This is a genomic window from Desemzia sp. FAM 23990, assembly GCF_045528485.1.
Taxonomy (GTDB): Bacteria; Bacillota; Bacilli; order Lactobacillales; family Carnobacteriaceae; genus Desemzia.
On record NZ_JBGQQW010000001.1, the window covers coordinates 1 to 57671 of the forward strand.

General features: G+C 38.3%; 48 protein-coding genes (1 of these 48 running past the window's edge). 6 read left to right on the forward strand and 42 right to left on the reverse strand.

Annotated elements, in window-relative coordinates:
• Positions 1 to 589 (reverse strand): UPF0236 family transposase-like protein (locus tag ACEN4I_RS00005; RefSeq protein ID WP_407102739.1); only part of this gene is annotated, 589 nt, incomplete at its 3' end.
• 906 nt (positions 590 to 1495) lie between these two features.
• Between ACEN4I_RS00005 and ACEN4I_RS00010 the strand changes: the two genes are divergently transcribed.
• Positions 1496 to 2818: an N-acetylmuramoyl-L-alanine amidase gene (locus tag ACEN4I_RS00010; protein ID WP_407127481.1), complete on the forward strand. Its 1323-nt coding sequence runs from the start codon at positions 1496 to 1498 to the stop codon at positions 2816 to 2818.
• A 176-nt stretch (positions 2819 to 2994) separates the two neighbouring features.
• Here ACEN4I_RS00010 and dtd read toward each other — a convergent pair whose 3' ends face one another.
• The 10 genes from dtd to ACEN4I_RS00060 form a co-directional block, all read right to left on the reverse strand.
• Positions 2995 to 3441, reverse strand: coding sequence for a D-aminoacyl-tRNA deacylase (gene dtd, locus ACEN4I_RS00015; protein WP_407101922.1), 447 nt, complete (start codon positions 3439 to 3441; stop codon positions 2995 to 2997).
• A 122-nt stretch (positions 3442 to 3563) separates the two neighbouring features.
• Positions 3564 to 5777: a RelA/SpoT family protein gene (locus ACEN4I_RS00020; RefSeq protein WP_407101920.1), complete on the reverse strand. Its 2214-nt coding sequence runs from the start codon at positions 5775 to 5777 to the stop codon at positions 3564 to 3566.
• Positions 5778 to 5888: 111 nt separating this feature from the next.
• Positions 5889 to 6572: a deoxyribose-phosphate aldolase gene (deoC, locus tag ACEN4I_RS00025; protein ID WP_407096761.1), complete on the reverse strand. Its 684-nt coding sequence runs from the start codon at positions 6570 to 6572 to the stop codon at positions 5889 to 5891.
• A gap of 67 nt (positions 6573 to 6639) precedes the next feature.
• Positions 6640 to 7401, reverse strand: coding sequence for a 16S rRNA (uracil(1498)-N(3))-methyltransferase (locus ACEN4I_RS00030; RefSeq protein WP_407096760.1), 762 nt, complete (start codon positions 7399 to 7401; stop codon positions 6640 to 6642).
• 3 nt (positions 7402 to 7404) lie between these two features.
• A complete protein-coding gene (gene prmA, locus ACEN4I_RS00035) occupies positions 7405 to 8352 on the reverse strand; it encodes a 50S ribosomal protein L11 methyltransferase (RefSeq protein ID WP_407096759.1) in 948 nt (315 codons plus the stop codon).
• Positions 8353 to 8382: 30 nt separating this feature from the next.
• Entirely contained in the window at positions 8383 to 8871 is a 489-nt protein-coding gene (locus tag ACEN4I_RS00040; RefSeq protein ID WP_407101918.1) for a DUF3013 family protein, read from the reverse strand.
• 25 nt (positions 8872 to 8896) lie between these two features.
• Complete coding sequence (locus ACEN4I_RS00045) at positions 8897 to 9508, reverse strand: DNA-3-methyladenine glycosylase (RefSeq protein WP_407101916.1); 612 nt, start codon at positions 9506 to 9508, stop codon at positions 8897 to 8899.
• 174 nt (positions 9509 to 9682) lie between these two features.
• Complete coding sequence (locus ACEN4I_RS00050) at positions 9683 to 11569, reverse strand: ABC transporter ATP-binding protein (RefSeq protein ID WP_407101914.1); 1887 nt, start codon at positions 11567 to 11569, stop codon at positions 9683 to 9685.
• Positions 11559 to 13295 (reverse strand): ABC transporter ATP-binding protein, encoded by a 1737-nt coding sequence (locus ACEN4I_RS00055; RefSeq protein ID WP_407101912.1) that lies wholly within the window; start codon positions 13293 to 13295, stop codon positions 11559 to 11561. Before ACEN4I_RS00055 ends, ACEN4I_RS00050 begins: the two co-directional genes overlap by 11 nt.
• A gap of 22 nt (positions 13296 to 13317) precedes the next feature.
• Positions 13318 to 13764, reverse strand: a complete 447-nt coding sequence (locus ACEN4I_RS00060) for a MarR family winged helix-turn-helix transcriptional regulator (protein ID WP_407096756.1) — start codon at positions 13762 to 13764, stop codon at positions 13318 to 13320.
• A 409-nt stretch (positions 13765 to 14173) separates the two neighbouring features.
• On the opposite strand from ACEN4I_RS00060, the gene ACEN4I_RS00065 reads away from it, so the two are divergent.
• Positions 14174 to 14734: a DUF5067 domain-containing protein gene (locus ACEN4I_RS00065; protein WP_407101910.1), complete on the forward strand. Its 561-nt coding sequence runs from the start codon at positions 14174 to 14176 to the stop codon at positions 14732 to 14734.
• Positions 14735 to 14888: 154 nt separating this feature from the next.
• Here the strand turns inward: ACEN4I_RS00065 and lepA are convergent, their stop codons facing one another.
• The 7 genes from lepA to truB form a co-directional block, all read right to left on the reverse strand.
• Complete coding sequence (lepA, locus tag ACEN4I_RS00070; RefSeq protein ID WP_407101908.1) at positions 14889 to 16712, reverse strand: translation elongation factor 4; 1824 nt, start codon at positions 16710 to 16712, stop codon at positions 14889 to 14891.
• 185 nt (positions 16713 to 16897) lie between these two features.
• Entirely contained in the window at positions 16898 to 18043 is a 1146-nt protein-coding gene (gene dnaJ / locus ACEN4I_RS00075) for a molecular chaperone DnaJ (RefSeq protein WP_407101906.1), read from the reverse strand.
• A gap of 172 nt (positions 18044 to 18215) precedes the next feature.
• Positions 18216 to 20048, reverse strand: coding sequence for a molecular chaperone DnaK (gene dnaK, locus ACEN4I_RS00080; RefSeq protein ID WP_407101903.1), 1833 nt, complete (start codon positions 20046 to 20048; stop codon positions 18216 to 18218).
• Positions 20049 to 20121: 73 nt separating this feature from the next.
• The gene (grpE, locus tag ACEN4I_RS00085; protein WP_407096751.1) at positions 20122 to 20691 is read right to left on the reverse strand and encodes a nucleotide exchange factor GrpE; all 570 of its coding nucleotides are present in this window, start codon (positions 20689 to 20691) and stop codon (positions 20122 to 20124) included.
• A gap of 17 nt (positions 20692 to 20708) precedes the next feature.
• Complete coding sequence (gene hrcA / locus ACEN4I_RS00090) at positions 20709 to 21749, reverse strand: heat-inducible transcriptional repressor HrcA (RefSeq protein ID WP_407096750.1); 1041 nt, start codon at positions 21747 to 21749, stop codon at positions 20709 to 20711.
• A gap of 249 nt (positions 21750 to 21998) precedes the next feature.
• Positions 21999 to 22955: a riboflavin biosynthesis protein RibF gene (gene ribF / locus ACEN4I_RS00095; protein WP_407096749.1), complete on the reverse strand. Its 957-nt coding sequence runs from the start codon at positions 22953 to 22955 to the stop codon at positions 21999 to 22001.
• A gap of 17 nt (positions 22956 to 22972) precedes the next feature.
• Positions 22973 to 23890 (reverse strand): tRNA pseudouridine(55) synthase TruB, encoded by a 918-nt coding sequence (gene truB / locus ACEN4I_RS00100; RefSeq protein WP_407101901.1) that lies wholly within the window; start codon positions 23888 to 23890, stop codon positions 22973 to 22975.
• A 196-nt stretch (positions 23891 to 24086) separates the two neighbouring features.
• Between truB and ACEN4I_RS00105 the strand changes: the two genes are divergently transcribed.
• Positions 24087 to 24923 carry a DegV family protein gene (locus ACEN4I_RS00105; RefSeq protein WP_407101899.1) on the forward strand — a complete coding sequence of 279 codons (837 nt, stop codon included), beginning with the start codon at positions 24087 to 24089 and terminating at the stop codon, positions 24921 to 24923.
• Between the two features lie 126 nt (positions 24924 to 25049).
• Here ACEN4I_RS00105 and ACEN4I_RS00110 read toward each other — a convergent pair whose 3' ends face one another.
• The 11 genes from ACEN4I_RS00110 to ACEN4I_RS00160 all read right to left on the reverse strand — a co-directional run bounded on the left by ACEN4I_RS00110 (position 25050) and on the right by ACEN4I_RS00160 (position 38923).
• Positions 25050 to 25613, reverse strand: coding sequence for a DUF421 domain-containing protein (locus ACEN4I_RS00110; RefSeq protein WP_407101897.1), 564 nt, complete (start codon positions 25611 to 25613; stop codon positions 25050 to 25052).
• 478 nt (positions 25614 to 26091) lie between these two features.
• Positions 26092 to 26439 carry a 30S ribosome-binding factor RbfA gene (rbfA, locus tag ACEN4I_RS00115; RefSeq protein ID WP_407097587.1) on the reverse strand — a complete coding sequence of 116 codons (348 nt, stop codon included), beginning with the start codon at positions 26437 to 26439 and terminating at the stop codon, positions 26092 to 26094.
• Positions 26440 to 26587: 148 nt separating this feature from the next.
• Positions 26588 to 28978 (reverse strand): translation initiation factor IF-2, encoded by a 2391-nt coding sequence (gene infB, locus ACEN4I_RS00120; protein WP_407101895.1) that lies wholly within the window; start codon positions 28976 to 28978, stop codon positions 26588 to 26590.
• A 14-nt stretch (positions 28979 to 28992) separates the two neighbouring features.
• Entirely contained in the window at positions 28993 to 29298 is a 306-nt protein-coding gene (locus ACEN4I_RS00125; RefSeq protein ID WP_407097585.1) for a YlxQ-related RNA-binding protein, read from the reverse strand.
• Entirely contained in the window at positions 29295 to 29579 is a 285-nt protein-coding gene (gene rnpM, locus ACEN4I_RS00130; protein WP_204210962.1) for an RNase P modulator RnpM, read from the reverse strand. Before rnpM ends, ACEN4I_RS00125 begins: the two co-directional genes overlap by 4 nt.
• Positions 29580 to 29592: 13 nt before the next feature.
• Positions 29593 to 30855 (reverse strand): transcription termination factor NusA, encoded by a 1263-nt coding sequence (nusA, locus tag ACEN4I_RS00135; protein ID WP_407101893.1) that lies wholly within the window; start codon positions 30853 to 30855, stop codon positions 29593 to 29595.
• Between the two features lie 30 nt (positions 30856 to 30885).
• Entirely contained in the window at positions 30886 to 31359 is a 474-nt protein-coding gene (rimP, locus tag ACEN4I_RS00140; RefSeq protein WP_407097583.1) for a ribosome maturation factor RimP, read from the reverse strand.
• A 167-nt stretch (positions 31360 to 31526) separates the two neighbouring features.
• The gene (locus tag ACEN4I_RS00145; RefSeq protein ID WP_407101891.1) at positions 31527 to 35864 is read right to left on the reverse strand and encodes a PolC-type DNA polymerase III; all 4338 of its coding nucleotides are present in this window, start codon (positions 35862 to 35864) and stop codon (positions 31527 to 31529) included.
• A 160-nt stretch (positions 35865 to 36024) separates the two neighbouring features.
• A complete protein-coding gene (gene rseP / locus ACEN4I_RS00150) occupies positions 36025 to 37296 on the reverse strand; it encodes an RIP metalloprotease RseP (RefSeq protein ID WP_407101889.1) in 1272 nt (423 codons plus the stop codon).
• Between the two features lie 47 nt (positions 37297 to 37343).
• Entirely contained in the window at positions 37344 to 38129 is a 786-nt protein-coding gene (locus ACEN4I_RS00155) for a phosphatidate cytidylyltransferase (protein WP_407097580.1), read from the reverse strand.
• Positions 38130 to 38161: 32 nt separating this feature from the next.
• Entirely contained in the window at positions 38162 to 38923 is a 762-nt protein-coding gene (locus tag ACEN4I_RS00160; RefSeq protein ID WP_407097588.1) for an isoprenyl transferase, read from the reverse strand.
• Positions 38924 to 39296: 373 nt separating this feature from the next.
• Here ACEN4I_RS00160 and ACEN4I_RS00165 point away from each other — a divergent pair, with 373 nt between their 5' ends.
• Positions 39297 to 39428, forward strand: coding sequence for a hypothetical protein (locus ACEN4I_RS00165; RefSeq protein ID WP_407097579.1), 132 nt, complete (start codon positions 39297 to 39299; stop codon positions 39426 to 39428).
• A gap of 74 nt (positions 39429 to 39502) precedes the next feature.
• Here the strand turns inward: ACEN4I_RS00165 and frr are convergent, their stop codons facing one another.
• The 7 genes from frr to ACEN4I_RS00200 form a co-directional block, all read right to left on the reverse strand.
• Positions 39503 to 40060, reverse strand: coding sequence for a ribosome recycling factor (gene frr / locus ACEN4I_RS00170; protein ID WP_407097578.1), 558 nt, complete (start codon positions 40058 to 40060; stop codon positions 39503 to 39505).
• Positions 40057 to 40788 carry a UMP kinase gene (gene pyrH, locus ACEN4I_RS00175; RefSeq protein WP_407097577.1) on the reverse strand — a complete coding sequence of 244 codons (732 nt, stop codon included), beginning with the start codon at positions 40786 to 40788 and terminating at the stop codon, positions 40057 to 40059. The genes frr and pyrH overlap by 4 nt, the downstream gene beginning before the upstream one ends.
• 188 nt (positions 40789 to 40976) lie before the next feature.
• A complete protein-coding gene (gene tsf / locus ACEN4I_RS00180) occupies positions 40977 to 41858 on the reverse strand; it encodes a translation elongation factor Ts (RefSeq protein WP_407101887.1) in 882 nt (293 codons plus the stop codon).
• A gap of 156 nt (positions 41859 to 42014) precedes the next feature.
• Positions 42015 to 42803 carry a 30S ribosomal protein S2 gene (gene rpsB, locus ACEN4I_RS00185; RefSeq protein ID WP_407097575.1) on the reverse strand — a complete coding sequence of 263 codons (789 nt, stop codon included), beginning with the start codon at positions 42801 to 42803 and terminating at the stop codon, positions 42015 to 42017.
• Positions 42804 to 43016: 213 nt separating this feature from the next.
• Positions 43017 to 46253 carry an SNF2 helicase associated domain-containing protein gene (locus ACEN4I_RS00190; protein WP_407101885.1) on the reverse strand — a complete coding sequence of 1079 codons (3237 nt, stop codon included), beginning with the start codon at positions 46251 to 46253 and terminating at the stop codon, positions 43017 to 43019.
• 144 nt (positions 46254 to 46397) lie between these two features.
• The gene (locus ACEN4I_RS00195) at positions 46398 to 49547 is read right to left on the reverse strand and encodes an AAA family ATPase (RefSeq protein ID WP_407101883.1); all 3150 of its coding nucleotides are present in this window, start codon (positions 49545 to 49547) and stop codon (positions 46398 to 46400) included.
• On the reverse strand, positions 49548 to 50690 hold the full coding sequence (locus ACEN4I_RS00200; RefSeq protein WP_407101881.1) for an exonuclease SbcCD subunit D: 1143 nt from the start codon (positions 50688 to 50690) through the stop codon (positions 49548 to 49550).
• A 208-nt stretch (positions 50691 to 50898) separates the two neighbouring features.
• On the opposite strand from ACEN4I_RS00200, the gene ACEN4I_RS00205 reads away from it, so the two are divergent.
• Positions 50899 to 51516, forward strand: a complete 618-nt coding sequence (locus ACEN4I_RS00205) for a lysophospholipid acyltransferase family protein (RefSeq protein ID WP_407101879.1) — start codon at positions 50899 to 50901, stop codon at positions 51514 to 51516.
• 227 nt (positions 51517 to 51743) lie between these two features.
• Here the strand turns inward: ACEN4I_RS00205 and ACEN4I_RS00210 are convergent, their stop codons facing one another.
• From ACEN4I_RS00210 to ACEN4I_RS00220, 3 genes are all read right to left on the reverse strand, one after another.
• On the reverse strand, positions 51744 to 51980 hold the full coding sequence (locus ACEN4I_RS00210; RefSeq protein WP_407097225.1) for a YneF family protein: 237 nt from the start codon (positions 51978 to 51980) through the stop codon (positions 51744 to 51746).
• A gap of 180 nt (positions 51981 to 52160) precedes the next feature.
• The gene (gene tkt, locus ACEN4I_RS00215) at positions 52161 to 54155 is read right to left on the reverse strand and encodes a transketolase (protein ID WP_407097224.1); all 1995 of its coding nucleotides are present in this window, start codon (positions 54153 to 54155) and stop codon (positions 52161 to 52163) included.
• 102 nt (positions 54156 to 54257) lie between these two features.
• The gene (locus tag ACEN4I_RS00220; protein WP_407097228.1) at positions 54258 to 54500 is read right to left on the reverse strand and encodes a DUF896 family protein; all 243 of its coding nucleotides are present in this window, start codon (positions 54498 to 54500) and stop codon (positions 54258 to 54260) included.
• A 229-nt stretch (positions 54501 to 54729) separates the two neighbouring features.
• Here ACEN4I_RS00220 and lexA point away from each other — a divergent pair, with 229 nt between their 5' ends.
• Complete coding sequence (gene lexA / locus ACEN4I_RS00225) at positions 54730 to 55353, forward strand: transcriptional repressor LexA (protein WP_407097223.1); 624 nt, start codon at positions 54730 to 54732, stop codon at positions 55351 to 55353.
• Between the two features lie 57 nt (positions 55354 to 55410).
• Here the strand turns inward: lexA and ACEN4I_RS00230 are convergent, their stop codons facing one another.
• The 3 genes from ACEN4I_RS00230 to recJ all read right to left on the reverse strand — a co-directional run.
• Complete coding sequence (locus ACEN4I_RS00230) at positions 55411 to 56049, reverse strand: DUF3885 domain-containing protein (RefSeq protein ID WP_407097222.1); 639 nt, start codon at positions 56047 to 56049, stop codon at positions 55411 to 55413.
• Between the two features lie 129 nt (positions 56050 to 56178).
• Positions 56179 to 56691: an adenine phosphoribosyltransferase gene (locus tag ACEN4I_RS00235; RefSeq protein WP_407097221.1), complete on the reverse strand. Its 513-nt coding sequence runs from the start codon at positions 56689 to 56691 to the stop codon at positions 56179 to 56181.
• A gap of 35 nt (positions 56692 to 56726) precedes the next feature.
• Positions 56727 to 57671, reverse strand: partial view of a single-stranded-DNA-specific exonuclease RecJ gene (gene recJ, locus ACEN4I_RS00240; protein ID WP_407127483.1) — the 3' end only. Its footprint extends 1389 nt past the window's final position; the window shows 945 of its 2334 coding nt (coding positions 1390–2334); the start codon falls outside the window, past its right edge; its stop codon occupies positions 56727 to 56729.

The following is a 57671-nucleotide window of genomic DNA, read 5'->3' on the forward strand; positions in this document are numbered from 1 at the left end:
CTAAGCTTTTTTTCTTTTCTGTCCCACGTACAAAAACCCCATCCGCTTCGGCGTAAAAATAGTCCACCTTTTTTCCTTCGGGCAACTCCGTGGCTTCTTCTAGTTCCAATACATTTTCTTCATCCTCGCGTGATTGTGCTGCTCCAACGCGTTTAAGAAGGCTGCCGACTGTTTGATGATTCAGCGTAACGGCCGTCCATTCGTTTAGAATAGCTGCGGTATCTCGATAAGTAGCTTTACTTGCTAACTCTGCCACTTTTACTTCTACTAGTGGGCTATGGCGTTGATATTTTCGAATGCCAAACCATTCATCTAGTGGATAATGGTTCTGATCATTAGTGTCTACCATTAGGGTACGACGGTACCGAACGGGACCGAAAATAAATTGAACCGTTTTCCAATCTGCTCGTTTTACTTTCCAACCTTCACGTTGTTTTTCCTCTTTGATCACTTCGTTGAAGTTCGACAAAATCTGACCCATTAACTGAGCGAACACATCATACATATAGCCTTGAATCGCTTCTTCTGTTTCTATTAAGTTGCTTGAATCCTTTATTATTTGATAAACCTTTGATATAATCTTATCCATAAGAAGGCCTCTTTCATTTATGTATTTGCCCTGCAAAGCATACATTTATGATAAAGTGCCTTCTTTCTTTTTTCCAGTAAAATTATTGGCTCTCGAGAACTATTTTACACATACTCTTATTTCGTCACGTCATGCGCATGAAAAGTACTTTCTCCCAAAAATTAAGGTCTTCTTTTTAAAACACTCTCTTAATAAGTAGGGGCGGCTCTATGGGGTGAAGTTTCCTCCGGAATAGACGGGTTTGCTTGTGGAAAGCCATGGGACCGTCTGGAGCCTGTAGTCTTTCAAGCTTCAAACGGAATCGTAAGCGCTGAAGTGCCAACGCTCCGTAATTCACATTTCATTTTTTACATGGCTACAAGCAACCCCTATTCCTCCAGAAATATCACGGGTCTCAAACGAGTCACAGCTTAAAAAAGCGTGTCTAAGTATTTCGGGAAGTTCAAAGAAAGCGGGTCTTTTTCATAATGAAGACCGAAGTCTTCCACTTCACTCAACAGATGGAAAATCTCGTTCATGCCGCCCGCCTCCGCATTTTTCTTTTAGCAGACCAGAGACGAGAGGATTCGTAATCTTATTTTTTTATTTAAATTTTTTCATACGTATGACATGTTATTTCGTGGTTCTCTAAAGATGATTTCTAAATTTTCCAGTTCACCGTTAACCAGACCATTTCTTCAGCGATTCTTTAATGGCAGATCACTTTATCTTTGGTATAGAATAGATTTACGCAGCCCTTACCTTAATTGATTCTTCGCTCTTGAACAAACGTCTAACTCAATAAAGAAGTAATAAATTAATCCCCTTTATATTTTAATTGCTTAATCAAGTAAACAATTGTTATAATTAAATACAACAGATTGTTCTTTTCTACATAAGTATGTAAAGAAAGTAGTGATACCTTTTATGCAAGACTCACCTATAGTACATAGACCTAAAAAAACAACTTTACTCATTATGATTGGTCTTTTTTTACTGTTGACCGCCTATGCAACAGTTGCGATGGCTCAAACCAGTACAGTAGTCATCAACGCTAGTGTAGTCAATGTGAGAACGGGACCTGGTTTATCTTATGATGTCATGTCTCAAGTTGTGGAAGATGAAAAAGTTCAAGTTATTACTGAACAAAATGAATGGTACAAAGTGCGCATCAGCAACGATCAAGTAGGATGGATCGCAAGTTGGTTAGTAGACAATATTGAAATTAGTGCTGCTACAAACTTGGTAGGGACCATCACCCATCCTGAAGTAAATGTCCGAGCAGAGAGCAACACTGACAGTGACATCTTGGGCACTGTTACAGAAGGCACACAACTGACAGTCTTGTTTCAACAAGAAGGCTGGACTCAAGTACAGTACTACAATCAAGTAGCTTGGATCAGTTCATCTTTAATTGATGTGAAAGTGACTCCTAAGCAAGAAGCTACTTCTACTGTAGCTACAGAAAACGATGCGGCCGCTCCTATCCAACAAGTAACTGTTCGAACAGACGGCACGAATATTCGCAGCGGTCCTTCAATTGAAGACTCCGTTGTAGAAACAGCTTTTAAAGGCGATTCATTTGCTTTTGTCGAAGCAGTAGATGATTGGTACTTGATTGAATTGGCAGATGGAACACAGGGATATGTAGCCAACTGGGTAGTAGATTTGTCGGCGAACAATGAAGCAGCCCCTACTGCTAACATCACCAATATATCGGAAGCGACTATCGTGATTGACGCCGGACATGGCGGACACGACTCAGGTGCCTTGGCACAGAATTTCTATGAGAAAAAGGTCACGTTGAAAACAGCTAAACTGCTGGCAGCCCGCTTAAGAAGCGCTGGAGCAAATGTGATCATGACTCGTGACAGTGATGAGTTTATCGAATTACAAGATCGAGCTTATATCAGCAACAATAATCATGCAGATGCCTTTATCAGTTTACATTATGATTCTACTGAAACCAGAAATGAAATCAGCGGAACTACGACATATTATTATCATGAAGAAGAAAAAGCTTTAGCTGATTTGATCAACCAAAACTTAAGTCAGTATGGTCCGTTGCCAAACAATGGCGTTCGGTACGGAAACTACTTCGTGTTAAGAGAAAATTATCAACCTGCAGTTTTGTTGGAATTAGGGTATTTAAATAATGATACCGACCAGCAAGTCGTAAATACAGACAATTACCGTTCTCAAATCGTTGAAGGCATCTATCAAGCCTTGAATCAATACTTTACACCTTAAAAAAACAAAAACGGACATCCACTTCTTGAATTGGTGGATGTCTGTTTTTTTATCACAAAAGTAATCATTACAAGAAATCACAAGACGTATTTTTAGTTATCTTAACTGCGAAACCTTTTGTTCAAACAATCCGCAAAACGATCACAAGGTTTTATTGATTTCTTCTGTAATGTGCGTTATTTCTGTTTGCTGTCGATCAAGATCGTTACCGGACCATCATTGACTAGTGCCACTTGCATATCAGCCCCAAATTGGCCTGTTGCTACAGTAAACCCTGCATTTTTCAATTCCTGATTGAACGTTTCGTAGATTGGTATGGCTTTATCAGGTCTGGCAGCATCAATAAAGCTAGGACGATTTCCTTTTTTAGTATTGGCATGTAAGGTAAATTGAGAAATGGATAAGATCTCCCCTTGAACATCCGCTAACGACAAGTTCATCTTTCCTTCTTCATCTTCAAAGATTCTCAATTTACTGATTTTACGTACTAAATAGTCTACATCTTCTTTGGTATCTGCCTCTTCGATACCGATTAAAAGTACAAAACCTTTATTGATTTCCCCTACTATTTTATCATCTATAGAAACTGAGGCTTTTTTTGATCGTTGAATAACTACTCTCACTGTTCAATCTCCTTTTCTCATCTTATCATACAAAAAGCGCATTCTAAGTCCGCAAATTAAGGACACTTTAATATCCTCCTTTGCTGGTCTTAAAATGCGCTTCGGTATCCTGTTGCTTGAATTTACGAAGTAATTCTTCGAACTGTGTAAACATCAGGGATATTTTTAATTTTATCGACGATTTTTTCTAATTGATTTAAGTTGACGATCCCGATCGTCATCGTAACAGTAGCCATCTTGTTGTTGTCTATGCGGCCATTTACATTGCTGAGATTTTTTGTCTGTGTATTGACAACTTGTAAAATCTCATTCAATAGACCAGAACGATTGTATCCTTCAACTTGTAATTCAGCATTGTATTCTTTTCCAGCATTTGAAGTATCTTCCCACTCTACTTCGATCAATCGGTCTTCGACTTCTGGTGAAGCATGTACGTTCGGACAGTCTTTACGATGGATTGAAATACCGCGGCCTTTGGTAATGTAACCAACGATTTCATCCCCTGGGACAGGACTGCAGCAGCGGCTCAAACGAGTTAAGAGATTGTTTACTCCTTGAATGACCACCCCGCCATCATGTCGGATCTTCATTTTTTCTGGTTCAGCTTTTTTGGGTTTTAATTCGATCGTTTCAAGTTCCATGAATTTTTCATCATTTTTTCGATCGCGTCTTTCTTTTTCCGTCAAACGATTGGCTACTACCAAAGCAGTCAGTTCGCCGTAACCGATTGCCGCAAGCAAATCATCTTCGGTCGTGAAATTAAATCTTTCCAAAAGTTTTTTCATATTACTTTTATTCACGAATTCTTTTGGTTGGAAACCCATTTCTAACAACTGCTTCTCCACCAAATCGCGACCTTTGGTGATATTTTGTTCACGGTCTTGTAATTTGAAAAAGCGTTTGATTTTATTTCTTGCTTTAGAAGTAGAAACAAAGTTGAGCCAGTCACGACTAGGTCCATAAGAATTGGTAGACGTTAAAATTTCTACAATATCCCCGGTCTTCAGCTTGTAGTTCAATGGAACTATTTTCCCATTGATTTTAGCTCCTACTGCTTTATTTCCGATTTCAGTATGCACACTGTAAGCAAAGTCTAACGGTCCTGAACCAGATGGCAGTTCCGTAACATCCCCTTTTGGTGTAAAAACATAGACTTTATCTTTAAAAATGTCCTCTTTGACACTTTGCATAAATTCATTGGCATCTATCGATTCATCTTGCAATTCAATGATATCACTAAACCAAGACAGTTTATTACTGACTTGTTCGTCATCTATTTTCTTCGTGATACCTTCTTTATAAGCCCAATGCGCCGCAACCCCGTACTCAGCAATGTGGTGCATCTCTGCAGTACGAATCTGTACTTCTACTGGATTGCCGCCAGGACCAATAACAGTGGTATGCAAAGACTGGTACATGTTTGCTTTAGGCATCGCGATGTAATCTTTGAATCTGCCAGGCATTGGTTTCCAACGCGTATGGATCGCTCCTAAAACCGCATAACAGTCTTTGATCGAACCCACGATTGCACGTATCGCCAGCAAGTCGTAAATTTCATTAAATTGTTTCTTCTGATCTCTCATCTTACGGTAAATAGAATAGATGTGTTTTGGCCGTCCAGTGATTTCCGCTTCCACATTTAAATCATCCACAGATTCTTGTATTTCAGCAATAGCATTCGCAATGTAACGTTCCCGTTCTTCTCGTTTTGAGCTCATTAAATGCACGATACGGTAATATTGTTGTGGATTCAAATAACGCAGCGAAGTATCTTCTAATTCCCACTTGATACGGTTGATCCCTAATCGATCTGCTAAGGGCGCATAGACTTCCAGCGTTTCGTTAGCAATGCGGCGCTGTTTTTCTGGCCGGTGATATTTCAAGGTCCTCAAGTTGTGCAAACGGTCTGCCAACTTGACCATGATCACTCTCATGTCATTTGCCATAGCTAACAACATTTTACGATGATTAGCCGCTTGTTGCTGCTCATGAGATTGAAATTGGATTTTTCCTAGTTTGGTTACACCATCGACCAGTTCAGCAACTTCTTGTGAAAATTCATTAGCAATGTCTTCAAAAGTATAATCTGTGTCTTCTACTACATCATGCAAGAATCCAGTAGCTACTGTGACGGGGTCCATCTTTAATTCAGCTAATATTCCCGCTACCTGGATAGGGTGAGTAATATAAGGTTCGCCCGATTTACGAAACTGCCCTTCATGAGCCTTTCCAGCAAAATCGCTTGCCTTTTTGACAAAAGCCACGTGGTTACTATTCATATAAGTTAAGGTTAGAGCAATAACCTCTTTGGCTGTATATTCTTTATTTTTAGGCATTTTGTCACCTTCTCTTTAATTTACTAATTCGGTATATAAAAATAGCACTCGAATCGAGTGCTATCCAACTGTTTAATCTCACATGTATTATACGCTGAATGGTTGTTTATTTCAATAGCTGCTTGAAGCATCTGATCCGGAAGCTTCGTTGTTCAGCAAAGCGATTCCGTTTGATGAACCTAAACGAGTAGCACCAGCTTCAATAAAGTCTGCAGCATCTTGAGCAGTACGAACTCCGCCGCTGGCTTTAACGCCTAAATCTGGTCCAACAGCACTACGCATCAATTTGATGTCTGTTACTGTAGCTCCCCCGGTTGAAAAACCAGTAGAGGTTTTAACAAAGTCTGCTCCAGCTTTTTTCGCGATTTCGCAAGCTCGAATTTTTTCTTCATCTGACAATAAGCTTGTTTCAATGATGACTTTTGTTAAAGCTTTTCCTTCAGCAGCTTTTACTACGCCTTCAATATCTCGTTCTACAGCAGCATCGTCTTTATCTTTCAACGCTCCGATATTGATGACCATGTCTACTTCAGTGGCGCCGTTTTGGATCGCATTTTTCGCTTCGAAAGCTTTCACTTCAGAAGTAGTTGCTCCTAAAGGAAAACCGATCACTGTACAAACTTCAACGTCTGAATCGTTTAAGTATGCTGCAGCTTTTTTGACCCAAGTAGGATTGACACAAACTGACATAAAATGATGTGCAGCAGCTTCTTCACACAACACTTTGATTTGTTCTTCCGTTGCGTCAGCCTTTAACAATGTATGATCGATATATTTGTTTAACTTTTTTACCACGATACATCCCTCTTTTCTGAATTCTCATTCTTAGTATACCTTACTTTTGTTTTACTGAACAAGACTTTTACAGCCCTTTTAACTCCATTGCAAAAGAAATAGCCGCTAAAGCATACAAAGGAGCTGTCTCTGTTCGTAAAATACGCGGTCCCAGTGAACAAACTGTAAAATTTCGTTCTTCCAATTGACTGATCTCGTTTGGAGACAACCCGCCTTCTGGACCAAACACGATCAAGACCGTATCATCGGGATTCAATTGGCTCAAAGTAGAACGAAAATTTTGCATCTCTCCATTTTTAGCATTTTCTTCGTAAGCTACTAAGCAAAAATCATATTCAGCGCTTTGCTGCAACAGCTCCGTAAACGTAGCTACCGCTTTTACTTCTGGTACTTTCGTCCGGTGAGCTTGTTCAGCAGCTTCTTGAGCGATTTTGCTCAATCGTTCTTGTTTTTTAGCCGCTTTTTTCTGATCCCATTTGACAATAGCGTACTCTGATTTGAACGGCAGGAAAGCATTTGCCCCAAGTTCCGTCCCTTTTTGAACGATCCATTCCAACTTGTCCCCTTTAGGCAATCCGCTGGCGATGGTGATTCGTGCAGGCAATTCTTTGGATTGCGTTTCATCCGCTACCCATTTCAAATGAACTTCATCTTCCAGCACTTGAGCGATCTCAGCTTTAAAGGCCTTGTGATCTGGCAGTACTAGAATAACTTGTTCTTTTTCTTTCATCCGCATGACACGAATCATGTGGTGGTACTGTTCGTCTTGAACGATGATTTCAGCCGTTTGGTAGTCAGACGGCTGTTCTGTTAAGAAATAACGCTGCACCGCTTAATCCTCCTCCACTTTTTGAGCAACAATCGCAAACCAGTCTTTCATTTGCAAAACTTGCAAAATAGTGAAGCCTTGTTTTGCCAATTCTTTTAAAATCAACTCTTTTTTTGATTCTATGATGCCTGAAGTGATAAAGAAGCCGTTTGGTTTCAATACACGCCAAGCATCTGGAATCAACGGCACGATGATTTCAGCTAAAATATTGGCTACAACAATCTCCGCTTCCCTGTCGATACCCTTCAATAAATCATTCGCTGACACATGAATGTTTGTTGCAAAGGTATTTAAGGCTACATTATCCTTAGCCGATCGCACAGCCACTTCATCCAAATCAAACGCATGCACTTCAGCAGCTCCCATAGCCACGCTGGCGATACTTAAAACTCCAGAACCTGTCCCAACATCTAAAATCGTTTCTCCGCCTCTAATATACGTTTCCAACGCTTGTAAGGATAAGCGTGTCGTTGCATGAGTTCCCGTTCCAAATGCCAGACCTGGATCTAATTTGATCACGATTTCTCCATCCATTGCAGGCTGATAATCTTCCCATTGAGGAGCAACCGTTAAATAACGCGTAATTTGTTGCGGATGATAATGTTTCTTCCATGCTGACGCCCAATTTTCTTCCTTAACATCGTTTACTTCTATCACATTCGGTTCGATAGACAAGCCAAAAGATTTCAATAGTTCTATGCGTTGCTTGATTTCAGGCAATAACTCTAACAAGTTTGTGGTTTCAGGAAAATAAGCTTTCACTAAGGAACCTTCTGCTACATATTGCTGATTTTCTAAAATCCGTATTTCACCAAATCCATCATCTGGAGTGGATAAAAAATCTTGTACATTCTCAATAGCTACTCCGCCCGAACCTGCTTCAATAAAAATATTGGATACAGCTTCGATGGCCTCATTTGAGGTATGCACACTTACTTCATTCCATTTCATACTGCTGTTAACTCCTCTCGTTTTAGGCCGTTAAAATTTTGGATAAGGGACTAATTTAGTTTCGTAACGATCGGTAGCTTTTAATGTCTCAATCGTTTGGTGGAAATTTTCTTCTTGCCAGTTCATCTCAAATGTTTCAATATCGGGATTTTGCGCAAATTCCATTAAATTGGTTTGTCCCTCACTAACCACTAAGCGCAATACCTTGATGACAGCATCCAAAAATCCTTGTTCGATACCCTTTTTAACGGAAAACGGGAAAGCTTGTAAGTAGTCATCCAACAAAATTTTCGATTTTTCTGGATCGTAAAAACAGATTACGTCTTCAAATTGAATGCCTTCTTCTTCATTTACGGTTCCTTCTATATCTTGGATTACCATATCCGGATTAGTTTCAGCGTAAATAGTCACAAACAACTCGATCACATGTTGTCTTTTATTCCAATTTACTTCCCAGCCAAATGACGCTTCATTTTCTTCCAAGATTGCTACTAAATAATCGATCATGTCTTTGTTCATCTGAGTACCTTCTCTCTTATATTTTTTACTGCCATCCAAAATCCAAGTCAACAGGTCCCTTTTTTCTCGATACATACGGGTTACCAGCTACTATAAAACGAAGCGGTGCATCTGTCCATTTCCCTTTATTCGGGATACCGATCCTTGATGTAGCAATAATTTCTTTAGGTATACGTCTTTGCTGTGTTGAAAGATACAATGGCGCTTCCCCAATCGATGTTCCGTAATCCTCTTTTGTAATTCCCATGGCTTTCGTTAATTTACCTGGTCCATTAGTCACATTAATCCCAGACATTTTTCTTCTTTCTTCCATCAACTCCACACCGCTGAACGGCTCAATGGCTCGAAACAATATTCCTTGGGGATTTCCAGCTTCTTTGGCAATAATGTTCAACATCGTATGGGTATGCATGTGATAAATATAGATTGTTCCTGCAGGTTGGTACATAGCTTTCAGGCGAGGCGTTTTCCTCAATCCAAAACTATGCGCAGCTTCATCAAATTCTCCAACGTAAGCTTCAGTTTCCACGATCCAACCTGATGTTATCCCTTCGTCTGTTTCTTTGATCAGCAGGCATCCTAATAACTCTTGAGCGATCCCTTCTGTTGCTTTTGTCTGATCTGTCCAAAAATTCATTTAAATCCTCTTTCTATGCTTAACCATTCTATATTATTACGTTCCTTATACAGTATACAATAAATTGCCACACAGGTGAAAAGAAACTCATCTTTGTTTGTCGATAGATACCCGTTATCTTCAACTAAAAAAGAACTCTCCATGATAGTGGAAAGCTCTTTTCAAATTTATTCATCAGTTCATTTCAAACGCACCTGTATAAAGTTGGTAATATTCTCCTTTTTGAGAAATCAACTCATCATGATTTCCACGTTCAATAATTCTACCTTGCTCCATAACCATGATCGCATCCGAATTTCGAACGGTTGAAAGTCGATGAGCAATAACAAAAACAGTCCGGCCTTTCATCAAAGCATCCATTCCACTTTGCACAACGAATTCTGTACGTGTATCAATACTTGAAGTTGCTTCATCCAAAATCAATACCGGTGGATTCGCTACGGCTGCTCTGGCAATTGCAAGCAACTGTCTTTGTCCTTGAGAAAGTGAACCGCCATCACCCGTTAATTCTGTATCATACCCATTTGGCAATTGTCGGATAAAGAAATCCGCATTTACTAATCGAGCAGCAGCTTCAATCTCTTCATCTGTCGTATCTAATCGCCCATAACGGATATTGTCTTTGATCGTTCCTGAGAACAAATGCGTATCTTGCAGTACGATCCCTAAAGATCTTCTAAGATCATCTTTTTTGATTTTTTTGACATCAATACCATCATAAGTGATCGTCCCTTCTTGAATATCGTAGAAGCGATTGATCAAGTTGGTAATCGTTGTCTTTCCTGCTCCAGTTGCACCTACAAAAGCTATTTTTTGCCCTGGTTTTGCAAATAAATTAATTTTGTGAAGAATCGTTTTGTTGGAATTGTATCCAAAAGTCACATCTTTAAAACGGACATCACCTGTTAATTCTTTATAAACCGGTTCATTAGCAATAGTGCTTTGTTTCCAAGCCCAATTGCCTGTACGGTGATCTGCTTCTTCGATGGCCCCGTCAGCTTGTTTAACGATATTGACTAACTCGATCGTTCCAGTATCCTCTTCTGGTTTTTCATCTAACAAATTAAAAATACGCTCCGCACCTGCTAAGGACAAAATAATCGCATTAAATTGTTGTGAAATCTGTGCTACAGGCATAGTGATACTTTTTGTGAATTGAACAAAAGAAGCAATACTTCCTACAGTTAAAGCAGTCAAACCTGTAATCGAAAGAACCGCACCCATAACTGCTGTCAACAAATACATAAAGTTTCCGATGTTTCCCATGATCGGCATTAAAATATTGGCGTAAGTGTTGGCTTTTGTGGCATTTTCTCTAAGGTCTTCATTCAATTTGCTAAAATCAGCAATAGCTTCGTCTTCATGGTTAAAGACTTTAACGACTTTTTGTCCTTCGATCATCTCTTCTACATAACCATTTAACGTACCTAATGCGGCTTGTTGGATAGAGAAGAATCGACCGCTTTTGCTGCCTATCGTTCGGATAACAGCTACCATGATTCCAACCATACATAAAACGAATAGTGTCATTGGAACATTAATAATGAACATCGCAATAATGATCGATAAAATCATGATCAGCGAAGAAAAAATCTGTGGAATCGATTGACTGATCATTTGTCTCAGAGTATCTGTATCGTTGGTGTAATGACTCATAATATCTCCGGTAGCAGTGCTGTCAAAATAACGAATGGGCAGAGATTCCATATGTGTAAACATTTCATCTCGAATATCTTTCAAGATTCCTTGGGATACCGTAACCATCGTTCGGTTAAAGATATAGGTAAATACTGCTCCAGTTAGGTACAGTAACGCCATTAAACCAATGATACGCGCTAAATTAGAGTAATCGGGAGTTTGTTGAGACAGAAGCGGCGCGATGTAGTCATCGATCAATGTCTTTGTAAAACTGATCCCGATCGCATTGGTTGCTGCACTGATAATAATACTGACGATAACAATGATGATCCGCAGTTTGTATTGCTTAGTGGCATACGAAAGGATTCGTTTAAATATTTTTAATGGGCTAACAGTTGGTTTAGACATCGGTTTATTCTTCAACTATCGTCCCTCCTTTTACTTGAGAATCATGAACTTCTTTATAGATTTTATTCGTTTGCAAGAGTTCTTCGTGGGTCCCGATTCCGTTGATTTTGCCTTCATCTAATACGATGATGCGGTCAGAATCTTGAATGGAAGAAATACGTTGTGCCACAATAATTTTAGTGGTATTTGGGATCTCTTCTATAAAGGCTCTTCGGATATACGCATCTGTTTTGGTATCCACCGCACTGGTTGAATCATCTAAAATCAAGATTTTAGGTTGTTTCAACAATGCTCGTGCAATCGTCAATCGTTGTTTTTGACCACCAGATACATTGGATCCGCCTTGATCTAAGACTGTTTCATAAGTATCCGGAAAACCTTGAACAAAATCATCTGCTTGAGCTAATTTGGCCACACGTTGAACTTCTTCTTTGGAAGCTTGTTTATCTCCCCATTTTAAATTTTCCATAATCGTTCCAGAAAACAAGGTGTTTTTTTGCAGCACCATAGCAATCTGATCACGCAAGGTCACTAGATCATATTCTTTTACATTGTGTCCAGAAACATAGACTTCCCCTTCAGACACATCATACAATCGAGGGATCAACTGAATGAGGGAACTTTTTCCGCTACCAGTTCCACCAATGATACCGATCGTTTCACCAGACTTGATCGTAAAATTGATCTGACTTAAATCCGCTTCTTCAGATTCTTCGTTGTATTTGAATTGAACATTTCTAAATTCAATCTCCCCATTTTCAATCGTCTTACGAGGATTTTCGGGATTTGTCAATGTAGCTTTTTCTTTTAACACTTCGGCAACCCGTTCTACCGAAGCTTCAGAAATAACGATCATGACAAAAATCATTGAAATCATCATGATACTGCTTAGAATTTGCATCATGTAAGTAATAAAACTGGTCAGCTCTCCTGTACTCATAGTTCCGCCAACCACATATTTTGCTCCAAACCAATAAACAAGAAGCAAACAAGAATAAATAGCGATTTGCATCACTGGAGCATTAAGAGCAGTGATTTTTTCAGCTTTGGTAAATAAATCTTTGATATCTGTTGAAGCAATCTTAAACTTTTCAATTTCTTTTTCTTCTCGTACAAAGGATTTTACAACACGTACTCCATTGATATCCTCTTGCACCGTTTGATTTAAACGATCGTATTTTTTGAACACTTCAATAAAATAAGGATGCACACGATAAATTAGTCCGATTAAAATAAATGCTACAATAGGAACAATAATTAAAATCGTTAATGATAATCTCAAATTCGTATACGCAGCCATTGCAAAAGCAAAGGCAATCATAAAAGGAGCTCGAATAATAGTCTTTAGTACCATTTGAAAAGCCATTTGAATATTTGTGATATCGGTCGTCAGTCTGGTAATCAGACTAGAAGAAGAATATTTGTCAATATTATCAAATGCAAAGGTTTGGATATTCTCGTAGATGTCTTGACGGAGATTGGCAGAAAAACCTACCGCGGCATCAGAAGAAAATTTTCCGCCTAATACTCCAAACAACATAGATAAGCAGGCCATTAAAAACATCACCAAACCTATCTTTAAAACATACCCCAAGTCGCCTTCAATCAATCCTTGGTCAATGATTTTTGCCATCAAAAAAGGAATAAAAATTTCTACTGCAACTTCTAATGCCATAAATAGCATGGTCAAATAAGAGGGTTTCTTATATTGGCGTAATGATTTTACTAACGTTTTATACATTTCTTTCCTTCTTTCCCTTTAACTAACTGAGCAAATTCGATTGCTCCATTAAATTGTATATTCGGTAAATCGTTTTTATCGTTAGACGAATGTCCTCTTCAGGGATATCTTTTAAAATCTCACTATTTTTTTCGTGAAAATCACTAACGACTTTTTGATGTAAAGCTAACCCTTTCTCGGTTAAATAAATATTTACGACTCGTTTATCTTCTTGATTGGTTTCTTTTTTGATATAGCCCAGATCCTCTAGTGTCGCGATATTTTTAGTAATACTTGGTAAAGTTACACCGATCGTTTCAGCAATGTCGCTGATTCGGACCTCCCTCAACTCTTTTGATAAGTTGTATAAGGTTTTAATAATATAAACGTGTCTTTTCTGCACTTCAGGAGGAGGTTCAGGCAAAAAACGCATCGTGTGTTTTGCACTAAAACAAGCGTCAATGTATTCTTCCGATAGTTGTCTATCCATTTCTTTTTTGCTCCTTTCTCTTTAAGTTACCTAATATAATTACTACAAGTAACTATATTACCAAAAAAATGGACAAATAGGTAGAAAAACTGAATAAAAATCTTCTGTCAACAAACCTTATATTTCCATATAGCATTCTTCTTCCCCTATTTTATGTACAGCTTAAATCTTGGACACATACTGCTTTTATGCAAAACCTTTCTTACTTAATTTGTTCTATTTCTGTATAAATAATATCTTGTAGGCAGCTTATATGATAATATAAGTTTCATGGAACCGATAAACTGGCAGTTTTTCTGCTTTTTAATTTCCATCCAATACATGCATCATTACAGGAGCTATTTGGAAATCCTTTAATATAGCAAGGTGGTTCATTTATAAGAAAAAGAGTTTTTAGAAGGAGTTACGCATGAATAAACTGAAATTAGTCTCATTATTAGGGCTTTGTGGTTTGGTGCTTGCAGCTTGTGGAGAGAAACAAACTGCTGAAAAATTTGCTGCTGATACTGAAAATACAGCTGAAGCAGAATCAAACGAAAAAAGTTCTGAACAAGTATTAGAAGTTAACACAACTCTTTATGAAGGCATGAATGGAACTTATGAAATTCTTGAAATTGAGCAATTACAAAGTGCTCTGTTCCCTGACAAACAAATCATGGCACTTACCATTAATTACACTAATACGACTGAAGATACACAAAGTCCGTGGTTGGCTTGGGCTTTCGATATAGCCGCTAGTCAAGAAACTGAAGTGACAGTCGAAACTTTGGATGGAGCGAATGGACAATTTCCTGAGGGTTATAAAACAGAAGCGGTCAAATTGGGAGAAGCTGAAATTAAACCAGGAGCTACAGTAGAAGTTGTCATCGGTCACGAAATTCTCTACCCTGGCCAACCTGTGTTCTTGAAAGATTTGAGTTTATTGGAAGACAACGGAGAAAAATTTTCCAGAGAAATTACCACTGAATAAAAAAGAGGCTTCGGCCTTTTTTTTTCGTTAAAAAATGCTCCCTTTCAAAATCTATTGGATAGATTTTGAAAGGGAGCATGACAGAAAGATTCATTTTTCGAGCTGTTATTTAGTGAGTTAACTCTTGCTAAATAGATAGAGATGAAGCAATCTATTATTCTTCGTCGATATTCAATACAGACATGAAGGCCTCTTGAGGAATCTCCACAGAACCGACTTGTTTCATCCGTTTTTTTCCTTTTTTCTGTTTGTTCAATAATTTTTGGCGTCTCGTTGGGTCCCCACCATATAGTTTAGCAGTAACGTCTTTACGAAACGCTTTGATTGTTGAACGAGCTACGATTTTTTGTCCAATAGCTGCTTGAACAGGGATTTCAAACATTTGACGAGGAATGGTTTTCTTCAATTGCTCTACAATGGCTTTCCCGCGATCATAAGCAAAATCTTTGTGGACAATAAAACTTAACGCATCCACTTGTTCACTATTTAATAAAATATCCATTTTCGATAAATTGCTTTGTTTGTAACCGATAATTTCATAGTCCAAAGAAGCATAGCCTTTAGTACTTGATTTTAGACGGTCAAAGAAGTCATAAACGATTTCAGACAATGGCAATTCATAAACGACATTTACTCGAATATCATCCAAGTAATCCATCGTCATAAAATTCCCCCGTTTGCGTTGGCAAATTTCCATTACCGCACCTACGTACTCATTCGGTACCATGATGTTGGCTTTAACGTAAGGTTCTTCTACAGATGCGATTTTAACCGGTTCTGGCATTTCTGAAGGATTCGATACGACCAGTTCTTCTCCGTTCGTCAAATTCACATGATAGATTACAGATGGTGCTGTAGTAATCAAGTCTAAGTTGAATTCGCGTTCCAAACGTTCTTGAACGACATCCATATGCAACATTCCTAAGAACCCGCAACGGAACCCAAATCCAAGAGCTTGAGAAGTTTCAGTTTCAAATTGCAAAGCAGCATCATTCAATTCCAATCTTTCTAATGCTTCACGCAAATCTCCAAATCGAGATGAATCAGTTGGATACATTCCACAAAATACCATCGGTGTTAATCTGCGGTAACCTTCTAAGGGTTCTTCTGCTGGATTATCCGCTAATGTAATCGTATCTCCAACTCGTGTGTCTTGAACTGTTTTGATATTGGCGGTAACATATCCTACATCTCCAACCATCAAGTAATCACGTTTGATCGGTTTAGGAGAAAAGACACCCACTTCTGAAACTTCGAACGTTTTTCCATTACTCATCAGTTTCATAGTATCTCCAGGCTTGATCATACCTTCCGTCACACGGATATTCAACACCACTCCACGATAAGCATCGTAAGCAGAGTCAAAAATCAAGGCTTTCAACGGATTGTCCACGTCTCCTGAAGGAGCTGGCACTTTTTTTACGATTTCTTCTAGTATCTCTTCAATTCCGATGCCAGATTTGGCACTAGCCAATACAGCTTCACTCGCATCAATTCCGATCACATCTTCGATTTCTATTCTGACTTTTTCCGGATCCGCTGCCGGCAAATCGATTTTATTGATAACGGGCAAAACTTCCAAATCATTGTCCAATGCTAAATATACGTTGGCCATTGTTTGAGCTTCGATACCTTGAGCCGCATCTACGACTAAAATAGCCCCTTCACAGGCCGCTAAACTACGAGATACTTCGTACGTAAAGTCGACGTGTCCTGGAGTGTCGATTAAATGAAATGTATACGTTTCTCCATCTTTAGCTGTATAGTTCAGTTCAACAGCATTCAGCTTGATAGTGATACCACGTTCTCTTTCTAAATCCATCGAGTCCAGCAACTGTTCATGCATTTCTCTGTCTGCAACAGTATGCGTCATTTGTAAAATACGATCCGCTAACGTCGATTTCCCGTGATCAATATGAGCAATGATCGAGAAATTCCGGATGCGTTTCTGACGTTCCAAATAATCATTTTTATTCATTGGTTATTTCCTGCTTTCATTCAATTATTCCTAAAGTATTCTAGTGAATTATAACAGTCTAAAGGCTAAAATACAATGTTTCGCCTATTCCCCCATTACAAACCCTTCTTAAATGACACTTTAGTTTGACTATTTTCCGCATTATGCAAAAAGGAACCTGATTGAGAACAGGTTCCTTTTATTGGTTAGTCTTTTTTGAAGACGTCTTTCATTTTGTTGAAGAAAGAGCCATCTGCTTGTTCATTGATTGAAACATCGCTCACTTTAGCGAATTCTCTCAATAAATCAGCTTGTTTGTCATTTAAACTCTTCGGTGTGACTACATTGACTCTCACGTGTTGATCACCTTGTCCGGTACCTCTTAATCTAGGGGCCCCTTTGCCTTTGATTCGGAAAGTTGTTCCCGTTTGAGTTCCAGCCGGAATTTTCAGTTTCACTTTGCCATGAACAGTAGGAACTTCTATCTCATCCCCTAAAGCTGCTTGGACGAAGTGAATCGGTGTTTCAAAGTAAATTTCAGATCCTCGACGTTGAAATTGTTTGCTTGGTTTCACACGGAAAATCACATACAGATCTCCGTAAGGTCCACCGTTTTTACCAGCTTCACCTTGACCATTTAAGCGCATTTGATCGCCATCTTCTACACCAGCAGGTACTGTTACTTTCACTTTATGAACATCTTTTACATGTCCTGCTCCGCCACAGGTAGGACATTTTTCTTTGATTTCTTGTCCAGTTCCCCCACAAACGTCACAGACAGTACGAGTTTGCATTCTGCCAAGTGGCGTATTTCGTTCCACATTGATCGAACCTGTTCCCGAACATTTTGAACAAGTAACAGGAGAGGTTCCCGGTTTAGCGCCATCCCCATGACAAGTATGACATTCTTGGCTGCGATTGTATTTAATGGTAGTTTGCTTACCAAATACAGCTTCTTCAAACTCTAAGTTAAGAGAGTATTGTAAGTCCTCTCCTTGACGAGGAGCATTTGGGTTGTATCTGCTGCGCCCACCGCCGCCACCGAAGAAAGAATCAAAGATATCTTCAAAACCACCGAATCCAGCACCGCCGCCGAATCCCCCATATCCACCACCAGCTCCAAAGTTCGGGTCTGTACTAGCGTGTCCGTATTGGTCATAAGCAGCCCGTTTATTGGCATCACTTAATACCTCATAAGCTTCTGCTATCTCTTTAAACTTTTCATCTGCATCCGCTTCTTTATTGATATCTGGATGGTATTTTTTTGATAGTTTTCGATATGCCTTTTTTATTTCATCATCAGATGCACTTTTAGAAACACCTAAAACTTCATAATAATCTCTTTTTGCCATATTTTCCCTCCGTTAGTACATACAATAACCAACCGTGCTGCTCTATTTGTTCCGCATCACAGGTCATTATTGTTGGGGTTAGTGATAAACCTGCTTTAAGAGCATATCATGATTGAAGAGAAAAAGCCAAAAGCAGTTTGCCCTGGCTTCTTCTCCATTTCAATCAAGGTGCTTATTTGTCGTCATCTACTTCTTCAAAATCTGCATCTACAACATTGTCATCATTTGATGCTTCAGTTGCTTCGCCTTCTGGGTTGGCAGCTTGTTGAGCAGCAGCAGCTTGTTCGTATAATTTAACGGTTAAAGCCTGAACGATTTCATTCAAAGCATCACGTTTCGTTTTCATCTCTTCAAGATTGTCAGCTTCAACAGCAGCTTTCAACTCGTCACGAGCATCTTCAGCTTTTTTCACTTCATCTGCATCAACTTTTCCTTCAAGATCACCTAATGTTTTGTCAACTTGGAACAATAATTGATCGATTTCGTTGCGCAATTCTACTTCTTCTTTACGAGTTTTATCTGCTTCAGCATTTGCTTCAGCGTCTTTTACCATACGTTCGATTTCTTCGTCTGTTAAACCTGAAGAAGATTTGATTGTAATGGTTTGTTCTTTGTTTGTACCTAAGTCTTTAGCACTTACGTTAACAATACCGTTTTTGTCGATATCAAATTTAACTTCGATTTGAGGAACACCACGTGGTGCAGCTGGAATATCAGTTAATTGGAAACGGCCTAAAGTTTTGTTGTCTGCAGCCATTGGACGTTCACCTTGCAATACATGTACATCAACAGCTGGTTGGTTGTCAGCAGCAGTTGAGAATACTTGCGCTTTGCTTGTTGGGATCGTTGTATTGCGATCGATCAATTTAGTGAACACGCCGCCCATTGTTTCGATACCTAATGATAATGGCGTAACATCTAATAATACGATGTCTTTAACATCACCAGAGATAACTCCACCTTGGATAGCAGCACCCATTGCTACTACTTCATCCGGGTTAACAGACTTGTTTGGTTCTTTACCAGATTCAGCACGTACAGCTTCGACAACAGCTGGGATACGAGTAGATCCACCAACTAAGATGACTTCATCGATATCTGATTTGCTTAATCCAGCATCTTTAAGAGCTTGTTGTACAGGTTTTTTAGTACGTTCTACAAGGTCATAAGTCAATTCGTCGAATTTAGCACGAGTCAAGTTCATTTCTAAGTGCAATGGACCAGCTTCTCCAGCAGTGATAAATGGCAAGCTGATTTGAGTTGAAGTAACACCTGATAAATCTTTTTTAGCTTTTTCAGCAGCATCTTTCAAACGTTGTACAGCCATTTTGTCTTTTGATAAGTCAATGCCGTTTTCTTTTTTAAATTCAGCTACTAAGTGAGCAATGATTTTATCATCAAAATCATCTCCACCTAATTCATTATCTCCAGAAGTAGACAATACATCGAAGACACCGTCACCTAATTCAAGGATAGATACGTCAAATGTACCACCACCAAGGTCAAATACTAATACTTTTTCTTCTTTGTCTGTTTTATCCAAACCGTAAGCTAATGCAGCTGCAGTTGGTTCGTTAACGATACGTTCTACTTCTAAACCAGCGATTTTACCAGCATCTTTAGTAGCTTGACGTTGTGCATCGTTAAAGTAAGCTGGTACAGTAACAACAGCTTTAGTAACTGCTTCGCCTAAATAAGATTCAGCGTATCCTTTGATGTATTGTAGAATATTTGCTGAGATTTCTTGAGGAGTGAATTTTTTACCATCTACTTCTACAGAGTAATCTTCACCCATGTGACGTTTGATAGATGCGATCGTATTTGGGTTGGTAATTGCTTGACGTTTAGCAACTTCCCCTACTTGGATTTCTCCATTTTTAAAGGCTACAACTGAAGGAGTCGTACGATTTCCTTCTGGGTTAGGAATGATTTTTGCTTCTCCACCTTCTAATACTGCTACAGCAGAGTTTGTTGTACCTAAATCAATACCGATAATTTTTGCCATCTGTAATCCCTCATTCTTTAATTTTTTTAGTTTTTTAATCTATCTTCAAAAGCTTCCATTAATTTTGCGGCTTTTATTGAGCCACTACAACCATTGCTGGACGTAAAACACGTTCGTGTAAAGTATACCCTTTTTGATGAACAGTCACAACAGTACCAGCTTCTTGCCCTTCTTCAACGGCAACTGTTTGAACAGCTTGGTGATAATTCGGATCAAAGGCTTCATTCAATGGATCAACTACTTGAACGCCTTCACTTTCGAGAGCCGTTTTGAAACTAGCGTAAACCATTTCGATCCCTTTTTTAAAAGTTTCGTTTTCTTCAGAAGTTTCAATCGACAATGCACGTTCAAGGTTGTCCAATACATTGATCAATTCTTTCGCTAAAGATTGAGAACGGTATTTAGCATCCGTTTCTTTTTCTTTGCGATTTCTCTTTTGGATATTAGCCAATTCAGCTTGTAAACGAAGATAAGCATCTTCTTTTTCTTGCAAGGCTGTTTTTAATTCCGCTAATTCGTCTGTTGTATCCTCTGTATTGACTTCTTCCATAGATTCCTCTGATGTTGTTTCAGCATCTAACTCTTCATTCATTGAAGGGTCTACTGATTCATTTTCTTCTAAATGCGAATCTTTATCTTCCACAATACATAACTCCTTTTTTAGTAGTCATCCATAGAATGGTAATGATCCACTATTTTTTTTGATAATTCATTTCTAAAAACATCCATGAGCCCAATCATTTTGGAATAGGGCATGTTAGTCGGGCCTAATATAGCAATTGTCCCGGTACCTAATTCTTCTACATCATACGTTGCAGAAATCAAACTGAAGTTTTCTAGGATATCAATATTCAACTCATTGCCTATGCGAACTTGAATCTCGTCATTTTGATGACCAAGCAATGATGTCAGGTCATGATTTCCATCCATAAACGAATAAAGAGATTTGAATTGATTGACATTCAGGTTTTCCGAATAATCGAGTATATTCATCCTTCCGCCAATGTGGATGCGTTCTCTTGCGGTTTTTATGAACAGTTCATTGATCAATTCCATCATACCTTCAGCAGTATGCATATATTTATGGATCAATAGCGGCACATCATCTTGCAGTTTTTTAAATACTTCTACTAGAGAACGGCCGACTAATTGGTCATTAAATAAAGAAACGATTTTTTCTAAATTATTCAAATCAAACCCCTTTGGCACTGTGAAAATTTGGTCTTCCACATGACCCTTGTCGGTGACCAGTATGGCCATCACTTTTCGTTCATTCAATGGAACTAAACGGAACCCTGTCAACTTGCTTTCTTTGATTTCAGGCCCTAAGGAGATAGCTGTGTAACTAGTCAAATTAGATAATACTTCAGCTGATTTAACCACAATCTCGTCTAACTGAAAGAATGGATTATCGAAAGCTCTCTGTATTGTTTCCACTTCATCATGATTTACTTTTGCTGGTCTCAATAAATAATCGACGTAAAAACGATACCCTTTTTTAGAAGGAACTCTTCCCGATGAAGAATGCGTTTTTTGAAGAAAACCCATTTCTTCTAAACGAACCATTTCATTACGGATCGTTGCGGAACTCGCTACGATGTCAGTTTCTTCAAGCAGCGTTTTAGACCCTATCGGATGACCGTACTGCGTAAATAAAATCACGATAGCTCTGAGGATTGAAATTTGTCTTTCCGTTAACATATGCCTCACCTCTTTTTTTAGCACTTCAATTAAATGAGTGCTAACACAATTAATAATTTATCAAATAATAGCACTCTTGTCAATGGTTGCACCTAAAATTTCTGACTATTTTTGACTTTCTTATTGGTAAATCACCGAAAAAGAACCAGCCCTATGGGAATATTTTTTCAACTCTCAGTAAAACAAACTCAACTCCCAATATCCAGAACATGCGCTGCTGGTCATCGAGAGTTGATCTTAGTGACTTTTTTAATTTTTCGTTGTGTCCAACTGTTTAAAATAGTTTCGTACATCTATTTCATCTTGTGCTAACTGAGCGATTAAGGCTTCAACAGATGGGAATTTTTTTTCTTCCCGAATGTATTCATGCCATTCAACAGAAACTTTTTCCCCGTAGATGGCACTATTGAAATCAAATATATTGACTTCTACAGACAATTGGCGATTGGCTTCAAAGGTAATGTTGTATCCAATAGAAGCCATCCCTTCATGCCACGTCTTGCCGATTTTGATTCGAACAGCATATACACCTACTTTAGGCAGCCCTATACCAGAATCAGTATCAATATTAGCTGTAGGATAACCTAGTAATCTGCCCCGAGCATCTCCATGGATAACGATACCAGGTGTTTGGTAAATATAGCCCAGCATGTCATTCGCTTCTGCTATATCTCCGTCTACCAACGCTTTCCGGATTCGGGTAGAACTGATTTTTTCTCCATCTCCTGTTACCTTGCCTACCTCAACGACATCGAATTTTCCCTTAGCGTATCCAGGCAAGTGCTCCATAGAAGCGATCTCCTTTTTCCCGTAAGTGTAATCAAATCCAGCCACTACAGTGACTGCATGTAAGCCGATAATGTATTGGTCTACAAAATCTTGAGGCGTTAGAGCAGCGAAAGAGGAGGTGAAATCGACTTCATATAAATAATCCACGCCCAGTTCAGCCATAAATTCTTCTTTTCTTTCTGTAGTAGATAAATACGTGATCGCTTCTGGATTTATTTTTTTAAATACAATAGAAGGGTGTTGATTAAACGTCATCAATGCTAATTCAACATTTTTTTCTTCGGCCATTTTCTTAGCTCTTGAAATAACGGTTCGATGTCCTTTATGGACACCATCAAAAAAACCAAGTGCGAGGACTACTGGTTTAGTTGGAATTGTTTCTTTTTGATAAGGATGGTGAATTTTAATAATCTCCATTTTTAGGACTCCTTCATTTAAGCTGATGTTCGCAATACTTTGATGGGTTTCAATAAATCCGGTTTCGTAGGGTGTTCACCGTAAATACTGCGGGCTCTTCCTTGATACATCAATACGACTGGAAAAGAAACTTCTTTTGAAAAAGTTTCAATAGGCAGTACAGCACCATTTTTTACTTTTTCCCACAATTCTTCTGTCATTTCTTTTGTATCCATATCGCCAAGGGCATACTCTAATGGATACAAACGATCTTCTATCATTTCTTCTTGCATCAATTCAGCCACTTGATCTAACGTTAAGCAGTCTTTGACTGAAAACGTACCACTTTTCACACGTGTCAAATCAGACATATGCGCCGGGTAGCCTAACTTTTCTCCTAAGTCTACCGCTAACGTACGCACATAAGTCCCTTTTCCGCAGTCCACTTCAAATGTCCAAGAAACGGTTTGTTGCTCATTGTTCATTACAGGTTCAGAAGTTCGAACAAATCGATGAATAGCGACTTCTCTTTTTGGGCGTTCTACTTCTTCACCAGCTCTAGCGTATTCATATAATTTACGCCCATTGACTTTAATCGCAGAATACATTGGAGGGATTTGAATAATATTCCCCGTCATGTCTTGCATCATTTGATCAATAGCGTCATTTGACGGCACTTCTGTTACCGGAAGTGAGTCGACTACCTCACCACTCTTATCTTCTGTCGTCGTGCTAAATCCAATGGTGATTTCTCCCACATAAGCTTTTCCGGTTTCCATCATATATTCTACTACTTTAGTTGCTCTGCCGATACAAATCGGCAAGACTCCATCAACATCTGGATCTAATGTGCCCGTATGTCCTATTTTTTTTGTTTTAAGTATTTTTCTTAATTTAAAAACGCAATCATGACTTGTCATGCCACGCTCTTTCCATAATGGCAAAATGCCTTCCATTATCAATCCCTACTTTCTCTATTAGCCTTTACTAGTATAACATAATTCTTTCCATGACTTAACTATTCCTAACAGCATTTTGATGGATTACATATGCTGATATTCGGTCTTTGCTCCTCTTTTGAGAAATCTTTTGATATAATCAATATAGTACTTGATAGTACTTGGATTAACGTTTTTACAGGAGGAGTTAGATATGACACAGATTAAAATCATGACGGATTCAACAGTCCAATTGTCTCAAGAAGAACAAGAAAAGTATGGGATCACGGTTATCCCCTTATCAGCGATGATTCAAAATACTCAGTATTATGACAACCAAACAATCAGTAAAGCTGAATTTTTACAAAAAATGACTGATAGTCCAACTTTGCCTAAGACTTCTCAACCAGCTGTCGGCCAATTCCTCGAGTTGTACAATCAGCTCGGTGCTGATGGAAGTGAAATACTATCGATCCATGTAGCGGATTATTTAAGTGGAACCTACTCAGCAGCAGTTCAAGCAAGCAGTATGACCAGATCAACTGTAACGGTAAGAAACAGCGGTTCTGTCGATCGAGCAATGGCTTATCAAGTATTGACAGCTGCAGAAATGGCGCAAAACAACGCCAGTATGGAAGAGATTTTGACAGCGTTGGATAAATTAAAAGAAACTATTGCTTTCTATGTAGGAATTGTAGATTTGGAAAACTTGATCAAAGGTGGACGTATAGGAAAAGTACTGGGTCATTTTTCAACTCTGCTGAATGTGAAATTGATGTTGGAAGTAACTGATGAAAGTTTAGTTCCTGTAACCAAAGGGCGAGGGTTAAAAGCTTTGAAGAAAAAATTCAACGAAATTGTCCAAACGATGAAAGACCGCGGCGATATACAACACATCGGAATCACGCACGTTGGACTAACTGACTTTACAGAAGAATTGATCTCGGAACTAAAAGCAGCATTTCCCAAGGCTGCCTATCATATCGCTTACGCCAGTCCTATTCTGATGACTCATGCCGGCAAAGACGCTTTTGCTATTTCCTATATGTAATGGGCTTAACCCCTAAAGCAGTGTGTACCATAACAAATAAAAAGCAGTTTTTGAAAGCTGGAATATACTCAAAAGACAAAAATAAAAGCTGAGAAAGAGAGTTCTTTCTCAGCTTTTTTGTACAGTCTATAAATACTTCGTGATCTCATCTTCAAATCCAGAAGTCACATTTTGAATAACGGATAGATTTCCATTTGCCTCTAATAAAACGGCATAGATTTGATCAGAAGTAGTTCCTGCTTCTCTTCGGATAGCAGATAAGATTTCTTCTTTATTAACACGCCCTTTTTGCATATTCTCTGTTATATATTCCCCTTTGAGAAAGACGATTTTCGGAACAGGATTGGTTTTTGGGTACAGTTTTTTCCATTTAACCAAGATTTTCGATAATCCATATTGCATAAAAAGCAAGACGATAATAGCCGAAACTCCGTTGATCAAATTGATTTCCTCTAAAAGCACTGTAGAAGAAATAATAGAACCAATCGTAAATGTGGCGATCATATCATATACACTAAAGCTGGATACACTTCTGCTGCCGAATAACTTTAACGAAATAACCAAAACAAAATAAATCATAACCGTCGTCAATATTATTCTGCCTGTTGCTCCCCATCCATTGAACAATAATTTCGGGAGATTTAAAAATTCCTCAATCTTTGTAAAAATATTCGATAACCATGTTAACATGCTTATCACTTCTCCTTTCTATTAACCCTTTTTAGTGTAACAAAAAAAGTTGAGCGACTGAAATGAGAATGGTTGGTTCTACAACATTTGACGTTACGAGGAAATTTCTTTACCAACATTAAAAGGTTCTACAATATTTAACGTTGGTAAGTAGAAAATACATTTCTTTTTAATGCTAAACCTTTTAGAAACGCATTTCTAGAAATTTCAGGAGGAGTATGGGGCTGCTTATAGCCATGAAAAAGGATGCAATGGGAATTACTAAGCGTTAGGCTTTAGCCGTTACGCTTAGTTTGACGCTTGTAAGCCTTGAGACATGGTTTTTGGCACCAAGGCGGTCCCATGGCTTTCCATAAGCAAACCCATAGGCCGGAGGAAATTTCTTTGCCAACGTTAGAAGTTGAAGAGCCAATTAAAAGATGAAGAAGAACTAAAAAAGCAGGAAAAGAGAACTTAGATTCTCTTTTCCTGCTTTCAGCTAGTCTTTATTTAAATCTCTTAATAATTCATCGATGCGGTTTCCATAAGCCACTGACTCATCTCTTTCAAACATCAATTCTGGTGTTTTGTAGATAGATAAGCGTTGGCCCAATTCTTTACGAATCAAACCAGTGGCTTTATCTAAACCAGCTTGAGCGTCTTGAACGTCTTTTTCTTTGTCAGATAAAGTACTGTAAAAAACAGTTGCTTGTTGTAAATCACCTGTTACGCGTACATCCGTAATGTTGATTCCTTGAACTCTGGGATCACGTATTCGTTTACGTATAATGTCGTTGACTTCTCTTTGAATTTCTTGAGCAACTCTTCCTACTCTATAGTTCGCCATTGTATCTCCCTACTTTCTACTTAAAAAGGTGGAGCAGACTAGACTCTTTGTAATGTCATTGAATCTTTTTGTTGGGAAAACCCTCCTGTGAAAAGAAACAAGTGAACTCTACAACTCTACGGAAGTCTATGCAGTCTGCATTACTCTCTTATTTAGGTTGAATTTGGACCATTTCATATGCTTCAACAATATCGTCAACTTTGATATCGTTGTAGTCTTTAATCATTAAACCACATTCGAAACCTTTTTTCACTTCTTTTGCATCATCCTTGAAGCGTTTCAAGCTGGTCAACTCGCCTTCGTAAATAACAATATTGTCACGAACCAAACGAACACCACTGTTGCGTGAAATGTGTCCATCAGTGACAAATGCTCCCGCAATGGTTCCAACTTTAGAAACAACAAACGTTTCTCGAATGACTGCTTGTCCTGTTACTTTTTCTTCGTATTCTGGATCTAGCAAACCTTTCATTGCAGTTTCAATTTCATCAATTGCGTTGTAGATAATACGGTGAAGACGAATATCCACTTTTTCTTGATCTGCTTGAACTTTTGCTTGCGGAGTGGGACGAACGTTAAATCCAATGATAATGGCATTACTTGCAGCAGCTAATGTAATGTCGCTTTCATTAATTGCCCCAACGCCAGTGTGGATGATCTTAACGCGTACACCTTCTACTTCGATTTTTTGTAAACTTGCTGCTAAAGCTTCAGTTGAACCTTGTACGTCCGCTTTGATAATAACGTTAACTTCTTTTAATTCGCCCTCTTGTAGACTAGAGAACAAGTTATCAATGGTAACACGGTTGGTTACTGCACGTTGTTCTACTTGAAGTTGTTTCTCACGAGTTTCTCCAACAGAACGAGCTGTTTTTTCATCTTCGAACACTACAAATTGGTCCCCAGCTAAAGGTGCATTGTTTAAACCAGTGATTTCAACTGGAGCTGACGGACCTGCAGTTTTCAAACGACGACCTAATTCGTTGACCATTACGCGGACACGACCATAAGTTGAACCTACGACAATAGGATCCCCTACTTTTAACGTACCTTCTTTGATCAATAGTGTAGCAATAGGACCTTTGGCTTTATCTAAACGAGCTTCAATAACAGAGCCAATAGCTAAACGTTTAGGGTCAGCTTTTAATTCTTGAACTTCAGAAACCAGTAAAATCATTTCCAATAATTCTTCGATATTTTGACCAAACTTAGCAGAGATGCTGACAAAGATGGTGTCTCCACCCCAAGCTTCAGGAATCAAACCATACTCAGTTAATTCTTGCATTACGCGGTCTGGGTTAGCTGTCGGTTTATCAACTTTGTTCACGGCAACAATAATGGGAACATCAGCTGCTTTAGCATGATTGATCGCTTCTACTGTTTGTGGCATAACTCCATCATCAGCTGCTACAACGATGATAACGATATCGGTAACATCTGCACCACGTGCACGCATAGTTGTAAATGCCGCATGTCCTGGTGTATCTAAGAAAGTGATTTTTTTGCCATTCTTAGTGATTTGATAAGCTCCGATGTGCTGAGTGATTCCGCCAGCTTCGCCTTCACTTACGCTCGTATTTCTCAGAGTATCCAATAAAGTTGTTTTACCGTGGTCTACGTGACCCATGATCGTTACAACTGGTGGGCGCTCTTGTAAATGTTCTTCATTGACTTCTTGATCAAAGTAAACATCTAAATCAGAAATATCCACTTCCACTTTTTCTTCTGCTTCAATACCGTATTCTGCTGCTAATAACTCAATGGCTTCTTTGCTTAAGCTTTGGTTTTGAGTAGCTACGACACCTAGCAAGAAAAGTTTTTTGATAATTTCAGCTGGTTCGCGGTAAATTTTCTTAGAAATTTCAGCCACATTCATCCCATCTGTATACACCAATACTTCTGGTAACTCTCTTTCTTTTCTTGGTACTGGTGGTGCTACTGGATGGCTTTCGCCTTTTCTGCCTTTTTTCTTCCGTTTGTTGTAACCACCGTGTGTTCCCATGCTTCCACGGTTACGGTATGGTTTATTCGTGCTCTTTTTCTTATCCATAGAAGGACTTGCGCTTTGAGTTCCTGCACTTGCAGTAGTTCTTGGTTTAGAAGCAGCTGCTTTCTTTGGAGTAGAGCTTTTTTTTGCGGCTGAATCTTTCTTAGGTCCGCGGTTATCGTTTTTAGGCTTTTCAGCAGCTGTACGTGGAACTACTTTCTTAGTAGAAGCAGTTTTGCTGGTTGATGCCTTATTTCCGTTAGTTTGTTGCTTTTGGTTCTTATTTGGTTTGTTTTGTTGATTATCTATAGTATGATCTCCCTTATTTTGCTGCTGCTTCGTATGTGAACCAGCATTATTCTCTTTTATTTGGGTTGCTTGTTCATTTTTCTTATTTGAAGCAAAAGCATTATTCAGCTTTGTAACTTGCGCATCATCCATTGATGACATATGCGTATGATACTCAATACCTAGTTTTCCAGCTGCATCAATAACATCTTTGCTTGAAATATTTTTTTCTTTTGCGTACTCATAGACACGTTTCTTAGCCATGCAATCACCCTCCATTAAATTGATAATAATTCTCGGATTTTTTTCGCAAAGCCAGCATCTGTCAAACAGACTATTGTTCGTTCCTTTCCTATAGCTTGACTTAATTCAGCTTTGGAATACTGAATAGTGTAAGGAATTTCATAGTATTGGCATTTATCCGAAATTTTCTTGCGTGTGTTCTCACTTGCATCGTTTGCAATGATCACCACTTTGGCTTTTTCTGAACGAACTTGTTTGATCGTCAGATCTTCTCCAGAAACTAATTTACCAGCTCGAGTGGCTAAGCCCAGCAAATTCAATGCTTTTTGTTCATTGGTCATAAACTCATCCGTGCTTTCTGATGCGTCACATAATCCAGCAATGACTGGTAAAAGTCATCTTCTATTTTAGCTCCAAAAACACGCTCTAAAACATGCTTGTCCCAAGCAGATTGGACAATTTCAGGTTCAATAGAGACATATGCTCCACGACCTGGTAATTTACCGCTTGGATCGATTGCGATTTCGCCTTCTTTATTTCTAACAATTCGAATCATTTCTTTTTTAGGCTTCATTTCATTTGAAACGACGCATTTTCGCAGGGGGACTTTTCTTTTTGTCATGGAAATCACCTCACTAATCTTCAGTAACGTCTTGCTCTTGATTATCTTGGTCTTCCAATAAGTCGTTATCGATCATTTCTTCAGCAACATCATCGCTTTCCAAACTTTCAATAACTTCTGGATCTTCAGTTAAAGGTGCTACGATTTCTTCTGCCTCTACAACAGCTTCTACCGGCATATCTTCAGCAGCATCGATCAAGTCTTCCGTTGTCACTAAACCAACTTCTTCTGCCTCTTGCATAGCTTCCATATCAGATTCTGACTTGATATCGATTTTAAATCCTGTCAATTTAGCAGCTAAACGAGCATTTTGTCCACGTTTACCAATTGCCAATGACAATTGATAGTCCGGCACAACTACTAAACAGCTGTTTGTTGCTTCATCAAAGATCACATCGATAACTTTTGCTGGATTTAACGCATTTGCAATATAAGTTGCTGGATTTTCGCTCCATTCAACAATATCCATGTTTTCGCCTTTTAGTTCATTTACAATCGCTTGAACACGTTGTCCTTTAGGACCCACACACGTTCCCACTGGATCAATTTGTTCGTCTCTTGAGACAACAGCTACTTTCGCACGATCTCCGGCTTCACGAGCAATAGATACGATCTCTACAACACCATCATAAATTTCAGGAACTTCTTGTTCAAATAAACGTTTTAATAAATCTGGGTGGCTGCGGCTAACAAAAATTTGAGGTCCTTTTGAAGTGTTTTCAACCTTTGTTACATATACTTTAATGCGGTCATGAGGTTTGTAGACTTCATTTGGTATTTGCTCTTGTTTTGATAACACCGCTTCGATTTTACCAAGATTTACATAAATGTAACGATTATCTTGGCGTTCAACGATTCCTTGCATAATATCATTTTCATAAGCAATAAATTCATTGTAGATAATGCTTCTTTCTGCTTCACGGATACGTTGCATGATGACTTGCTTCGCAGTTTGTGCAGCGATACGTCCAAAATTTTTAGGGGTTACTTCAAAACGAATTTTGTCGCCGATCTCATAAGCAGGATTGATCTTGATTGATTCTTCAAGACTCACTTCTAAACGAGAATCGTACACTGTGTCCACTACATCTTTTACAGCATAAACACTAATGTTTCCCTTTTTTTGATTAAATTCAACTTCAACATTTTGTGCTTGTCCATAATTTCTTTTGTACGCAGAAACTAATGCAGCTTCCAAAGCATCAATCACTAATTCTTTGGAAATCCCTTTTTCAGTTTCTAAGTCATCAAGAGCATTTAGTAATTCTTTGCTCATCTTTTTCTCTCCTATTCAATTGTAGTCTATTTAGAACTGTATTGCCAATCTAGCTTTTGCTATTTTTGAACGATTCAATTCTATCTCTTTTGTGCGTGTTTTAATCCGAACAGTCAACGTTAGGCTGTCTTCTGTCAACTCTTTCAAAGTTCCTTCATACACTTTTTCACCGTCGATCGGTTCATATAGTGAAACATGGATAAATTTTCCTACTGCATTTTGAAAATCTTTTTCCGTTTTGATTGGTCTTTCTGCTCCTGGAGAAGAAACCTCTAGGAAATATGCATGCGGAAAAGGATCCGGCGTGATTTGGTCTAAACGTTCGCTGACTTTTTCACTAACTAATGCGCAGTCTTCTAAACTAACCCCTTGCGGCTGGTCAATATATACACGCAAAAACCAATTCTTACCTTCTTTTATATATTCAATATCTACCAATTCGTACTCTAAGTCTTGTATCATGGGTTGTACAAGCTCCGTAACAGTCGTTACAATATTACTCAATACTTTTCGCCTCCTATCATTAGACGTATATAATCGCTTAAAAAGAGTGAGCGTCGCCGCTCACTCTAACAGAATATCTAAACACACTTGAAATAGTACCACAAAATCAAGCAAGACGCAAACAAACAGCACCTTTCATGCTCCAAGGAGTTTAAATAATTGACTGATTACATCATATCAAATAAAGACAATTGATTTTCGTCAGGCAATCCTTTTAAAACACCATTTTCATTCATGTATTCAATGACCGTTTTTGAAACTTTCCCTCTTTTCGATAAATCTTCCTTAGATAAAAAGGGTTTTTCCTCTCGTGCCACAACGATTTGTTGCGCTACGTTCGCACCTAAACTGGGTACAGCTCTGAAGGGAGCAATCAGTGTATTTCCATCGATCACAAAATCTTTGGCATCTGATTTGTCTAAATCAACCATTTTGAAATCAAAACCACGTTCGACCATTTCATTTGCCAACTCTAAAACAGTTAGTAAACTTTTATCTTTAGCGGAAGCATCTAAACCTTTATCGGTGATTTCCTTAATTTTTATTTTGATGGCTTCTTTCCCCTGTGACATTGCGACTAAATCAAAGTCGTTTGCTCTCACAGAGAAATAAGCTGCATAATACAAGATCGGAAAATGAACTTTGTAATATGCTACCCGTAAAGCCATCAGTACATAAGCTGCAGCATGGGCTTTAGGAAACATATACTTGATCTTCAAACAAGACTCAATGTACCATTCCGCAATCCCTTCATCACGCATCGTTTGTTGCCAATCATCTGGGATTCCTTTTCCTTTACGCACGTGCTCCATAATTTGGAACGATAAACCTGCTTCCAATCCATTATGAATGAGGTAAACCATAATATCATCACGACATCCAATAACTTCAGATAAGGGAATATTGTGGTTTCGAATCAATTCTTCCGCATTTCCCAACCAAACGTCTGTCCCATGAGAAAGACCAGAGATCTGCAGCAATTCAGCAAATGTATTAGGTCTTGTCTCTTCCAACATCCCCCGAACAAATCGAGTTCCAAATTCTGGAATGCCAAGCGTTCCGGTCTTAGAAAGAATTTGATCTGGTAAAACCCCTAAAACATCTGTTCCTTGGAATATTTTCATCACTTCTGGATCATCAGTTGGAATGGTTTTTGGATCTATTCCAGACAGATCTTGCAGCATACGAATCACTGTCGGATCATCATGTCCCAGAATATCAAGTTTCAAGACATTATCATGAATCGAGTGGAAATCAAAATGCGTCGTACGCCATTCTGAATCTTGATCATCTGCTGGGAACTGCACTGGAGTAAAATCATACACATCCATATAATCCGGAATAACGATGATCCCCCCTGGGTGCTGACCAGTTGTTTTCTTGACCCCGGAAGAGCCTTTTGCTAAACGATCGATCTCAGCCGCACGAAGGTTCTGGTTGGTGTCTCTTTCATACCCTTTTACATAACCATACGCGGTACGATCGGCCACCGTACTGATTGTTCCAGCACGGAAAACATACTCTTCCCCAAACAATACTTTGGTATAATCATGAGCTTTTGCTTGATAATCACCTGAAAAGTTCAAATCGATATCGGGAACTTTGTCTCCGTTAAACCCTAAAAAAGTTTCAAAGGGAATGTCATGTCCGTCTTTATGCAATCGAACTCCGCAATTTGGGCACATTTTTTCAGGTAAATCAAACCCGGATCCTACTGAACCATCTTCGAAGAACTCAGAATACTTGCAATCTGGACAACGGTAATGTGGAGGCATCGGATTTACTTCTGTGATTCCCGTCATCGTAGCTACAAAACTGGATCCTACTGAACCCCGAGATCCCACTAGATAACCTTCAGAGACACTTTTGTGGACCAATTTTTGGGAGATCAAGTAGATCACTGAGAAACCATTTCCAATAATACTTGTCAATTCTTTTTCTAATCGTTTCTCGATTATTTCAGGCAGCGGATCACCATATAAACGGTGCGCTTCATCATAACTCAGTTTTCGAATCTCTTCTTCTGAACCTGGTATTTTTGGTGTGTATAAGTCCGTTTTTACAGGAGTGATATCACCGTCCACTAGATCGGCAATTTTATTAGTATTGGTCACGACTATTTCATGTGCTTTCTCTTTACCGATAAACGCAAAAGCATCCAACATTTCTGTCGTTGTTCTAAAGTGAACTTGCGGCAATTCAGCTCTATTTAATTCCGATGCTCCTCCTAAAGAATGGACCAAGATTTTACGGTATACAGCATCTTCGGGATTTAAATAGTGAGCATTTCCTGTAGCAGTGACCGGCTTGTTCAGCTCTTCTCCTATTTGGAGTAAATTCCGGATAATTTCTTCTAAATCTTTTTCATTGCGCACTAATTCTCGTTCAATCAATGGAGCATAGACTTCTTTAGGCATAATTTCGATGTAATCATAAAAACGGGCTTTCTTTTTAGCTTCATCGTATCCTTTTTGCATCATCGCTTCGAAAACTTCTCCATTGCTGCAAGCAGAACCGATAATCAATCCTTCTCGATATTTTGTCAATTCTGAACGCGGAATTCTTGGCGTACGGAAAAAGTATTGTACGTTAGATAAGGTAACCAGTTTAAACAGATTCTTAAGACCTTCTTGGGTCGTCGCAAGTATCGTAGCGTGGAATGGACGTGCTCTTTTATAAGCATCTCCTTCACCAATTTTACTATTCAATTGATTATGATTGACGATCTGATGTTCTTCTTCGGCTTCTTTTAAGAACATCCAGCATAAATGAGCGGTTGTTTCAGAATCATAAATAGCTCGGTGATGCTGTTCTAAAGCCACACCATACTTTTTAGCCAAAGTATTCAATCGATGGCTTTTAAATTGCGGGTGTAAAAAGCGCGACAATTCCAAGGTATCAATAACCGGATTTGCAGCCTCTGGGAGGTGATGACGAGTGTATCCTGTATTCAAGAAACCCATATCAAAACTAGCATTGTGTGCTACCAGAACGGACCCTTCCGCAAAATCACTGAATAATTTCAACACTTCTTCTTCCGTTTTTGATCCTCGAACCATGTCATCCGTGATTCCAGTTAAATTGATTGTTGTTTGAGATAACCGATGACCCGGATCAATGAATTGTTCAAAAGTCTCCGTAATGTTTCCTTTGTACATTTTAACGGCAGATAATTCAATAATTTTATCGTACACAGCAGATAGTCCAGTGGTCTCTACGTCAAATACCACGTAAGTCGCTTCAGCTAAGTTTGCATCAGCAGGATTGTAGGCAATATCCACGCCATCATCTACCACATTGGCTTCAATTCCATATAAGATCTTCACACCATGTTTCTGACCAGCATTATATGCATCCGGGAAACCTTGTGCTCCTGAATGGTCTGTCAGTGCAATCGCCTTATGTCCCCATTTTGCAGCTTGTTCTACATAATCAGCTATATTATTCGTAGCGTCCATCGTACTCATATTGCTGTGCACATGCAATTCTACCCGCTTATCGCCTTCAGGAGCCTTGTCTTTACGACTTTCATGGCTAACTTGGGCTAAATCTTGGGCATTCATGACCAAATCTCTCATGTACGTATCTTCTTGAATACCACCGCGAGCTTTGAACCACATTCCTTTTTTGATGGCTGCAAAAGCCGCTTCATCTTCAGGTGTATTTGAAAATTTCTTGATGGAAAATGATGAAGTATAGTCTGTCATTTTAATGGTCAATAATTGTCTGCCGGAACGCAATTCACGAATCTCTGTATCAAATACATACCCTTCAATAGTCACGCGTCTTTCTTCTTCAAGAATCTCACTCATTTGCTTCACTTCTTCAGAGTCAGCAATTTTTCTTCCTAATACGATGGGACCTGTTATAGGCTGCAGCTCTTTGTTTGCTTGTCTTTCTTTCTCAGCTTTTTGAATGTTTTCAGCAGCTCGTTGAGCTAATAAATCATCAGCTTCTTCTTTTTTAGCTTTAAATTCATGTATTTTTTGTTCATAAGCTTCTTGGTCAACCATAGGTTCAATTTTAAAATTCGGAAAACCCATTTGTTGATAAGCTTCTTCTACTGGAGGTAAGTACATATTTTTCAAATGCCCTTTGACAATGTCGTTTTCAACTAAAAAGTGCACTTTACGTTCCTGAATAATTGGAAACTGATCTCTAAAGGGCTGATCACAAATGGGCGAAGAAACTTTACTTTTCTTCACAGCAGTAGACCAGTAGTTTTCCAATTTTTCTATGGTCAACTTAGGTTTTGTTGTTTGAATCGTTACCTCAATTGCTGCAATGGAAGTAAACGCCAGTTGCATTGACTCTAGTAAATTTTGATAAACCTCAAACGGCAAAATATCTTCGAATTGAAAATCAAACTGCCATATTTTTGATGCTTTATGAACCGTAACTTTTTGAATTCTGCCATTTGCAAAATATGGACGGTACTCGACTTTGTGGTGCAACCCAATTTGTTCTAACAATTGGTGAAACAAATTTTCTTGATCTAAACTCATTAGTCCATCCCTTCCTCTATATCATGCCTGCAAGATAGTCGACAATAGAAAAATGATAGAATGCAAGCAACATCAATAAATGATGTAATCTGTTTTCTATCATTTTTCATCTGATTTTTACCCTCTAAACGCTCAAACGTTGAAGAGCTCTCTGTTTAGTTTACAGGAAATACCGTTGGATGTCATTCCACGTTACAGCTAACATCAGCAGCAATAACAATCCAACACCAATTAATGTGATTATACCTTCTTTTTCTTCGCTTAACGGTTTCCCGCGAACACCTTCCACAATGTTCAATAGTAGTTTCCCGCCATCTAAAGCTGGGATAGGCATCAAGTTAATGATCCCTAAATTGACACTCAAAAAGGCCAACCAATTTAAAATACCTATAAACCCAGTTGAAACTACAGCTTCAGTCGTTGCATAAATCGCTACAGGCCCTCCAAACATATCTACTGAAAATCCAGAAGTAAACATGGAGCCAAATACTGCAAAGATTTGACTGGCTACTGACCAAGTTTGGGTAAATCCTGAACTGATTTTCCCTAAAACAGAAGTATCCTGGTACGGTTCCACACCGATCAATCCGATTGCAGTTCCATCTGCTGATTCACTAGCTTCCGGAACAATAGACAATTCTTCACTAGAACCATCTTCATGTTGAACTGTAACGACCAATTCTTCTTCTGGACTTTGTTGAATCACTTGTTGCATATTTACCCAAGAACCAATGGATTCGCCATTAATTTCTTGAATCAAATCTCCAGAAGCTAGACCAGATTCTTCTGCAACACTATCCGGTAAGACATTTCCAATTTGGCTTTCTGTAGTGTAAACTCCGCCTTGTATAAATGCTAACAGAATAAATGCCACAATGGCTAATATAATATTGTTCATCGGTCCTGCAAAATTTGTCATCATTCGTTGCGGTAAACTTGCAGACTGGAATTGAACATCCAGCGGAGCTATTTGAACTTCCGTCCCATCTTCCTCAATCATTAAAGCGTCTCTTTTGACCGAGTAGCGTACGGTCTCATCTGATTCACCATTCACATAACCTTCTACAAACAACTCTTTTTCTAAATCAATGCTGACAACTTCAATCGGAGTAGCATTGACCAACTGTTTCTTTTTAGACGTATTGATCGTAGTAACTTCGCCGTTTTCGTCTAATACCAAACCAACTGGCGTCCCAGGTTTGATTTCGACATCTTCTTCATAACCAGCCATTCGAACGTATCCGCCGACTGGTAATATCCGTACAGTATAAGTGGTTTCATTTTTACGGTAAGAAAAAATTTTCGGACCAAACCCAATGGCAAATTCTCTTACAAGAATACCTGACTTTTTAGCAAAATAATAATGGCCGTACTCGTGAAAAACAACTAATATACTGAATACAATGATAAATGTAATAATTGTCGTTACCATTCGTTCGCTCCTCTACTATACGTCTTCATATATTTCTAAAGTAGTGCTTAAATCAAACCGACTATGCTTAAGATAGGAAATACAAACAACATACTGTCAAAACGGTCCAATACACCACCATGTCCTGGGAAGATATTGCCAGAATCCTTGATACCGTAATACCGTTTAAAGGCTGATTCTACTAAATCTCCTAATTGGCCTGCCATAGACAACAACAGCATCAAAATCAGAGACCAAAAAAACGGCATGCTTAAAGGTACAAAATAAAGATAAACAGCTGCTACTAAAACAGCTGTTACTGTTCCGCCTACAGACCCTTCGATCGTTTTGTTGGGACTGATATTTGGAGCCAGTTTATTTTTGCCGATTTTCCGACCAATCAAATAAGCAAAAATATCGGTTGCCCAAATGGTCACCAACACTAAAATCAGTAACCCTAGTCCGCTATCCCGCGTTTCCAGTAAAGATCTAAAACCAATTCCGATATAAAGTATCCCTAAAATAGACACTGCCGCATCGTCAAAAGAAAAATCATTTTTTGAGAAAACAGTACAAACCAATAAGATCACAGTGGCTAGATGGATAAACGTTTCTGAACTAAATCCTTGTGGCAGTATCCCTACTAACTCTTGTGCAAAAATAAACCCCATTAAGGCAATTGTAGAAATCAATCCTTCTACAGAAAAAATAGAGTTGCCCTTCATTCTAAATAACTCAAATAATCCAATAATCGCTAAAAGTGCAATTGTAATTCCTAACAACCATCCACCGACATACACTACGGGTATAAAAATGGCCGCCATCACTAAAGCAGTGATAATTCTTTGTTTCACAATATTTCCTCCTAAACTTCACTAAGAGTTTCTTAAACTCCACCAAATCGACGTTGTCTTTTTTGGTATACGGCCAAAGCTTCATCAAAAGCTTTTTCATTAAAATCTGGCCAAGCAAGCGATGAAAAATAAAATTCGCTGTATGCATTTTGCCAGAGCATAAAATTACTGATTCTTTCTTCTCCGCTGGTGCGTATCATATAATCTACTTCTTGATATTCCCCCAGTACAGAACTCATTAAATACTGTTCGAAATCTTCTTCAGTTACTTTATGAAGGTTTTTCTTTCCTGCTGCAATATCTTTGGCTAACTCTTTTGAAGCAGCTAAAATTTCACTTCTGCCACCATAATTTACAGCAAAATTTAATATCATCCCAGTATTTCCTGCTGTTTCTTGTATAGCATTTTCCATTACTTTTTTCGTTTTTCGAGGCAACTTATCCGGGATACCGATCATAGTCACTTTAATATTCGCTTCCATGATTTCTGGCATAAAAGTATCAAAAAATTCAACCGGCAGCTGCATTAAATAATTCACTTCATCCAACGGCCGCTTCCAATTTTCAGTAGAAAACGCGTAAACCGTTAATGCTTTGACACCTCGTTTATTGGCATGCTTTGCGATTGTCTTCACTTGATCCATACCTGCTTTGTGTCCTAAAGAACGTTTTAACCCTCTACTTTTAGCCCAACGTCCATTTCCATCCATAATAACAGCAACATGGTTAGGTATGCTGCCTTCTTGTGAGAAGATTCCCTCTTCTGTATAACTTTCTTTTTCTTGATTACTCATTGCGATTTGACCGCCCTTCACTAACAAACTTTCCTCTTCCTATTGTAGCAAATCATTGTTTAAAATCCTATGAGTTTAAAGAAAAAATAACATTTTGCCAAAAGAAAGAAGGTGTATTTTGGCTATTTTGAACGTTTTTTCTAAAAAAAGAGTCGTAGCCTGTACACGCGTTATATAAGGCAGCTACCATGTCTATAGTCTAAACGTCTGGCCGCCTTATCTTCTGTTGTAAATGATTTACTTCATGCTCTTTCGTAGCCGCGTGAGCTAAACGCCTCACTTCAGGCTCTGAGTATATGTTTCGATTCTATTTTGTTCGAGTGTTATACTGTATGTAGCAATAAATAGTTTTAAAAACTAAGGGGGCTATTTTATGAAGAGAAAAATTGTGCAATTTATTGTAGGATTGATCCTTTCAGCCGTTGCAGCAAAAGTAACTTCATTGATTTTAGGCGATGACACTAAGAAAGAACCTAAAAAAGCAAGCTTTTTAGATTTTAACTAAACAAAAGCAGCATTTCTCTATACCGGTTTGGTGAAAGAGGCATGCTGCTTTTTGCATTGGTTTTAAAAGAAGAATTACCCTTCGATGAGTTCTTTTTCTTTTTCAGCTGCTATTTTATCTAACTCGATTACACTGTTGTCTGTTATCTTTTGAACTTCGCCTTCAAAATAGTGTTGATCATCAAGAGTGATGTCACCATTTTTTTCAGCTTTTTTCAAATCGTCCATAGCATCACGGCGGATGTTGCGTACAGAAATTTTAGCATTTTCAGCTTCTTTACCTACTTGTTTAGCTAATTCCTTACGACGTTCAGTAGTTAATTGAGGCACTACCAGACGAATCACGTTTCCATCGGTTGATGGGCTGATGCCGATATCGCTCTGCATGATGGCACGTTCAACATCTTTGATAGAAGACTTGTCAAACGGTGTAATCATTAAAACGCGAGGCTCTGGAACATTGATTTGAGCTAATTGGTTCAACGGTGTTGGTATGCCGTAGTATTCAACTTGAATACGGTCCAATAAACTTGGATTAGCGCGTCCAGCACGGATCGCACCCAATTCACGTTGCAACGATTGCTCAGTTTTCGTCATTCTTTCTCTTGTCTCTTTCAATAATTGTTCACTCATTGTACTTTCCCCCTAACAGTAGTTCCAATCACTTCTCCTAGAACTACTCGTTTAATATTTCCTGTTTCGTTCAAATTAAACACCACTAAAGGAATATCGTTATCCATACTTAGTGAGCTGGCTGTTGTATCCATAACTTGTAATCCTTTATTGATAATATCTAAGTGAGTCAACTCATCAAATTTAACGGCTTCTTTATCCAATTTTGGATCAGCTGAATACACACCATCAACATTATTTTTAGCCATCAAAATAACATCTGCTTCAATTTCCGCAGCACGTAATGCTGAAGTAGTATCCGTTGAAAAATATGGATTTCCTGTACCACCAGCGAAAATGACCACTCGGCCTTTTTCTAGATGACGCATGGCTTTTCTGCGGATATAAGGTTCCGCGATTTGACGCATTTCAATTGAAGTTTGAACTCTGGTTGGGACTCCTTCATTTTCCAAGCAATCTTGTAAAGCTAAAGCATTCATCACCGTTGCAAGCATACCCATATAGTCTGCTTGTGCGCGTTCCATGCCCATTTCTTCCCCGATTTTTCCACGCCAGATATTTCCGCCACCGACCACGATAGCAATTTCAATGCCTAAATCGTGAACTTCTTGGATTTCTTTACAAATTTCTTGGATAGTTGGCGGTTTTATTCCAAACCCAGAATCTCCAGCCAATGCTTCACCGCTCAGTTTAAGTACAATTCTCTTATACTTTGGTTCCTTCTTCACATTCATTACCTCCATTGGCTATTTACTCTCATATTTTAGCATACTCTATGCAAAACTTCATCCTGATTATACCACATACCGTATATGGTTCTCACTTTTAAGCAGCTTTTTTTTAGTTCTTGGCTATTGTACAGACAAAACCATACAAAAATAGAGAGGATAATAGTACTCCTCTCTATAAAAATGTTTTATTTTTTAACTTGACTCATTACTTCGTCTGCAAAGTTTTCTTGACGTTTTTCGATTCCTTCTCCAACTTCAAAGCGAGCAAATCCTTTTACAGAAGCGCCATTAGCTTTCAAGTAGTCCCCAACAGTTTGATCTGGGTCTTTAACGAATGGTTGGTCTACTAAACTGATTTCTGACAACCATTTGCTTAAACGGCCTTTGATCATTTTTTCAACAATGTTAGCTGGTTTGCCTTCATTTAAAGCTTGTTCAGTCAACACTTTTGTTTCATGATCGATTTTTTCAGCTGGTACTTCTTCACGAGTCGTGTATAGTGGGTTGATAGCTGCGATGTGCATAGCAATGTCACGCGCTACTTCTTCTTTATCCGTACCTTCTAATTGTACTAATACACCGATACGTCCGCCCATGTGCAAGTATGAACCGAATACTTCGTTGTCCGCTTTTTCAAATCGTACAAAACGACGCAAGCTGATTTTTTCACCGATAGTCGTTGTAGCAGAAATAATTTCTGATTCAATTGTACCTTCACCGGCAGTTAATTTGTTTGCATCTTCTAATGATGTTGGATTTCCGTTAGCGATGACTTCTGTAATATCACGTACTAAGTTTTGGAATTTTTCGTTTTTAGAAACAAAGTCAGTTTCTGAATTGATTTCTGTTAAGGCAGCAATATTGCCATCAGTGTAAACACCAGTTAACCCTTCAGCAGCAACACGGTCTGCTTTTTTAGCAGCTTTTGCCATACCGTTTTCTCTTAGGTGATCTACTGCAGCGTCCATGTCTCCATCAACGGCTACCAATGCTTTTTTAGCATCCATCATTCCAACACCCGTCATATCACGTAATTCTTTAACTAAAGCAGCTGTTACTTTTGCCATTTTATTCGTCCTCCTAAATGCTGTTTGTCTCTATTTTAATTTTTTTGAGGTGTATTGTAAAAAAAACTGTCTCAAAAAAAGGAAATGACGCCGCTTTGTAAAAAGTCGCTATTCACTTCTCACTTTTATCGAGACAGCTTTTATAAGGTTTATTGATTATTCAGCGTTGTCGCCTTCAACAACTTCTACGATTTCTTCGATAGAAGCAGTTTCAGTTGATTCTGGAGCTTCAGCTGTGAAAGTTTCTTCAACAACTTCGTCTTCGCCTTGGTTTCCTTCGATCATAGCGTCAGCCATTTTTGAAGTGATTAATTTAACTGCACGAATAGCATCATCGTTAGATGGAATGATTACATCGATTTCATCTGGATCACAGTTAGTATCAACCATAGCTACGATAGGAATGTTCAATTTGTGAGCTTCTTGAATTGCGATACGTTCTTTACGAGGGTCAACTACGAACATAACGTCTGGAATTCTAGGCATATCTTTGATTCCGCCTAAGAATTTTTCTAATCGGTCACGTTCTTTGATTAAGATACCCACTTCTTTTTTAGGAAGTAATTCAAAAGTTCCGTCTGCTTCCATTTTATCAATATCTTTCAAACGTTTGATACGTTTTTGGATAGTATCCCAGTTAGTTAAAGTTCCGCCTAACCAACGGTGGTTAACGAAAAATTGACCAGAACGTTGAGCTTCTTCTTTAATAGATTCTTGTGCTTGTTTTTTAGTTCCAACGAAAAGAGCGATCCCGCCATTTTCTGCTACATCTCTTACATATTTGTAAGCTGTATCTGCTAATTTAACTGTTTTTTGCAAGTCAATGATGTAGATACCGTTTCTTTCTGTAAAGATGTATTTTTTCATTTTTGGGTTCCAACGACGTGTTTGGTGTCCAAAATGAACTCCTGCTTCTAGCAATTGTTTCATAGAAATTACTGCCATGATTGTGTTCCTCCATTTGGTTTTTGTATTTATCCCTCCCTCAAAATCAACTGCAGGGAAACTTAAGTAAACTTAAGCACCTTCCGATACATCCTTTGAGGTGTGATATAGTTGATGCTTTTAGCACCGTCTTATATTATACGATCAATCTCTGTATAATGCAAGAAAAAATTCAACAACACATCGAATGTAATGTGTTGTTGAATTTTATGTTTACAGAGACTCCATTCCAACGCTGAGGATTTCTCGTATATCTTGTTCAGTCAATTGATTTGCTGAACGTCTGTCCCCGTGATCTTCTGTAATGACTTGATCAAACAAGGATTTCTTTTCTTGTTGCAAAGCATTGATCTTTTCTTCGATTGTTCCTTCCGCAATCAAGCGCCATACTTCTACGACGTTCTTTTGGCCAATCCGGTGAGCTCTGCCGGCAGCCTGTTCTTCTACAGCTGGGTTCCACCAGAGATCATATAAGATGACTGTGTCGGCGCCAGTTAAATTCAAACCGGTTCCTCCAGCTTTCAACGAAATCAAAAAGATCGATTTTTCACCGTCGTTGAACTGATTGACCATATTGATCCGTTCAACAGGTTTTGTTTTTCCGCTCAAATAGAAGCTGGAAATGTTTTCTTTAGCCAATTCAGCTTCAATGATATCCAACATCGAAGTAAATTGAGAGAAAATCAGAATACGTTTATTATTCTCCAACGCGTTTGAAACAATCTCTTTTAATTGCAGCAGTTTACCAGATTCCCCTTCATAATCATCTATGAATAATCGTGGATCACAGCAAATTTGGCGCAAGCGAGTGAGTGAAGCCAAAATAGCGATACGATTCTTTTTGAAATCATCTCCGCTCATCCCCTGCACCGTTTGTTGAATTTGTTGCAAGTACGCTAAGTAAACTGTTTTCTGCTCTTTAGTCAGCGTACTGAACATGTTGGTCTCGATTTTTTCCGGCAATTCTTTCAATACATCTTTTTTGACCCTTCTTAGTACAAAAGGCTGGATCATTTTAGCGATTTTTTCATTGGACATTCCCTTGAATTTTTTAATAGATGGGAAAAATCCTGGCATAATCAATTGAAAGATCGCCCATAATTCTTCGATCTTGTTCTCAATCGGCGTCCCGCTTAAGGCGAATTTTCTAGGTACCGAAAGACTTCTTAAAGCTTGAGAAGTCTTGGTATGGTAGTTTTTCACCATTTGAGATTCATCCATCACTAATGTACTAAAGGATTGTTTTTTGTACAGCTCAACATCTTGACGGAAACTTTGGTAAGAAGTAATGAGGACATCATTGTTTTCAACGTCTTGAATTTGATGTTCTCGTTCTTCAATGCTTCCTGTGACAACAGCCGCTCTAATACTTGGAGCAAATTTTTTCAATTCGTGGAACCAGTTGTACGTTAAAGATGCAGGAGCAATAATCAGAAACGGATTCTTTTCGCCCTGCTCAATTTCAGACTGGATGTAGGTAATGACTTGGAGCGTTTTCCCTAGCCCCATGTCATCTGCTAAAATCCCGCCGAAACCATATTTCGACAACATCTTGAGCCATTTAAATCCAGTTGTTTGGTATGATCTTAATTCTCCATTTAACTGTTCGGGGAGTTCGGCCTCAATAGACTGAGGCTGATTTAGATCTTGGACCATTTGCTGGAATTTTTTCGACAAGACGGGTTGAACATCGTCTTCTTTTTCTAGAAGATGAGATAGTTCCAATCCTCGGTAACTTGGGATAGTCACCCCTCCGTTTTGGAAATCTTTAGAACTCCGCAGTTCATTTAGAACCCGGCTGATATGTTGAAGTTCGTCTGATTCCAATGACAGCAATTTCCCATTTTCCAATTTATGGAAACTTTTTCTGTCCATTAAACTTTGCAATACTTGATTGACTTCATCTTTACTGATGCCTTTAATGTCAAATCGGATATCTAATAAACCGCCCTCTTGTTGGATGTCTACGTTTGTATCCGGATCTATTTGATCCAAGAAGATGCTGTCTAAACTATCGTTGATGTAAACTTCTGCTGATTCTTCCAGCAAAGGAATCTCCTTAGTAAAGAATTCATAGAATTTTTCATCTTGTACTAAGCGTTTAGTGTAGTCTTTTTCTTGACGTTTATAGCCTAATTCATTCAATAAATTTAAGGTTTGAATTTCTTTTTTACTGTCTCGAATGACTTGAACTTTTTCTTCAGGCAATTGGTTTTCGTTCGGATCAGTAGACAGCACCATATGGCGGTAGTTAAATTCTACTACTGCATGCAGTTCCTCATTTTCATAGGTGAAGTAAATACACGTCTTCAAAGGTTCATGAATAAAGGTGTTTTCCACTTCTTCAGACATGTGCACCGGTGCTAACTTAGAAAGCATTGGCAAAACATAAGCTGTAAAGTCCGGCATGTCTTCTTGCTGGATCTCAATACCGTCTCCTTCATGCCTTTGTAAGAAAGACTGCAAAGGTTGGATGGCTTTTACTTGTTCACGAGTCGGATCGTAAATCGTATCTTGAACAATGTACCAATGGTAATCTTTCAAGTAAACATCTGTATTGTCATCAATACTTAAAGAGATATTGCCTTCATGATCATTCAATTCAAATTGATAGGGAATCTGTCCTTCGACAAAAGTGATCCGAGAGTAATGTGCTCCCTTGATATCAAATTGCATATTAGTCGTTTCTTGGTATTGTTCTATAAATCTTCTTGTAAAAGAAGGTGTTAATACAAAATAACGCTTATTATTAAAAATTGATTTAGCCTCTGTATAATTTCCTCGAACAAAAAATTGAGACTCCATTTCTGCGTACAATTCATTCATTACTTTTTCATCAGCAGCTTCCAATTCAACCGTTTTGAAATCCACCCATTGATTAGCTTTATATTCAAATTTGTCTTTGTTCATAAAAGCTGTTAAAAAAGCTTGTGTATCTTTAATGACATATAATTTATCTGTACCAGCTCGCAAACTGACCACTAATACTTCTCCAGAATGGCGCACTAATGCCGTGCTTTCTGGTTTATGCTCTATTCTAAATTCCAGCTTAAAAGGTTGACTTTCTTTTTTCTCCGCAGCATACAAACTGGTTGTATCGTCTAAAAATTGTCTTGAAAATAATACTGTCAGCTCTTTTCCAGGGTTGAGAGAATTTTTCGCAACCTTTTCAGCATTTTCAAGTGTCATAATTCTGCTGATTTGACGATCTTTCAATTCTAATTCAACTGCAACCGTGTGTTTACAGTATCCATGATTTTTCCAATAATCGCATTCGCAAAAATCTTGTTCTCGCGTTGTTCCGTCTAATTCCACATGGTAACGATCATCGTCCAACACATCAGCTGTCCACATTTTTTCTTCGATTGAAGCATTTACAGAAAGAACTCGTTTTTCATCCACCAAATTTCTTCCTACTTCAATCAATCGTTCAGGTATACTCCACTTCACGAAACCAACCTACTTTCTAGCCGTTTTTCCAAAAAAATTGTTCTTCCAATAATTATCGAACAAAATTCTCCATCTATCTATTTTACGTTATCTTTTCAAAAAAAGAAACAGTAATGTATTTGATTTGTTGTTTAACTGGTTCAGTTAAGCATGTACTGCAGACAATTGACTTTTTCCGGTACCTAATGCATGAACCAGAATTTTATCCGGTATTCGGTCTTTTAATTCTTTGACATGACTGATGATTCCTACCAATTTCCCATCGCCATCAATTTGCATCAACGCTTCAATCGCTTGATCTAATGCATCTTCATCTAACGAACCAAAACCTTCATCAATAAAAATCGCTTCAATTTGTACTCCACCGGATTGACGCTGTACAACATCTGACAGAGATAAAGCCAATGAAAGTGCTGCAGTAAAGCTTTCCCCACCAGAAAGCGTCCCTACATTTCGAATCCCTCCAGCATGATCATCATAAATATTGATCTCTAGGCCTGTTCGGTTTTTATATGAACCATCTTCTCGATTCAGATCAAATAAGTAGCGATTGTTAGAAAGCTTTTGTAAGCGTTGGTTGGCCAGCATCAAGACTTCTTCTAAGAAGTAAGACAACACATAGCGTTCAAAACCTAGTTTACTATTTCCTGAATCACCGTTAGCCACATCAGATAGGGTTGCGATCTCTAGATAAAGATCCATATTTTTCTGATGTGCATCCAAAATAGACTGACTCGTTTTCAATACACTCTCATTTTGAGCGAAATGGTCTAACAGAACCGCTTTTTCTTCCGCTTTTTGCGTCTTTCTTTCACTTAACAAATCGTATTGTTCTTTTGCTTCTTTTAATTTTGGAAGAGGTTTGCCCTCTAACTTCTGTGTATTAAGTTCCAAGTTGTGTTGAACATTATAGTAAGTCTTTTCAAAATGATTGATCTCATTCCGCCAATCACTGATATAGGAACTATTCGCCAACTGCTTTTCTACTTCTTCCACGGCAGTAAAAGAACTTTCTTCTAGTGTCTGTGTTAATTGCTTCGTTAGTACTTGTTGTTTCTCTTGTTCCAAAGAGATTGTTTCGGAGATGGAACGCAATGTATAGCGCACCTGTTCTTGTATTTTTTCAGCTGTTGTATGGTTTTTTCCAGCTTCTTCATACCGCTTATCCCAATTGTTTATAGCCTTAGTTACAGCTTCTACTTCTGCGGCATAGCGTTCAGTATCCAAATATTCTTCAGGGATTTCTTGACTCAGTTGTTTCAACTTTCCTTTTAGTTCACTCCATCGATTCCATTCTAGTTGAAGGTTTGTTTCACCGAGTGTAAGTTTTTCTTGAATCTCAGCTATTTCATGCTCAAAGTGCATTTTCTTCTCTTCATGACTGGCTTGAGAAGCTAACTGAATGTCAATAGCTCCTATTTGCTCATTTAGATCGCGTATCAGTTCCATCAGTTCTGTCTTCTGCTCATGGAGCTCTTTTTGTTTTAACGATAAATGAGAGGCTTGTTCTTGCCAGTAAACAAGTTTTTGATCTAACGATTGCGTCAACTCTTTCTCAGATACTTCTAACTGGTCGATTTGCTGAGAGAGCACTTCAATTTCAGCTTGATGTGTAGTAACATGCTTCTCTTTTTCTTCTAAGCTCATCTCCAATTCAACAGCTGACTGGGTAGGATTTTCACTATTCACGCTGTGCAGAGGATGTTCCGTTGAACCACACACAGGACAGGGTTCTCCTTCAATCAGTTCTTCCGCTAATTTTTGGATCTGCACTTTAGCCCAATCACTTTTTACTGCTTTGTATTGTTTGACAGCTGCTTCCAACATTACAGCAACTTCGTTTTTACGAGCGGTTTTCTCGCCTAATTCGGTTCTAAGGTGATTCTTTTGGGTATCGAATTGAAGGACTTCTTGCAGCATACTTTGAGCCTTTCCAACTCTTTGAAGCTCGTCTTTCAACACATACAAGTGGCTTTTTTGTTCTTTTAATGCCTCTAATACCTGATTTAATTTATCTTTTTCATAGATCAGCTCTTCTTGATCTGAAGTCAGTTTTTTGAATTTAGCTTGAAGCTGTTGAACCACTATTTCTTGTTCTTTGTTTTGCTGCTCACTGGTTGTATAGGTTTCAATCGATTGTTTTAAGTGTGTCAATCTGATCAATTGTTCTTTACGCTGCTCTTGCTGTGCTTTTTCTTCTTCCAAATGTTCCTTTTGTTGAGCTGCTTTTTCTACATTTTCTTGAGCCGTTCGAAGCTCATCCAAAGCAGCAGTATGTTTTTGCTCAGCAACAGCAAGTGTTTGTCTGTTTTCCTTTAATTGAAACAGTAAGGGTTCAAAGGTTTTAGCTTCTTCAAACGATTTTATCGTGTGGTGAAGTTCAGTGATACGAAGTTGTTCTTTATTCAAGTCTGCTAAAGCAGCAGTCATGTCTGCTTTTTCGGTCAATAACTGTTGGATCGTTTGTTGTTCTATTAAAAAGTTGTTGGCTTCTGTAGTCTTTTTCATCAAATCAGCTATAGCACTGTCTAAGGCTGCTAAAATAGTGGTCCTATTTTGTTGGTCTTCTTTTAATTGTTCGATTTCTACTTTCATGCCTGCAAAGCCGGTCAAGTCAGAAACTGGTTTCTCATCAAGCCAATGCGCTCTGCTTAAAGCAGATTCCAATTCTTTCTCCTTTTCCAACAGCTTAACGTGCATCCCTTTTTTCTTCTCTTTTAATTTTTCGCTAAATTGCCGGTAGATTCCAGTTCCAAAAAGTTTTCTTAAAATGTTTTCTTTATCTCCGCTGTCTGCATTCAAAAAACGTCGGAATTCACCTTGAGGGATCATCACGATTTGGCGAAATTGATCACAAGTCAATTGCACCACTTCTTCGATCAAAGCATCTACTTCACTGATTTTGCTGACTTGTTGAAGTTCAGTTCCATCTTCACTAAAAACTCGAATCGATGCTTTTGCCGGCACATCACGAGTCCCCTCGCCCTTTAACTTTAGAAGAGTTTGAGCAGGACTGCGAACGATCTCATACAATTTGTTTTGTGCATGAAAGGTAAACGACACACTGGTTATTTCTTTAGCATTGGCAAATGTCGAGCGCATTTCTTTCGGCTCACGATTTGATCCATTCGTTTTTCCAAACAGCGCAAAACAGATCCCGTCAAATAAAGTTGTTTTCCCAGAACCGGTTTTTCCTGCAATCAAAAAGATATTGTTTCCATAAAAGTTGGAAAAATCGATCGTTTCATCCATATAAGGACCAAAAGCTTTGAGTGTCAATGATTGTGGGCGCATTTAATCCTCCTCCTTTTGAAATTCTTCAAATAATGATTCAACTAGTTTCACTTGTTTAGGCGTTAACGGTTCCTGCATGATCTCTTCAAAATATTGTCCAAACAATACATTCGGAGCTGAGGCAGTGGGCAGTTCTTTTTTAGCTTGTTTCATCCCAGAAAGCAAACCTTTCTGATTGACTCTTTCCATCCCAATAACATTAGGATACACTTCTCTCAAACGATTCATTGCATTGGGCAGCATGACGGTGTCTTTTAATTTAATATAAATAAATTGGTCTCGTTTCACCTTTTGATAGTAGGATTCATCCATTAACGTCGCAAAAGCCTCTTCCAATACGAGAATGTCACGCGTTGGCTGAACGGTATGGAAGCTTTGCTCGTTGATTCCTTCGTCGTCTAGTTCTATGATGCGAAAACCTTTTTGTTGATCGGCTTCTGAAACCGAGTATTTTAATAAACTGCCAGAATACCGCACTGATTCATGACTCAGCGCATTGGGGAGGTGCAAATGTCCTAAGGCGACATAGGTAAAGTCTTTAAACACACCTGCAGACACATTATCTAGACCACCGACTGTTGATTCTGTTTCAGAATCAGTTCTTAAACTGCCTGTCACAAAAAAATGTGAGATCAATACTTGATTTTTTGCAGAATCAAATTGCTCAATCATTTTATTTACTATCTTTTGAACCGCTCGTTCAGGGGTGTCCAGTGTTTCGTCTTCAAAATACAACCGTGCATCAATCGGATCAAAATAAGGCAGCAAAAAAAATTGCGTATTGCCTAATGTAACTGGATTGAATACAGCATCATTGATTTTAGTCTGTACATGTAAGTTAGCTTGTTTAAACCATTGACTTCCCGATTCTAAACGAGTAGCGGAATCATGATTTCCAGAAATGGCCAAAACAGGAATCTGTTCTGTCAAATTCATATCGATCAACATTTGATTCAATACACTCACTGCCTCAGCAGGTGGTACAGCGCGGTCAAACAAATCTCCTGCGATTACAATAGCATCTACTTTTTCACTTTTAGCAGTTTCCAATAATTGCTCAAACACTTCACGTTGTTCCGCCAGCAATTGCAATCCATGAAGCTTTTTCCCAATGTGCCAATCTCCTGTATGTATGAACTTCATTTTCAGTCCTCCTATTTGTGTTTTTATCTTATCTAGTATACCAAAATAATCGCTGTCTCTCGAACAGCTTTTTGATATAAATGAGTCTTTTCTGTTTTTTACTAAAATAAAATTAGTCCAACCATAAAAGTTGTTGCGAAATTTATCGTTTTCAATCATACTAATAAAGAAGTGTCAGAGAAGTTATTTATGAAAGGATTGAACAAACGTGTTTTTTAAAATATTACGAGCTGTTGTCCGTGTGTTAGTCTTTATACTGAACGGGAATGCTCATTACCAACAAAGAGACAAATTACCTCAAAATGAATCGTATATTTTAATCGCTCCGCATCGTACTTGGATCGACCCGGTTTACTTAGCCTTAGGAGCGAATAAAACGGAATTTGCTTTCATGGCTAAAAAAGAACTCTTTAAAAACCCCGTACTAGGATGGATTATTCGTAATGCGAATGCTTTTCCTGTAGATAGACAAAATCCTGGCCCTAGTGCTATTAAAAAGCCGGTCAAAATACTGAAAGAAGGAAAACTCAGTTTGGCTATGTTTCCAACGGGGACTAGACACTCTGCTGAACTAAAAGGTGGAGCTCCTACAATTGCAAAATTAAGTGGCGTCCCAATGGTCCCAGCAGTGTATCAAGGACCATTAACCTTAACTGACTTGATCAAACGAAAAAAAGTTATTGTTCGCTTTGGAGATCCTATTTATGTGGACCGTAAAACAAAATTAAACAAAGAAAACTTGTCTTTGATCGAGACTCAGATCCAAAGTGCATTTGATCAATTAGACAAAGAAATTGATCCGACTTATCGTTACGAATACAAATAATGAACTAAAGAAAAGAGATGTGCCGTTTTATACCGGCGCATCTCTTTTTGTATACAATTCATTTTAAAAAAGTTCTTTCTCTTCTAATGTTGGCAGAGAAATGTATTTTTAAAAGGTTTAGCATTAAAAAGAACGGTATTTTCTACTTACCAATGTCAAATACTGTAGAACCAAAAAAACGAACAGAATGTTCTTCTGTCCGCTTCGTTTATTAAGTAAAAAAATGTTTATTTTTTCTTGTTTTGTTTCTCAGATTGTACTTTCATAGATGCCATCATTTGTTTGATTTTCTTTTCAGATGGTTTTTGTCCCATTTGCATCATCATCATGCGTAACATGTCTTCATTGACTGGCGGATTTTTTTGGAAATAATCCATCATGTATTTTCTAGATATAAAGAATCCTCCAACTAAACCAGCAAGTAAAGCAATTATAATTAAAACGATTGCTAACATTACGTTCATTGTACCTTTCACTCCTTTCAATACCTCTCAGTTGTTAATTGTACTAAAAAAAATGAAAAAAATAAATAGCAATCATTTCTTTTACGTATTCGCACTCTTCTTTTAACAGCTCTTAAAAAGGCTGAAGCTGTACAAAATGATTCGTTTTGTACAGCTTCCGCCTCAAAAAATTATTCATTTTTAAAGAGTATTAAATACCTCTACAATATTTTCTGTGGTAAAACCGTAATTTTTAATGACCGTTTCGCCAGGAGCACTTGCACCGTATTTGTCGATTCCAACAGTCGCTCCATCTAGGCCAACATAACGTTCCCAACCAAAAGTAGCTCCCATTTCAATCGAAACGCGTTTGCGTACTTCTTTCGGCAAGACACTTTCTTTATAAGCCGCATCTTGTTTTTCAAATAAATCAAAGCTTGGCATAGAAACGACTGATACGTCTTTTCCTTGAGCTTTCAATTCTTTTTGAGCTTCTAATGCTAATGCCACTTCAGAACCTGTAGCCATTAGGATACCTTCAGGTTGTTCTCCCTCTTGTGGTGAAAGAACATAAGCACCCTTTTGAACATTTTCGCGTGCCATTTCTTTGGTTTTTGGTAAAACCGGCAAGTTTTGACGACTCAACACCAACATTGTTGGGTGATCAGTTGATTTCAGTGCAATCTCCCAAGCAGCTGTGACTTCATTTCCATCAGCCGGACGAAGAACAGTCAAGTTTGGCATACTGCGTAAGCTTGAAAGGTGCTCTACTGGTTCATGAGTAGGACCATCTTCACCAACTGCTACTGAATCATGTGTAAACACATACGTTACAGGCAACTTAGAAATAGCCGCCAAACGAACTGCAGCTCTTAAATAATCTGTAAAGACAAAGAATGTTCCTACATAAGTTTTTGTACCACCGTGCAGCATAATTCCGTTAGCAGCAGCCGTCATGGCGAATTCACGAACACCATACCAAATGTTGCGTCCTTCGTATTGACCAGCTTGAAAATCAGTGACATTATCAATCATCGTGTTGTTCGATGAAGACAAGTCAGCTGAACCGCCCCAGAAATTCGGAACATTTTTAGCAATAGCATTCAAAGTATCGCTACCTGATTTACGAGAAGCTACAGCCGCATCGCCTTCTTCGTATACAGGCAAATCTTTGTCCCACCCTTCAGGTAAATCGCCGTTAAATCCTGCCTCAAATTGTTGAGCTAATTCAGGGAATTCTTGACGGTAAGCTTCAAAAGCTTTTTCCCATTCTGTTTCAGCTTCTTCGCCTGGTGTAACCATTGTTTCTTCAAAACGAGCTTGAGCTTCAACCGGCACGTAGAAGTCTTCCCCTTCCCAACCGTAAGCTTTTTTAGTCGCTTCTACTCCTTCGATACCTAATGGAGCACCATGAACTTTGTGTGATCCTGCGTTAGGAGCACCAAATCCGATAACGGTCTTCACTTCGATCAATGTAGGTTGATCTGAATTAGCTTTTGCTTTTTCAATCGCTGCATTGATTTCTTCTAAATCATTTCCATCTTTTACTAAAATGTGTTCCCAACCATAAGCTTCGAAACGTTGACCAACGTTTTCTGTAAAGGCTTTTGATGTAGGCCCATCTAAAGAAATGTCATTTGAATCGTATAAAACGACCAATTTGCCTAATTTCAAGTGTCCAGCTAAACTCGCTGCTTCTGCTGATATACCTTCCATTAAATCTCCATCACCACATAAAGCATAAGTATAGTGATCCACAATGCTGTGACCTTCTTTATTGTAAGTAGCTGCTAAGTGAGCTTCAGCCATGGCCATACCGACACTATTGGCAATTCCTTGTCCAAGAGGACCGGTTGTTGCTTCTACACCATCTGTATAGTGTACTTCTGGATGTCCTGGAGTTTTACTTTCCCATTGACGGAAACTCTTTAAATCACCAATTGAAACTTTGTATCCTGCCAAATGCAGCATGCTGTACAACATCATGGATCCATGACCTGCAGAAAGTACAAAGCGGTCGCGGTCGACCCAGTGGGAATTTTTTGGATTGGCTTTTAAGTGCTTTGTCCATAACACATATGCCATTGGTGCAGCACCCATAGGTAATCCAGGGTGACCGGAGTTGGCTTTTTGAACTCCGTCAATGCTTAACGTACGAATGGTATCTACAGCTAATTGATCTACTTTATCGAACAAAAAATATCATTCCTTTCAAATTTCAAGCTTATTAAACTGCTTACATTGCTTCTATATCATACCATTTTTTTGTAAACAAATGGGAACTATTTCGAATTTTTTTTATCTGCCATGCAGACCTTTATCTTTTTGAATTTTCTTGACTTTATCAGGCGTTACATCGTTTCCTTCTTCGTCAACCACTTTCATGCCTTCAATATGGTTTCTCATTCCACCTCTGAAAGCTGTTAGATAATCTTCACGCAATTTTTTTTGTTCTACTTGTTCCGAAAGAGTTAGACCTTCTTCTGTTTTTGATTTTTTAGCTAACTCATTGATCCGGTTTATTTCTTCTTTTGATAACATTATCTTCATCCTTTCTACTTCCTTAACCAATATACCAAAAATGACTAAAAAATACAGCTGGATTGTCTGTTGAATTCGATCTTCTATATGTTATACCGACGATAAAATGACATTATAACTCAACAACTGGTCATTATCTTCAAAAAAGGCGAACGTTTGTTTGAAAAAAGGATTCGTTTATGCTATTCTAACAGTAAGAGTAAATAAGAATTGAGGTGTTTATAAAATTATGAAAAAATCACCAGCGTCTAGACAAATTGAAGTTTTACAATACATTTATGAACAAGTAAAAGAGAAAGGTTTCCCGCCGACTGTTAGAGAGATTGGTCAAGCAGTATCGTTGTCCTCTACATCAACTGTTCATGGACATTTATCTCGTTTGGAAAAAAACGGCTTTATTCATCGCGATCCGAGTAAACCTAGAACTATTGAATTGACAACTGCCGGTTTATCTCAATTAGGAGTTGGTTTAAATAAAATTCCTTTATTGGGTACCGTTACAGCTGGAGAGCCGATATTAGCTGTAGAAGAAGCGACAGATTTTTTTCCTATCCCACCCAGTTTAGAGTATGAAAATGGTTCATTGTTTATGTTGACCATTCGAGGAGAAAGTATGATCAACGCTGGGATTCTTGATGGAGACGAAGTTATCGTCCGTAAACAATCCAGTGCGGATAACGGCGACATTGTCATTGCAATGACAACTGAAGATGAAGCTACATGCAAACGATTCTTTATCGAACAAGATCATTACAGACTACAACCAGAAAACGATACTATGAGCCCGATCATCTTACAAGAAGTATCTATTTTAGGAAAAGTTGTCGGTCTTTATCGAAGCCATGTTTTATAAACAAAAAAGAGATTGTTTCAAAAATCGAGTGGGACTCGCTTTTTGGACAATCTCTTTTTATTCGAATAGTTTATCTATTTCAACTCTGTCATAATCTAAAATCCAGTCACTATATTTTGTATAGATCTCTTTTATTGCTGCAGGCGAAGTTGCCAATACATCACAACCTCTATCATCATAAGTATGGAAAATCGTTTTTTTCTGGATATTTATCACGTAAACATTATGAGAAATACTCGGATTAAAGCCTAAATCTTGGTTGCAAACAGCTTTCAGCAAGGCAACATGGTTTAAATCCATTGTTTTGCATGTTAAAGTAAATCTGTTGGTTTTACGTGTGCCATCCTCATCGTCTTCTGGAAAAATAAAAGGCAATTCTTGATGTTTTAAGCTGTAGAACAATGATTTTTTTATGTACGGAGAAAAATTCTGTAGCTGACGTTTCAGTTTTTTTCTTACGTCAAAGTTGTTCATATCCATCACAACAAAAATATCATCTGTTGGTGAATGCAACGATTCAAATAAAGTAATTGCTCTATTATAACATCCTAATACATACAAGTTGTTTGAAGAATCAAAGAACCATTCCTTTTCTAGGCCAAGTTCAAAACGAATCCCAATACCCCAATTATAAAACAAAGGTGGTCTCAGCTGAAGATTGGGGTAATTTTCGTGCATAAAATCATTCAAGTTCATCTAATCACCTCATATGCACTAGTTATACAGTACTTTTTTTCTTCCGTCCGCTTTCAACAAATTCTTTCCATATTCCTTAAACAACACATAAAGAACTATCTCAACAGGAGATAGTTCTTTATGTGTTGATCAATATTCTGCTAAAGCAAGGATATCATAGCCTTTGATTTTTTCGCGGCCTTTTAGATCTTTTAACTCTACAATAAAAGCTGTTCCCACAACTACTCCACCTAAAGATTCAATCAATTCGATGGTTGCAGCAATCGTTCCGCCAGTAGCTAATAAATCATCACACACCAATACTTTTTGCCCTGGTTTGATGCTGTCTTTATGCAATTGCAGCGTATCTTTCCCGTATTCCAAACCATAAGTAACCTCTACGGTTTCACGAGGCAATTTGCCTTTTTTACGAGCTGGAGCAAAGCCGATTCCCATTTGATAGGCAACTGGACATCCGACAATAAATCCGCGAGCTTCAGGACCTACGATCATTTCTACACCTTTATCTTTAGCATATGCTACGATTTCATTTGTTGCAAAACGGTATGCCTCTCCATCTGCCATTAATGGTGAAATATCTCTAAAAATAATCCCTTCTTCAGGAAAATTTTCTACATCAGAAATATATTTTTTTAAATCCATTCTTTTTGTCCTCCGTTCACCAGTCAAATTCTTCTTTATTCGCTGATGGTTATTTGATTCATTAGCCATTGCTCAACTTCCCAAGCATGACTATAGACTAATCTTTCTTCCGCCTCGATACGTTGTACTTTTTTCTGGTACGTAATAGATTGTGTTAAATCTTTTTTCTCATTTGTTTCCACTCGATTAAGAAGTCCGGATTCTATTTTAACAAATCCAACCTCAAAAAACACCTGCAGAATGAATATTACTCGATTTTCTTTCATATTCAGTGTTTTTGCTAAAATACCCAGCTGATTTTTCACATCAATATTCTGATGAGACAAAATGAACTTGTATGCATTCGCAAAATGTTGCCGATTTGGCATACCTTCTAAATAATCATTCGTTGTACTGTGAAAAGAATACAAAACATTTTCCGGTTTATTGTGTTCTATCAATAAAGAAAGAATGGTCAATGAAGGTGGACAATCCACCAATACCAATAATGAATGCTGCATCAAAAATTGCTTAGCATCTTTTCGTGTCTGGATCAAGTAAGCTTTGCTTGAAGCGGGCATCTTTTCTTGGTACTGTTCATAGTTCGCAGAATCAAAGAATACGAAATCAGCGTTTTGCTTATTCCATAATGATTCTGGAATTTGTGTGCTTCGATAATCAAAGCATTGGATACCTTTAACAGCTATATCTTCAATCCGCAACTGTAATTTTCTAGAACCATTCCACTCATTGATTTCCAATTTGCCGACTGTTGACAGACGAGTGTTTCCTGATATTCGATCTGCCACTTCTCCAAAATCAAAACCAATAGTGTCAAGACTCGTTTGATCAAGCTGAACAGACATTTTCAAGTGTGTTCCGTCCGCCCCTATTTTACGGACCGTTTGCACGAGCACATTATCCAATTGAAAGGTCGGTTTAGGATTATCTGTACCGAAAGGAGCTAATTTTTTCAGCTCTTCAACCGTTTCGAGCGTTAA

What these genes read in the sequence shown, in the direction of transcription:
- lepA (WP_407101908.1), bottom strand. Translation starts at nt 16,712, where the DNA reads ATGAATAAAAATGATTATTTGGAACGTCAGAAACGCATCCGGAATTTC.
- ACEN4I_RS00195 (WP_407101883.1), bottom strand. Translation starts at nt 49,547, where the DNA reads ATGCGCCCACAATCATTGACACTCAAAGCTTTTGGTCCTTATATGGAT.
- ACEN4I_RS00065 (WP_407101910.1), top strand. Translation starts at nt 14,174, where the DNA reads ATGAATAAACTGAAATTAGTCTCATTATTAGGGCTTTGTGGTTTGGTG.
- prmA (WP_407096759.1), bottom strand. Translation starts at nt 8,352, where the DNA reads ATGAAATGGAATGAAGTAAGTGTGCATACCTCAAATGAGGCCATCGAA.
- ACEN4I_RS00145 (WP_407101891.1), bottom strand. Translation starts at nt 35,864, where the DNA reads ATGAGTTTAGATCAAGAAAATTTGTTTCACCAATTGTTAGAACAAATT.
- dnaJ (WP_407101906.1), bottom strand. Translation starts at nt 18,043, where the DNA reads ATGGCAAAAAGAGATTATTATGAAGTTTTAGGTGTTTCTAAAAGTGCA.
- ACEN4I_RS00060 (WP_407096756.1), bottom strand. Translation starts at nt 13,764, where the DNA reads ATGGATAGACAACTATCGGAAGAATACATTGACGCTTGTTTTAGTGCA.
- ribF (WP_407096749.1), bottom strand. Translation starts at nt 22,955, where the DNA reads ATGGAGATTATTAAAATTCACCATCCTTATCAAAAAGAAACAATTCCA.
- nusA (WP_407101893.1), bottom strand. Translation starts at nt 30,855, where the DNA reads ATGAGCAAAGAATTACTAAATGCTCTTGATGACTTAGAAACTGAAAAA.
- ACEN4I_RS00165 (WP_407097579.1), top strand. Translation starts at nt 39,297, where the DNA reads ATGAAGAGAAAAATTGTGCAATTTATTGTAGGATTGATCCTTTCAGCC.
- rbfA (WP_407097587.1), bottom strand. Translation starts at nt 26,439, where the DNA reads ATGGCGAACTATAGAGTAGGAAGAGTTGCTCAAGAAATTCAAAGAGAA.
- ACEN4I_RS00220 (WP_407097228.1), bottom strand. Translation starts at nt 54,500, where the DNA reads ATGTTATCAAAAGAAGAAATAAACCGGATCAATGAGTTAGCTAAAAAA.
- ACEN4I_RS00125 (WP_407097585.1), bottom strand. Translation starts at nt 29,298, where the DNA reads ATGACCAATGAACAAAAAGCATTGAATTTGCTGGGCTTAGCCACTCGA.
- hrcA (WP_407096750.1), bottom strand. Translation starts at nt 21,749, where the DNA reads ATGTTAACGGAAAGACAAATTTCAATCCTCAGAGCTATCGTGATTTTA.
- rnpM (WP_204210962.1), bottom strand. Translation starts at nt 29,579, where the DNA reads ATGACAAAAAGAAAAGTCCCCCTGCGAAAATGCGTCGTTTCAAATGAA.
- ACEN4I_RS00210 (WP_407097225.1), bottom strand. Translation starts at nt 51,980, where the DNA reads ATGAACGTAATGTTAGCAATCGTTTTAATTATAATTGCTTTACTTGCT.
- infB (WP_407101895.1), bottom strand. Translation starts at nt 28,978, where the DNA reads ATGGCTAAGAAACGTGTCTATGAGTACGCAAAAGAAAAAAATATTTCA.
- tsf (WP_407101887.1), bottom strand. Translation starts at nt 41,858, where the DNA reads ATGGCAAAAGTAACAGCTGCTTTAGTTAAAGAATTACGTGATATGACG.
- ACEN4I_RS00105 (WP_407101899.1), top strand. Translation starts at nt 24,087, where the DNA reads ATGACACAGATTAAAATCATGACGGATTCAACAGTCCAATTGTCTCAA.
- ACEN4I_RS00160 (WP_407097588.1), bottom strand. Translation starts at nt 38,923, where the DNA reads ATGAGTAATCAAGAAAAAGAAAGTTATACAGAAGAGGGAATCTTCTCA.
- rseP (WP_407101889.1), bottom strand. Translation starts at nt 37,296, where the DNA reads ATGGTAACGACAATTATTACATTTATCATTGTATTCAGTATATTAGTT.
- frr (WP_407097578.1), bottom strand. Translation starts at nt 40,060, where the DNA reads ATGAGTGAACAATTATTGAAAGAGACAAGAGAAAGAATGACGAAAACT.
- truB (WP_407101901.1), bottom strand. Translation starts at nt 23,890, where the DNA reads ATGGAAGGCATTTTGCCATTATGGAAAGAGCGTGGCATGACAAGTCAT.
- ACEN4I_RS00235 (WP_407097221.1), bottom strand. Translation starts at nt 56,691, where the DNA reads ATGGATTTAAAAAAATATATTTCTGATGTAGAAAATTTTCCTGAAGAA.
- ACEN4I_RS00200 (WP_407101881.1), bottom strand. Translation starts at nt 50,690, where the DNA reads ATGAAGTTCATACATACAGGAGATTGGCACATTGGGAAAAAGCTTCAT.
- lexA (WP_407097223.1), top strand. Translation starts at nt 54,730, where the DNA reads ATGAAAAAATCACCAGCGTCTAGACAAATTGAAGTTTTACAATACATT.
- ACEN4I_RS00040 (WP_407101918.1), bottom strand. Translation starts at nt 8,871, where the DNA reads ATGAACAAAGACATGATCGATTATTTAGTAGCAATCTTGGAAGAAAAT.
- rpsB (WP_407097575.1), bottom strand. Translation starts at nt 42,803, where the DNA reads ATGGCAGTAATTTCTATGAAACAATTGCTAGAAGCAGGAGTTCATTTT.
- ACEN4I_RS00045 (WP_407101916.1), bottom strand. Translation starts at nt 9,508, where the DNA reads ATGAATTTTTGGACAGATCAGACAAAAGCAACAGAAGGGATCGCTCAA.
- ACEN4I_RS00230 (WP_407097222.1), bottom strand. Translation starts at nt 56,049, where the DNA reads ATGAACTTGAATGATTTTATGCACGAAAATTACCCCAATCTTCAGCTG.
- ACEN4I_RS00010 (WP_407127481.1), top strand. Translation starts at nt 1,496, where the DNA reads ATGCAAGACTCACCTATAGTACATAGACCTAAAAAAACAACTTTACTC.
- ACEN4I_RS00110 (WP_407101897.1), bottom strand. Translation starts at nt 25,613, where the DNA reads ATGTTAACATGGTTATCGAATATTTTTACAAAGATTGAGGAATTTTTA.
- ACEN4I_RS00020 (WP_407101920.1), bottom strand. Translation starts at nt 5,777, where the DNA reads ATGCCTAAAAATAAAGAATATACAGCCAAAGAGGTTATTGCTCTAACC.
- ACEN4I_RS00055 (WP_407101912.1), bottom strand. Translation starts at nt 13,295, where the DNA reads ATGTATAAAACGTTAGTAAAATCATTACGCCAATATAAGAAACCCTCT.
- dnaK (WP_407101903.1), bottom strand. Translation starts at nt 20,048, where the DNA reads ATGGCAAAAATTATCGGTATTGATTTAGGTACAACAAACTCTGCTGTA.